The 57,671-nt window shown below is 33.5% G+C and carries 58 protein-coding genes, 4 tRNA genes and 1 pseudogene; 32 read left to right on the top strand and 31 right to left on the bottom strand.

Annotation, left to right across the window (positions count from 1 at the left end):
* The first annotated feature begins 152 nt into the window (after positions 1-152).
* Both AC9UEH_RS07505 and AC9UEH_RS07500 read left to right on the top strand, forming a co-directional pair.
* Positions 153-232, top strand: a tRNA-Leu gene (locus AC9UEH_RS07505).
* 178 nt (positions 233-410) lie between these two features.
* Positions 411-887 carry a hypothetical protein gene (locus AC9UEH_RS07500; RefSeq protein WP_509530316.1) on the top strand — a complete coding sequence of 159 codons (477 nt, stop codon included), beginning with the start codon at positions 411-413 and terminating at the stop codon, positions 885-887.
* Here AC9UEH_RS07500 and AC9UEH_RS07495 read toward each other — a convergent pair whose 3' ends face one another.
* On the bottom strand, positions 888-1,814 hold the full coding sequence (locus AC9UEH_RS07495; protein ID WP_509530313.1) for a hypothetical protein: 927 nt from the start codon (positions 1,812-1,814) through the stop codon (positions 888-890).
* A gap of 85 nt (positions 1,815-1,899) precedes the next feature.
* On the opposite strand from AC9UEH_RS07495, the gene ruvC reads away from it, so the two are divergent.
* From ruvC to AC9UEH_RS07475, 4 genes are all read left to right on the top strand, one after another.
* Positions 1,900-2,496 carry a crossover junction endodeoxyribonuclease RuvC gene (gene ruvC, locus AC9UEH_RS07490; protein WP_509530311.1) on the top strand — a complete coding sequence of 199 codons (597 nt, stop codon included), beginning with the start codon at positions 1,900-1,902 and terminating at the stop codon, positions 2,494-2,496.
* A gap of 53 nt (positions 2,497-2,549) precedes the next feature.
* On the top strand, positions 2,550-3,686 hold the full coding sequence (gene hemW / locus AC9UEH_RS07485; RefSeq protein ID WP_509530350.1) for a radical SAM family heme chaperone HemW: 1,137 nt from the start codon (positions 2,550-2,552) through the stop codon (positions 3,684-3,686).
* 80 nt (positions 3,687-3,766) lie between these two features.
* Positions 3,767-4,522 carry a cyclase family protein gene (locus AC9UEH_RS07480; protein WP_509530308.1) on the top strand — a complete coding sequence of 252 codons (756 nt, stop codon included), beginning with the start codon at positions 3,767-3,769 and terminating at the stop codon, positions 4,520-4,522.
* A complete protein-coding gene (locus AC9UEH_RS07475) occupies positions 4,519-4,881 on the top strand; it encodes an MmcQ/YjbR family DNA-binding protein (RefSeq protein ID WP_509530305.1) in 363 nt (120 codons plus the stop codon). Before AC9UEH_RS07480 ends, AC9UEH_RS07475 begins: the two co-directional genes overlap by 4 nt.
* Before the next feature lie 4 nt (positions 4,882-4,885).
* Here the strand turns inward: AC9UEH_RS07475 and AC9UEH_RS07470 are convergent, their stop codons facing one another.
* The 4 genes from AC9UEH_RS07470 to AC9UEH_RS07455 form a co-directional block, all read right to left on the bottom strand.
* Positions 4,886-5,272 (bottom strand): hypothetical protein, encoded by a 387-nt coding sequence (locus AC9UEH_RS07470; RefSeq protein WP_509530303.1) that lies wholly within the window; start codon positions 5,270-5,272, stop codon positions 4,886-4,888.
* Positions 5,273-5,564: 292 nt separating this feature from the next.
* Positions 5,565-7,010: a M56 family metallopeptidase gene (locus AC9UEH_RS07465; RefSeq protein WP_509530301.1), complete on the bottom strand. Its 1,446-nt coding sequence runs from the start codon at positions 7,008-7,010 to the stop codon at positions 5,565-5,567.
* Positions 7,007-7,378, bottom strand: coding sequence for a BlaI/MecI/CopY family transcriptional regulator (locus AC9UEH_RS07460; RefSeq protein WP_509530298.1), 372 nt, complete (start codon positions 7,376-7,378; stop codon positions 7,007-7,009). Before AC9UEH_RS07460 ends, AC9UEH_RS07465 begins: the two co-directional genes overlap by 4 nt.
* 278 nt (positions 7,379-7,656) lie before the next feature.
* Entirely contained in the window at positions 7,657-9,045 is a 1,389-nt protein-coding gene (locus AC9UEH_RS07455) for a dipeptidase (protein WP_509530296.1), read from the bottom strand.
* Positions 9,046-9,196: 151 nt separating this feature from the next.
* Here AC9UEH_RS07455 and AC9UEH_RS07450 point away from each other — a divergent pair.
* The 3 genes from AC9UEH_RS07450 to AC9UEH_RS07440 all read left to right on the top strand — a co-directional run bounded on the left by AC9UEH_RS07450 (position 9,197) and on the right by AC9UEH_RS07440 (position 11,436).
* A tRNA-Leu gene (locus AC9UEH_RS07450) sits at positions 9,197-9,278 on the top strand.
* 287 nt (positions 9,279-9,565) lie between these two features.
* On the top strand, positions 9,566-11,077 hold the full coding sequence (gene atpD / locus AC9UEH_RS07445) for a F0F1 ATP synthase subunit beta (protein WP_509530294.1): 1,512 nt from the start codon (positions 9,566-9,568) through the stop codon (positions 11,075-11,077).
* 77 nt (positions 11,078-11,154) lie between these two features.
* The gene (locus AC9UEH_RS07440; RefSeq protein WP_509530292.1) at positions 11,155-11,436 is read left to right on the top strand and encodes a F0F1 ATP synthase subunit delta/epsilon; all 282 of its coding nucleotides are present in this window, start codon (positions 11,155-11,157) and stop codon (positions 11,434-11,436) included.
* Positions 11,437-11,524: 88 nt separating this feature from the next.
* Here the strand turns inward: AC9UEH_RS07440 and AC9UEH_RS07435 are convergent, their stop codons facing one another.
* The gene (locus AC9UEH_RS07435) at positions 11,525-12,013 is read right to left on the bottom strand and encodes a DUF6252 domain-containing protein (protein ID WP_509530289.1); all 489 of its coding nucleotides are present in this window, start codon (positions 12,011-12,013) and stop codon (positions 11,525-11,527) included.
* A 198-nt stretch (positions 12,014-12,211) separates the two neighbouring features.
* Between AC9UEH_RS07435 and AC9UEH_RS07430 the strand changes: the two are divergent.
* From AC9UEH_RS07430 to AC9UEH_RS07410, 5 genes and pseudogenes are all read left to right on the top strand, one after another.
* A pseudogene (locus tag AC9UEH_RS07430) lies at positions 12,212-12,757 on the top strand (30S ribosomal protein S16); the annotation flags it as partial.
* A gap of 201 nt (positions 12,758-12,958) precedes the next feature.
* Positions 12,959-13,483 (top strand): ribosome maturation factor RimM, encoded by a 525-nt coding sequence (rimM, locus tag AC9UEH_RS07425; protein WP_509530287.1) that lies wholly within the window; start codon positions 12,959-12,961, stop codon positions 13,481-13,483.
* A gap of 89 nt (positions 13,484-13,572) precedes the next feature.
* On the top strand, positions 13,573-14,286 hold the full coding sequence (locus AC9UEH_RS07420; RefSeq protein WP_509530285.1) for a tRNA1(Val) (adenine(37)-N6)-methyltransferase: 714 nt from the start codon (positions 13,573-13,575) through the stop codon (positions 14,284-14,286).
* Positions 14,287-14,479: 193 nt separating this feature from the next.
* Complete coding sequence (locus tag AC9UEH_RS07415) at positions 14,480-15,658, top strand: acyl-CoA dehydrogenase family protein (RefSeq protein WP_509530283.1); 1,179 nt, start codon at positions 14,480-14,482, stop codon at positions 15,656-15,658.
* 92 nt (positions 15,659-15,750) lie between these two features.
* Positions 15,751-16,536, top strand: a complete 786-nt coding sequence (locus tag AC9UEH_RS07410; protein ID WP_509530280.1) for a DUF3050 domain-containing protein — start codon at positions 15,751-15,753, stop codon at positions 16,534-16,536.
* A gap of 37 nt (positions 16,537-16,573) precedes the next feature.
* Here AC9UEH_RS07410 and AC9UEH_RS07405 read toward each other — a convergent pair whose 3' ends face one another.
* The 5 genes from AC9UEH_RS07405 to AC9UEH_RS07385 form a co-directional block, all read right to left on the bottom strand.
* Positions 16,574-16,906 carry a 2Fe-2S iron-sulfur cluster-binding family protein gene (locus AC9UEH_RS07405; protein ID WP_509530278.1) on the bottom strand — a complete coding sequence of 111 codons (333 nt, stop codon included), beginning with the start codon at positions 16,904-16,906 and terminating at the stop codon, positions 16,574-16,576.
* Positions 16,907-16,908: 2 nt separating this feature from the next.
* On the bottom strand, positions 16,909-17,967 hold the full coding sequence (locus tag AC9UEH_RS07400) for an NAD(P)/FAD-dependent oxidoreductase (protein WP_509530276.1): 1,059 nt from the start codon (positions 17,965-17,967) through the stop codon (positions 16,909-16,911).
* 262 nt (positions 17,968-18,229) lie between these two features.
* The gene (locus AC9UEH_RS07395; RefSeq protein ID WP_509530274.1) at positions 18,230-18,469 is read right to left on the bottom strand and encodes a NifU family protein; all 240 of its coding nucleotides are present in this window, start codon (positions 18,467-18,469) and stop codon (positions 18,230-18,232) included.
* 42 nt (positions 18,470-18,511) lie between these two features.
* The gene (locus tag AC9UEH_RS07390) at positions 18,512-19,654 is read right to left on the bottom strand and encodes an Mrp/NBP35 family ATP-binding protein (protein ID WP_509530272.1); all 1,143 of its coding nucleotides are present in this window, start codon (positions 19,652-19,654) and stop codon (positions 18,512-18,514) included.
* Positions 19,655-19,819: 165 nt separating this feature from the next.
* On the bottom strand, positions 19,820-20,089 hold the full coding sequence (locus AC9UEH_RS07385) for a helix-turn-helix domain-containing protein (protein WP_509530270.1): 270 nt from the start codon (positions 20,087-20,089) through the stop codon (positions 19,820-19,822).
* Positions 20,090-20,181: 92 nt separating this feature from the next.
* On the opposite strand from AC9UEH_RS07385, the gene AC9UEH_RS07380 reads away from it, so the two are divergent.
* From AC9UEH_RS07380 to AC9UEH_RS07370, 3 genes are all read left to right on the top strand, one after another.
* The gene (locus tag AC9UEH_RS07380) at positions 20,182-20,556 is read left to right on the top strand and encodes a hypothetical protein (protein ID WP_509530268.1); all 375 of its coding nucleotides are present in this window, start codon (positions 20,182-20,184) and stop codon (positions 20,554-20,556) included.
* A gap of 10 nt (positions 20,557-20,566) precedes the next feature.
* Positions 20,567-21,025: a hypothetical protein gene (locus AC9UEH_RS07375; protein WP_509530266.1), complete on the top strand. Its 459-nt coding sequence runs from the start codon at positions 20,567-20,569 to the stop codon at positions 21,023-21,025.
* Positions 21,026-21,178: 153 nt separating this feature from the next.
* Positions 21,179-21,373: a hypothetical protein gene (locus AC9UEH_RS07370; RefSeq protein WP_509530263.1), complete on the top strand. Its 195-nt coding sequence runs from the start codon at positions 21,179-21,181 to the stop codon at positions 21,371-21,373.
* 25 nt (positions 21,374-21,398) lie between these two features.
* Here the strand turns inward: AC9UEH_RS07370 and AC9UEH_RS07365 are convergent, their stop codons facing one another.
* The 3 genes from AC9UEH_RS07365 to AC9UEH_RS07355 all read right to left on the bottom strand — a co-directional run bounded on the left by AC9UEH_RS07365 (position 21,399) and on the right by AC9UEH_RS07355 (position 24,544).
* Positions 21,399-21,761, bottom strand: a complete 363-nt coding sequence (locus tag AC9UEH_RS07365) for a nuclear transport factor 2 family protein (RefSeq protein ID WP_509530260.1) — start codon at positions 21,759-21,761, stop codon at positions 21,399-21,401.
* Positions 21,762-21,806: 45 nt separating this feature from the next.
* Positions 21,807-22,745 (bottom strand): pseudouridine synthase, encoded by a 939-nt coding sequence (locus AC9UEH_RS07360; RefSeq protein WP_509530258.1) that lies wholly within the window; start codon positions 22,743-22,745, stop codon positions 21,807-21,809.
* A 290-nt stretch (positions 22,746-23,035) separates the two neighbouring features.
* Positions 23,036-24,544 (bottom strand): GH3 auxin-responsive promoter family protein, encoded by a 1,509-nt coding sequence (locus AC9UEH_RS07355; RefSeq protein ID WP_509530255.1) that lies wholly within the window; start codon positions 24,542-24,544, stop codon positions 23,036-23,038.
* Positions 24,545-24,662: 118 nt separating this feature from the next.
* Between AC9UEH_RS07355 and AC9UEH_RS07350 the strand changes: the two genes are divergently transcribed.
* The gene (locus tag AC9UEH_RS07350) at positions 24,663-25,457 is read left to right on the top strand and encodes a DUF2797 domain-containing protein (protein ID WP_509530252.1); all 795 of its coding nucleotides are present in this window, start codon (positions 24,663-24,665) and stop codon (positions 25,455-25,457) included.
* 77 nt (positions 25,458-25,534) lie between these two features.
* Positions 25,535-26,674 (top strand): 2-amino-4-hydroxy-6-hydroxymethyldihydropteridine diphosphokinase, encoded by a 1,140-nt coding sequence (gene folK, locus AC9UEH_RS07345; protein WP_509530249.1) that lies wholly within the window; start codon positions 25,535-25,537, stop codon positions 26,672-26,674.
* Between the two features lies 1 nt (position 26,675).
* Here the strand turns inward: folK and AC9UEH_RS07340 are convergent, their stop codons facing one another.
* Both AC9UEH_RS07340 and AC9UEH_RS07335 read right to left on the bottom strand, forming a co-directional pair.
* Positions 26,676-27,203 carry an RNA methyltransferase gene (locus AC9UEH_RS07340; RefSeq protein WP_509530246.1) on the bottom strand — a complete coding sequence of 176 codons (528 nt, stop codon included), beginning with the start codon at positions 27,201-27,203 and terminating at the stop codon, positions 26,676-26,678.
* Positions 27,204-27,272: 69 nt separating this feature from the next.
* Positions 27,273-27,746, bottom strand: a complete 474-nt coding sequence (locus AC9UEH_RS07335) for a DUF1573 domain-containing protein (protein WP_509530244.1) — start codon at positions 27,744-27,746, stop codon at positions 27,273-27,275.
* 162 nt (positions 27,747-27,908) lie between these two features.
* On the opposite strand from AC9UEH_RS07335, the gene mutS reads away from it, so the two are divergent.
* The 4 genes from mutS (at position 27,909) to AC9UEH_RS07315 (ending at position 31,312) form a co-directional block, all read left to right on the top strand.
* Positions 27,909-30,515, top strand: coding sequence for a DNA mismatch repair protein MutS (gene mutS / locus AC9UEH_RS07330; RefSeq protein ID WP_509530241.1), 2,607 nt, complete (start codon positions 27,909-27,911; stop codon positions 30,513-30,515).
* A 147-nt stretch (positions 30,516-30,662) separates the two neighbouring features.
* A tRNA-Gly gene (locus tag AC9UEH_RS07325) sits at positions 30,663-30,735 on the top strand.
* 36 nt (positions 30,736-30,771) lie between these two features.
* A tRNA-Leu gene (locus AC9UEH_RS07320) sits at positions 30,772-30,856 on the top strand.
* A gap of 93 nt (positions 30,857-30,949) precedes the next feature.
* Positions 30,950-31,312, top strand: a complete 363-nt coding sequence (locus AC9UEH_RS07315) for a DUF1508 domain-containing protein (protein ID WP_509530238.1) — start codon at positions 30,950-30,952, stop codon at positions 31,310-31,312.
* A gap of 52 nt (positions 31,313-31,364) precedes the next feature.
* On the opposite strand, the gene AC9UEH_RS07310 is transcribed toward AC9UEH_RS07315, so the two are convergent.
* The 4 genes from AC9UEH_RS07310 to AC9UEH_RS07295 all read right to left on the bottom strand — a co-directional run bounded on the left by AC9UEH_RS07310 (position 31,365) and on the right by AC9UEH_RS07295 (position 35,231).
* Positions 31,365-31,637, bottom strand: coding sequence for an HU family DNA-binding protein (locus AC9UEH_RS07310; protein ID WP_509530235.1), 273 nt, complete (start codon positions 31,635-31,637; stop codon positions 31,365-31,367).
* Positions 31,638-31,812: 175 nt separating this feature from the next.
* Entirely contained in the window at positions 31,813-32,760 is a 948-nt protein-coding gene (gene fmt / locus AC9UEH_RS07305) for a methionyl-tRNA formyltransferase (protein ID WP_509530232.1), read from the bottom strand.
* Positions 32,760-34,655 (bottom strand): RecQ family ATP-dependent DNA helicase, encoded by a 1,896-nt coding sequence (locus tag AC9UEH_RS07300; RefSeq protein WP_509530230.1) that lies wholly within the window; start codon positions 34,653-34,655, stop codon positions 32,760-32,762. Before AC9UEH_RS07300 ends, fmt begins: the two co-directional genes overlap by 1 nt.
* A 42-nt stretch (positions 34,656-34,697) precedes the next feature.
* A complete protein-coding gene (locus tag AC9UEH_RS07295; protein WP_509530348.1) occupies positions 34,698-35,231 on the bottom strand; it encodes an AAA family ATPase in 534 nt (177 codons plus the stop codon).
* A 272-nt stretch (positions 35,232-35,503) separates the two neighbouring features.
* Between AC9UEH_RS07295 and AC9UEH_RS07290 the strand changes: the two genes are divergently transcribed.
* From AC9UEH_RS07290 to AC9UEH_RS07275, 4 genes are all read left to right on the top strand, one after another.
* A complete protein-coding gene (locus tag AC9UEH_RS07290) occupies positions 35,504-35,788 on the top strand; it encodes a DUF493 family protein (protein ID WP_509530227.1) in 285 nt (94 codons plus the stop codon).
* A 3-nt stretch (positions 35,789-35,791) separates the two neighbouring features.
* Positions 35,792-36,514, top strand: coding sequence for a DUF4290 domain-containing protein (locus tag AC9UEH_RS07285; RefSeq protein ID WP_509530224.1), 723 nt, complete (start codon positions 35,792-35,794; stop codon positions 36,512-36,514).
* 74 nt (positions 36,515-36,588) lie between these two features.
* Positions 36,589-37,899, top strand: a complete 1,311-nt coding sequence (gene murA / locus AC9UEH_RS07280; RefSeq protein ID WP_509530222.1) for a UDP-N-acetylglucosamine 1-carboxyvinyltransferase — start codon at positions 36,589-36,591, stop codon at positions 37,897-37,899.
* Between the two features lie 30 nt (positions 37,900-37,929).
* Positions 37,930-38,814, top strand: coding sequence for a cation diffusion facilitator family transporter (locus AC9UEH_RS07275; protein ID WP_509530219.1), 885 nt, complete (start codon positions 37,930-37,932; stop codon positions 38,812-38,814).
* A gap of 45 nt (positions 38,815-38,859) precedes the next feature.
* On the opposite strand, the gene AC9UEH_RS07270 is transcribed toward AC9UEH_RS07275, so the two are convergent.
* Both AC9UEH_RS07270 and aroQ read right to left on the bottom strand, forming a co-directional pair.
* Positions 38,860-41,346: a DUF5686 and carboxypeptidase regulatory-like domain-containing protein gene (locus AC9UEH_RS07270; protein WP_509530216.1), complete on the bottom strand. Its 2,487-nt coding sequence runs from the start codon at positions 41,344-41,346 to the stop codon at positions 38,860-38,862.
* Positions 41,347-41,433: 87 nt separating this feature from the next.
* Complete coding sequence (gene aroQ, locus AC9UEH_RS07265; RefSeq protein ID WP_509530213.1) at positions 41,434-41,847, bottom strand: type II 3-dehydroquinate dehydratase; 414 nt, start codon at positions 41,845-41,847, stop codon at positions 41,434-41,436.
* A gap of 257 nt (positions 41,848-42,104) precedes the next feature.
* Here aroQ and AC9UEH_RS07260 point away from each other — a divergent pair, with 257 nt between their 5' ends.
* The 3 genes from AC9UEH_RS07260 (at position 42,105) to AC9UEH_RS07250 (ending at position 44,257) form a co-directional block, all read left to right on the top strand.
* Positions 42,105-42,623: a hypothetical protein gene (locus tag AC9UEH_RS07260; RefSeq protein WP_509530210.1), complete on the top strand. Its 519-nt coding sequence runs from the start codon at positions 42,105-42,107 to the stop codon at positions 42,621-42,623.
* Between the two features lie 121 nt (positions 42,624-42,744).
* A complete protein-coding gene (locus AC9UEH_RS07255; protein ID WP_509530208.1) occupies positions 42,745-43,290 on the top strand; it encodes an outer membrane beta-barrel protein in 546 nt (181 codons plus the stop codon).
* 70 nt (positions 43,291-43,360) lie between these two features.
* Positions 43,361-44,257: a site-specific tyrosine recombinase gene (locus tag AC9UEH_RS07250; RefSeq protein WP_509530205.1), complete on the top strand. Its 897-nt coding sequence runs from the start codon at positions 43,361-43,363 to the stop codon at positions 44,255-44,257.
* A 111-nt stretch (positions 44,258-44,368) separates the two neighbouring features.
* Here the strand turns inward: AC9UEH_RS07250 and rny are convergent, their stop codons facing one another.
* The 3 genes from rny to AC9UEH_RS07235 all read right to left on the bottom strand — a co-directional run bounded on the left by rny (position 44,369) and on the right by AC9UEH_RS07235 (position 46,736).
* The gene (gene rny / locus AC9UEH_RS07245; protein WP_509530202.1) at positions 44,369-45,934 is read right to left on the bottom strand and encodes a ribonuclease Y; all 1,566 of its coding nucleotides are present in this window, start codon (positions 45,932-45,934) and stop codon (positions 44,369-44,371) included.
* 210 nt (positions 45,935-46,144) lie between these two features.
* The gene (locus AC9UEH_RS07240; RefSeq protein WP_509530199.1) at positions 46,145-46,438 is read right to left on the bottom strand and encodes a cell division protein ZapA; all 294 of its coding nucleotides are present in this window, start codon (positions 46,436-46,438) and stop codon (positions 46,145-46,147) included.
* Between the two features lie 7 nt (positions 46,439-46,445).
* Positions 46,446-46,736, bottom strand: a complete 291-nt coding sequence (locus AC9UEH_RS07235) for a coiled-coil domain-containing protein (protein WP_509530196.1) — start codon at positions 46,734-46,736, stop codon at positions 46,446-46,448.
* 184 nt (positions 46,737-46,920) lie between these two features.
* Between AC9UEH_RS07235 and AC9UEH_RS07230 the strand changes: the two genes are divergently transcribed.
* The gene (locus AC9UEH_RS07230; RefSeq protein ID WP_509530194.1) at positions 46,921-48,621 is read left to right on the top strand and encodes a M23 family metallopeptidase; all 1,701 of its coding nucleotides are present in this window, start codon (positions 46,921-46,923) and stop codon (positions 48,619-48,621) included.
* 6 nt (positions 48,622-48,627) lie between these two features.
* Positions 48,628-51,096 carry a TonB-dependent receptor gene (locus AC9UEH_RS07225; protein WP_509530192.1) on the top strand — a complete coding sequence of 823 codons (2,469 nt, stop codon included), beginning with the start codon at positions 48,628-48,630 and terminating at the stop codon, positions 51,094-51,096.
* Here the strand turns inward: AC9UEH_RS07225 and AC9UEH_RS07220 are convergent.
* From AC9UEH_RS07220 to AC9UEH_RS07195, 6 genes are all read right to left on the bottom strand, one after another.
* Positions 51,093-51,794, bottom strand: coding sequence for a hypothetical protein (locus AC9UEH_RS07220; RefSeq protein WP_509530189.1), 702 nt, complete (start codon positions 51,792-51,794; stop codon positions 51,093-51,095). The genes AC9UEH_RS07225 and AC9UEH_RS07220 overlap by 4 nt on opposite strands.
* A 27-nt stretch (positions 51,795-51,821) precedes the next feature.
* Entirely contained in the window at positions 51,822-53,648 is a 1,827-nt protein-coding gene (locus tag AC9UEH_RS07215) for an ABC transporter ATP-binding protein (protein WP_509530186.1), read from the bottom strand.
* Positions 53,648-55,375, bottom strand: coding sequence for a phospho-sugar mutase (locus tag AC9UEH_RS07210; protein ID WP_509530183.1), 1,728 nt, complete (start codon positions 55,373-55,375; stop codon positions 53,648-53,650). Before AC9UEH_RS07210 ends, AC9UEH_RS07215 begins: the two co-directional genes overlap by 1 nt.
* A gap of 114 nt (positions 55,376-55,489) precedes the next feature.
* Positions 55,490-55,981, bottom strand: a complete 492-nt coding sequence (locus AC9UEH_RS07205) for an ORF6N domain-containing protein (protein WP_509530181.1) — start codon at positions 55,979-55,981, stop codon at positions 55,490-55,492.
* Positions 55,982-56,025: 44 nt separating this feature from the next.
* Entirely contained in the window at positions 56,026-56,979 is a 954-nt protein-coding gene (locus AC9UEH_RS07200) for a glycosyltransferase family 2 protein (RefSeq protein ID WP_509530179.1), read from the bottom strand.
* A gap of 4 nt (positions 56,980-56,983) precedes the next feature.
* Entirely contained in the window at positions 56,984-57,526 is a 543-nt protein-coding gene (locus tag AC9UEH_RS07195; protein WP_509530177.1) for a DUF4199 domain-containing protein, read from the bottom strand.
* Positions 57,527-57,671: the final 145 nt, after the last annotated feature.

Genomic DNA, 57,671 nt, shown 5'->3' with positions numbered 1-57,671 from the left:
AAGGAAAATTTAGAGTATTTTATATATTAAATGTAAATATATTTTTTACATTTGCACCGTGTTAAAGGAATAGATGGTTGTTTTTTCATAACAGCTACCTCTTTTATTGTGTTTAAATACAGGTTTTATTATCTGTATTTATTGTCTGTCAAGCCCGAATGGCGGAATTGGTAGACGCGCTGGTCTCAAACACCTGTGGGAAACCGTGCCGGTTCGACTCCGGCTTCGGGTACAAAAACCTCTGAGAAATCAGAGGTTTTTTTCGTTTATGAAAGTGGAGATAATCTTTTTTAAGTTGCGTGGTTTCAGGTACAAAAGCTATTAGAAATTATAGATTTTTACTTTTTAAAGTAATTTTTGGTATGCCAAATAATAATTCCTTAATTTTGAAATATTAATTGTTGTTACAAATGAAAAAGGTTCTCGCTTTAGTATTAATTTTTTTGATTTCTTCCTGCCAGTATTTTGGTAATGAAGTGCCGTCTAAAAAAGAATTATTAGATAAAGAAATGAAAGCCATCAATTGGAATGAAGTGGATGAATTTCCGTCTTTTTCTGAGTGTGAAAAAATCAAAGATGAAACAATGCAAAAACAGTGTTTCTTTGCATTTCTAACCCAAACAATACAAGATAAATTAAATGTAGATACGTTGTCTGTTTTGTATCCTGAACTCGATACAATTGAAGTAAAAGTGACCATTTTTGCAAATGCAACGATGAAATTTGAGCCTCAATTTCCAAAAGACAGTATTGCATACGACACCATTAAAATTGACAGTATTCTTCACGCACGATTGGTTGATTTTCCAAAAGTTCACCCAGCAATTAAACGTGGAATCCCCGTGAAAACTCAATTTGTATTACCTGTTATTTTAAAAATAGAATAATTACGTTTTCCATTTAGATTTAAAATTTAATACGTAATAACTTCCAATTAGCACTGGCAAAACCACATTCAGAAACCACATCAGAGTGCTTATAAAAATAACAATCCATTCGTTGACGTGCAATAATCCGAAGAAATAAACGGCAACACTTCCCTTTACAGCAAAATCTAAAAACTGAAAAGTGGGCAATGACGAAGCTAAAAAATATACTGTTGCAATGGTTGCCATTAAAGTGAAATAAGGCAATTGAACATCAAAAGCCAAAAATAGAAAACAGTATTGATGTGAAAAAATCAAGTAGCGACAAACCGCCAAGTAATTATTTTTTCGATGAATGCTTTTGGGAATTTCATTGATTTTATAAAGAATTTTTTCAATTGAATACCCTTTAATTTTTACTTTTTTTAATCCAAATCCTAAAGCAAAAAATCCTATAACGACTACTAAAAGAAATACTACCCATTTGCCGTAGCCTAAATACAAAAGACCAAAAATTCCAAAAACAACACTTAGAATCAATTGAATTCCATTGCAAATCAAATTTAAAAACACAATATTCTTTGCTTGAGATTTTTCGAAAAACAGTGCTTTTCCTGCATATTCTCCAATTCCATTTGGTGTAAACAATCCGGCGGTCAAAGCTCCTAAAACTTGTTTTGTAGCATCAAATAATGTTATTTTATGGAGGTAAGAAACTAAATTCTGCCATTTTAAAATCTCGAAAAATCGATTCAAAACGCTCAGAAAAAGTATAAATGAAATACCAAGAAAAGATTTATTTTTGTTGAATTTTTCTACAAAAAGCACCCAATTTAATTTGTCATTATGGGCTAATTGTTTGTAAATAAAATAAAATGCACCTCCAACAATCAAAAGTTTGATTAAAAGAACAAGTAATTGTTTAGCTTTGTGAGAAATTGATAGCATATAGCCCAACCCTAAAAAGGGTGAATTTGTATAAATTTATAATAATGGGCTAAAGTAATAAATAAACACTGAAACGAATCCAAAATTGACAAAAGAGAGAATCATATTAGGAATTGACCCTGGAACGACCATTATGGGTTTTGGTTTGATTAAAGTTATCGGTAAGAAAATGGAATTTTTGCAATTAAATGAGTTGCAATTGTCCAAATACAACAACCATTACCAAAAACTAAAAATCATTTTTGAACGCACCATTGAGTTAATCGAAACGCATCATCCTGACGAAATTGCTATTGAAGCCCCTTTTTTCGGGAAGAACGTACAATCGATGTTGAAACTCGGACGAGCGCAGGGAGTTGCAATGGCAGCGGGACTTTCGCGAGATATTCCCATTACAGAATACGAACCCAAAAAGATAAAAATGGCCATTACTGGAAATGGAAATGCAACCAAAGAGCAAGTGGCAAAAATGTTGCAACAACTTTTAGGACTTAAAGAATTACCGAAAAATTTAGATTCCACCGATGGATTGGCAGCAGCCGTTTGTCATTTTTTTAACTCAGGAAAAACAGTTGGCGAAAAAAGTTATACGGGTTGGGATGCTTTTGTGAAACAGAACAGCCCCCTGACCCCCAAAGGGGGAAATAGTTTGTCCATAAATGTTCCAAAAAAGAACAAATAAATATGGATGATTTAAATAATGAAAGTCTTTTTGGCCCCTCCCCTTTGGGGAGGATGGGTGGGGCTCTCTACATCCACATCCCTTTTTGCAAACAAGCCTGCCATTATTGCGACTTCCATTTTTCGACTTCATTGAAGAAGAAAGACGAGATGGTTATGTCTATTGCCAATGAATTAAAGTTGCGTAAAAGTGAATTTGAGAATGAAATAGTGGAAACTATTTATTTTGGCGGAGGAACGCCTTCTGTTTTGCAAGTTGCCGATTTAAAATTTCTGATTGAAACCGTTTATGAGAATTATTATGTTATCGAAAACCCTGAAATTACCATTGAAGCCAATCCCGATGATTTAACCGAAGAACGAATTATTGAATTGTCACAAACAAAAATCAACCGTTTAAGCATTGGAATTCAATCTTTTTTTGAGGACGATTTAAAGCTGATGAATCGCGCGCACAATTCCGAAGAAGCCAAAAAATGTTTGACAATTGCCACTAAATATTTTGATAACATTTCGCTCGATTTGATTTATGGGATTCCTGGAATGAGCAATGAAAAATGGAAAAAAAATATTGAAATTGCGTTGTCTTTTGGCATTCCGCATATTTCGAGTTACGCTTTAACAGTCGAACCGAAAACTGCTTTGCACAAATTAATTCAGACTGGAAAAATTGAAAAACTAAATGATGATATTGCTCAAGAGCATTTTTCTATTTTGGTAGAACAGCTTGAAGCAAATGATTTTATACATTACGAATTATCGAATTTTGGAAAGGAGAATTACTTTTCTAAAAATAATTCGTCGTATTGGCTTGGTAAAAAATACATTGGAATTGGTCCTTCGGCACACAGTTATAATGGCATTTCCAGAAGTTGGAATGTTTCTAATAATTCGCTTTATATAAAGGCATTAAAAGAAAATCAACTTCCAAATGAAGAAGAAATCCTAACAATTACAGATCGCTATAATGAATATATAATGACTGGATTACGAACAATTTGGGGCGTTTCATTGGATAAAATAGAAAAGGATTTTGGAATTATTTATACTGATTATTTGATGACGCAAGTTCAGAAATTCTTGAATGACGATTTGGTTTTTATTGATGAAAATATATTAAAACCTACAAAAAAAGGAAAGTTTTTGACAGATGGAATTGCATCAGACTTATTTTACTTAAATTTGGAGTAGTTTAACCACAAAGTACACAAAGAAAAACAAATCTTAGTGAACTTAGTGAAACCTTTGTGATCTTTGTGGTTTAATATATTATGATAGCAAAAATAAATAATTTCGAAGTTGACTTATCAAAACCCATTGATATTTCCATTTCATTGTCCAATACCGATGAAAATCCGATTGCGTGGTATTTGGAAAAACCAATCATGGAACCTGTAGTTTTTGGTGATTGGATTGGAAAAGTTTCCGAGGGAAGTTCTACCAATTTCAATAACATCTTCTTTAATCCCCACGGACACGGAACACATACCGAATGTTTGGGACACATTACCAAAGATTTTTACTCGATTAATCAATCTTTAAAGCAGTTTTTCTTTTTGGCAGAATTGATTTCTGTTCAGCCAGAATTACAAAATGACGACTTGGTAATTACAAAAATTCAAATTAAAAATGCGTTAAAAAGAACGTCACCAGAAGCCATTATCATCCGAACATTGCCCAATAGTTCCGAGAAATTATCAATGAAATATTCCAATACCAATCCGCCATATTTGTCTGAAGACGCTGCGATTTTCATCCGTGAAAGCGGCATCCAACATTTGCTAATTGATTTGCCAAGCGTTGATAAGGAACACGATCAAGGAAAATTATTGGCACACAAAGCCTTTTGGAATGTAAAAGATATTGTTAATTTGAACGCCGATGCCCGCATAAATTCCACCATTACAGAAATGATTTTTGTAAATGATGCGGTAAATGACGGAAGCTATTTATTGAATTTACAGATTGCACCCTTTGAAAACGATGCAAGTCCAAGCAAACCTATTTTATTTGCAATTAAAAAATGAACTTAGAAACCTTCTACGAATATTGTCTTTCCAAAAAAAGTGTTACCGAACATTTCCCTTTTGACGAAGAAACTTTAGTATTTAAAGTCGGCGGAAAAATGTTTGGATTATCGTCGTTAACCCAATGGGAGAAAGGAATGCCGTCTGTAAATTTGAAATGCAATCCAGATTATGCAGAAGAATTACGAGCACAATACGACGACATAAAACCAGGTTTTCACGCAAGTAAAAAACATTGGAACACCATAGAAATCAACCGTGACGTGCCCGATTCCCTAATCAAAAAATTAATTGACCATTCCTACGATTTGGTTTTCAAAAGCCTAACCAAGAAAGTACAATTGGAAGTTTTGAGGTAATAAATTATTGAGTAAATTTAAAATTGATTACGTTTGGAATAGTATGACTATTAATAATACTTTGGTCTACATCTACTATCCAATCCCCTACAATTGTATATCCTGCTGGAGTTCCGCAGCAAATTCTATAACAGTAAGTGTCATTTTTTACTAAATAACTGTAGTTTCCAGAGGAATCGGTAGTTAGAATTTCATAGTTATTATAATTAGTCGCAACATAATTTCCTGGTAGTCCGCGTTGAACATATATAGAAACACCTGCAATTCCAATATTTCTTTGGTTGGTCACTTTTCCAGTTACGCTAATATCCAAATTTTGTTTTTCATCATTTGGACTACAATTTATAGTCAAAATTGTAATTACAAATAATAACAATATTCTCTTTACCATAGGATTTACAATTATTTAATAAGCTAAAGTATAAATTAATATTTCAAATAATCTAAATCCCCAAAAAACTAACATTTCTTTAGCATTCCTATAGAAAAAACCCGACAGGTTTTAAAAACCTGTCGGGTTTGAAATCATTCTAAAATCATAATTCTGAAACGGCAGCTCGGGTGAGGGATAGCAGGGAAAAACTCATCTATTTCTTATTTTATGTCTGAAACAAAATTTAAAATAGCTTGAGCTATTTCTGCTTGCCCTTTTTCGTTATTAATATAATTCTCCTCTTTTTTAGTTATATATTTGAATTAATTGTAATTGGTAAACTATACATCATTCTGGCTGGTTTTCCATTTACTTGTCCAGGAATCCATTTTGGAGATTCTTTTAGAACTCGAACTGCTTCGTCTCCAAGACCAAATCCCATATCTCGGATAATTTCTATATCTGTTATGCTACCATCTTTTTCAACAATGAATTTTATATAAATTTTTCCCCTCCCTTTAAAATTTTCAGGGATTTTAAAATTGTTACCCACATATTTAAAGAACATCCCCATTCCACCGGGGAAACTTGGTTTTATGATGTCTTCGAAAGTTTCTGATTGTGGTTCGTCATTTGTTTTAATCTCAATAACTTTCTCAAGACTTTTCTGTTCACTATATTTTTTTACTTCATTTTTAAAATAAATTGGTCTAGGCGGCATCGGTGGCGGAGGAGGCGGAATTTTCCGTTTTTCTTCTGGTGTCAATTCATTGAATTTTTTTTCAGCTACAACGACACCCTCATTATTTGTTATTTTAAAAGTGGTGTTGTCAAAATAGCTAATAACTTCTATTTCTTTTGAGTCAGAAACCTTATTTTTTGTTTTATTTTCTTTTTCTTGTGCTATACTTTTTACACACACAAAGAAGATAAGTCCAGCAAAAATTGGTGTTAAAGCAACTTTTTTAAGAATTGCAATTGAAATGGGCGTTTTTTTACTCATCATAATTAATCGTTTTTTGGTTACTAAATAATTTAAATTACTGGCCAAGTAATACGGTTGTTTTTCGTTCGCTTTTGATAAAAGTAAGCTTTGATAAACTGGGATATTATTATAAGAATTTACTACTTTTTCATCAGCAAGAAATTCGTGATTGAGTTGGATTGCTTTTTTATAAAAAATCAAAATTGGATTAAACCAAAAAAAGCATTTAATGATTTCAATAAATAGAATGTCCAAAGTGTGTTTTTGGGTAGCATGTGTAAGTTCGTGTGTGTATAATTCATCCTCTATATTTCTATTTTCATAATCACTTTTATTGATGAAAATCGTATTTAAAAAAGTATGTGGAGGTATTTTTTCATCTACCAAAACCAATTTTGAATTATTATATTTTACAATTGGATTTCTTTTTATTCTGGAAGTGATGTTATGGATGTTTTTCACAAATCGGATTAAGAAAAATGCGGTTCCAATTCCATAAAGTACCCAAAAAACTATTTCGAAATAATTGACAGCATCGTCGGCAACAGCTATTATAACGTTTTCTGGTTTAAAAACAGTTTCTTGAAGTAGTGCATTTGAAGCATCTGCCAAAACTTCTATAGTAATAAAAGGTAGTGAAAAAGAAAAGAATATGCTGAACAATAAATAGATTCTATTGAAAACAGCCATTTTTTCGTTTTCCAAAATAAGGAAATATACCGAAATTAAAACAATTAAACTTAACGTAGATTTTATTAGAAAGTCGGTCATGATTTCTTTTTTTGAAGTTGAACGTCAATTATTTTTTTGAGGTCTTCTAATTCTTTTTGTGACAAATTAGTATAAGTTGTAAAGAAAGAGGCGAATTGTGATGCCGAATCATTGAAGAAATTCTTTATTAGACCGTTCACATGCTTTGAGAAATAATCTGATTTTTTTACCAATGGAAAATATTCTCTTGAATTCCCAAATGCAGTATAGGAAACAAATTTTTTGTCAATCATTCTTTTCAACAACGTTGCAACGGTTGTTGTTGCGGGTTTTGGTTTTGGATACGCTTCGAGTAAATCTTTCATAAAGGCTTTTTCAAGTTTCCAAAGGTGTTCCATTAATTGTTCTTCTGAGTTTGATAATTGCATTTGTTCTACGTTATTAGAATTTATTCTACAAATGTAGAAATAAAAATCTATTCTACAAACATAGAGCAAAATTTAACATTTTTTTGGCTTTCTCGGTTTCTCGCGTGAGGGATGGCAGCGGAAATCCTTTGTGGAATGAAATGGAACAAAGATTGCAGCGCACAGCCCGACCGAGTTTACGAAAAATATTGTAATTAGTCAAAACGTTCAAAGCGAGGGCACGCCCAAATGAAAAATCCGCTCATTGCTGAACGGATTTGGTAAATATATAAGCTGTTTTACTTGCTTAATTCGACGAAATATTTGTAGAATAACGGGATGGTTTCGATGCCTTTCAGGTAGTTGAAAATTCCGAAATGTTCGTTTGGCGAGTGAATGGCGTCGCTGTCTAGACCAAATCCCATAAGGATTGTTTTGCTTTTTAGTTCTTTTTCGAATAGTGCCACAATTGGGATGCTTCCGCCGGAACGTACTGGAATTGCGGGAACTCCAAAGGTTTCTGTGTAAGCCATATTTGCAGCTTTGTAGCCAATGCTATCGGTTGGTGTTACATAGCCTTGACCGCCGTGATGCGGTGTGACTTTTACGGTTACACCAGCAGGAGCAATGCTTGTGAAGTGTTTTGTGAATAATTCGGTGATGGTTTCCCAGTCTTGATTTGGAACTAATCGCATGGAGATTTTAGCATACGCTTTGCTTGCAATAACGGTTTTTGCGCCTTCGCCAGTATAGCCGCCCCAAATTCCGTTGACATCTAATGTTGGTCGGATGGAATTTCTTTCGTTGGTTACATATCCTTTTTCGCCATAAATATCGTTGAGGTTCAATGCTTTTTTATAATTATCTAAATTGAAAGGCGCTTTTGCCATTTCGGCGCGTTCTTCAAGCGATAATTCTTCGACATTATCATAGAAATCAGGAATGGTAATGTGATTGTTTTCATCGTGAAGGGAGGCAATCATTTTGGCAAGCACGTTTATTGGATTGGCAACAGCACCGCCATACAATCCCGAATGTAAGTCGCGATTTGGACCTGTAACTTCTATTTCTACGTAGCTTAAACCTCTTAAACCAGTAGTAATTGAGGGTTGCTGATTGGAAATCATTCCCGTATCAGAAATTAGAATTACGTCGCATTTTAGTTTTTCTTGGTTGCGTTCTACAAACCAGCTCAAACTTTTAGAACCTACCTCTTCTTCACCTTCAATCATGAATTTCACGTTGCAGGGTAATGTTTTGGATTGCACCATATATTCAAATGCTTTGACGTGCATGTACATTTGCCCTTTGTCGTCGCACGCTCCACGAGCAAAAATAGCTCCTTCGGGATGAATTTCGGTAGTTTTAATTACAGGTTCAAACGGTGGTGAAGTCCATAATTCCATTGGATCTGGCGGTTGCACATCATAATGACCATAAACAAGAACCGTTGGAAGATTTTTATCGATAATATGTTCGCCAAAAACAATTGGATATCCTGGAGTATCGCAAATTTCTACAAAGTTGCAACCTGCTTTTTCAAGGCTTACTTTTACCGCATCGGCAGTATTGATAACGTCTTGAGAATAAGCAGCATCGGCACTTACAGAAGGTAGTTTTAATAATTCGATTAACTCGTTTATGAAGCGAGTCTTGTTTTCTTGAACATACGCTTTTATTGTATTCATAATTCAGTAGTTTTTTAGAATTCCAAAAATACAAAAAAAGACTTTGAAAAAACTTATAATTTATAATTGCTTCACCAATTCAAAAAATATAAATTTTTATTTTTTTCGGGTCATAATTTATAATTAGTTGTATATTTGCACTCACAATTTTGCGGATATGGTGAAATTGGTAGACATGCCAGACTTAGGATCTGGTGCCGCAAGGCGTGTAGGTTCGAGTCCTATTATCCGCACTTTTTAAATGCAACTGCCCAAATTATACTTTGGGCAGTTTTTTTTTGAAATTAAATGAGCAGTAAATAGAATGCAAATTGTGTTATTTTTATTTTTTTGTTTCATAATAAAGCCTCTTTTTATCCAAAAAAATGATATAATAAAAAAACCTGCTTTTTTCTCAAAATTGTATTGATTTTTATGTTTTAAAAAATTATCTTTGCGCTTTGAAAAACAAACCTATACAATGTGTTTAGGAAATTTGAATTTCACAAACCTAATTAGCTATTTAATAAATACATAAGCAATGTCAAAAGTAATAGGAAAAGTATCGCAGATCATCGGGCCAGTAGTGGATGTAGTTTTCAATGGTAAAGATGTCGAACTTCCAAAAATTTATGATTCATTAGAAATCACTAAGAAAGACGGTACATTATTAGTACTTGAAGTACAATCTCACATTGGTGAAAATACAGTTCGTACCATTTCGATGGACTCTACGGATGGTTTAAGTAGAGGTTATGAAGTTGTAGGCACTGGAAATCCCATAAAAATGCCAATTGGGCCAGATGTTTACGGTCGTTTATTCAACGTAATCGGAGATGCAATTGATGGTTTAGGAGATTTACCAAAAACAGGCGAAAACGGAATGTCAATTCACCGTCAAGCACCAAGATTTGAAGATTTATCAACTTCATCAGAAGTTTTATTCACAGGTATTAAAGTAATCGATTTAATTGAGCCATACTCAAAAGGAGGGAAAATTGGATTGTTCGGTGGTGCTGGTGTTGGTAAAACAGTATTGATTCAAGAGTTGATTAACAATATAGCAAAAGGTCACGGTGGACTTTCAGTATTCGCAGGAGTAGGAGAAAGAACACGTGAAGGAAATGACTTACTTCGTGAGATGTTAGAGTCAGGAATTATAAAATACGGTGATGAATTCATGCATTCTATGGAAGAAGGTGGATGGGATTTATCTAAAGTAGATATGCCAGGAATGAGAGAGTCAAAAGCTACTTTCGTTTTCGGTCAAATGAATGAGCCTCCTGGAGCTCGTGCTCGTGTAGCCTTGTCAGGATTGTCTATCGCAGAATATTTCCGTGATGGTGCTGGTTCAGATCAAGGAAAAGATGTATTGTTCTTTGTTGATAATATCTTCCGTTTTACACAAGCAGGTTCAGAGGTTTCGGCTCTTTTAGGTCGTATGCCTTCTGCAGTAGGATACCAACCAACATTAGCAACCGAAATGGGAGCGATGCAAGAACGTATTACTTCTACAAACAAAGGTTCTATTACATCGGTACAAGCGGTTTACGTTCCTGCGGATGATTTAACCGATCCAGCTCCAGCAACTACATTTGCTCACCTTGATGCTACAACCGTATTGTCTCGTAAAATTGCCGAATTAGGTATTTATCCAGCGGTAGATCCATTGGATTCTACTTCTCGTATTTTAACGCCACAAATTCTTGGTGATGAGCATTATGACTGTGCGCAAAGAGTAAAAGAAATCCTTCAAAAATACAAACAATTACAAGATATTATTGCGATTTTGGGTATGGAAGAATTGTCTGAAGAAGATAAATTATCGGTTTCAAGAGCAAGACGTGTACAACGTTTCTTATCTCAACCGTTCCACGTTGCAGAACAGTTTACAGGATTAAAAGGAGTTTTAGTTGACATTAAAGACACTATCAAAGGATTTAATATGATCATTGATGGAGAATTAGATCACTTGCCAGAAGCAGCTTTCAACCTCAAAGGAACAATTGAAGACGCTATCGAAGCAGGAGAAAAAATGTTGGCGGAAGCATAATTCAATTAACAATGGATAATTAACAATTGACAATGTAAAAATTATCAATTATCAATTATCAATTATCAATTAAAAAAATGATTTTAGAAATAGTATCACCAGAAGCACAATTATTTTCAGGAGAAGTAACTTCGGTTTCTCTTCCTGGAGTTGATGGAAGCTTTCAATTATTGAATAATCACGCGCCAATTGTTTCGATATTGAAAGACGGATTGGTTAAAATTGCGGCTTTGAATTTTAATTTCAGTAAAGAATCCGCTGATAAATTCACGAAAGTAAATGAGCAAAATTATACTCTTGCCATTACTTCGGGAACAATTGAATTAAAAGACAATAAAGTAATTGTTTTAGTGGATTAATTAAAACAATTAGACATAAAAAAAATGCTCAATTATTATTGAGCATTTTTTTTATGTCTAATTCAAAAAGAATTTTGCTTTTTGAATGTTAATTCAAAACAGGAACTTTATAAAAGACGCCTTGTTTGAAGTTCACCAAAGTGTTTCCCAACGGATTATTTGTTGTGTTGTAAGCGTTGAAACGATATGTTCCGCTTACAGTTTTGTTAACCGAGTCATATTCTGTAAGGATTATCTGTCCGTCATCAGTATTTGTTCCAGTTGCATAAAATAAATTTTGCCCATTTACAGCATAACTAAAAGTAGCTTCACTTATTTGACCCGTTCCTAATAAAGTAGTGGCAGGGTAGGATTGTGAAATTGTAGGAAGCGGCATAGATAATGTCAAAGTTTCAAACTGGCTTAATGCTACAATTCGGATAGTCGCATTTGGGATATCAACTGAAGCGCTTGAAGTTTTTGCTCTCCAAAAATAGTTGTCTTTTGTCCCTTGAACAGAAGGACTATTGAATGTCACTTCTTGCGTACAAGAGCAAAATGCAATTATGACTAAGAATAAGGATATTATTTTTTTCATTTTTTCATTTTTATAGTTACAAAAATAGACTAATTATACAAAAATGCTAAAATTTTTTATAGAAATTAAACTAAATTTTATTTATTTAACCGCTTTTAATAAATTTAGTAAAAGCACATTAGTTACATTCGAAAAATTATGTATATTTGCACCCTTAATTAACAGAGGTCGAGTACCTCAAAATTTAATCACACGATTATGTCTGTAAAAATTAGATTACAAAGACACGGTAAAAAAGGTAAACCTTTTTACTGGGTTGTAGCGGCTGATGCTCGCTCAAAAAGAGACGGTAAATACCTAGAAAAAATTGGTACTTACAATCCAAACACAAATCCTGCAACTATCGATTTAAATCTTGATAGCGCTGTTAAATGGTTACACAATGGCGCTCAGCCTACAGATACTGCGAAAGCAATTTTATCTTACAAAGGAGCTTTATTGAAACATCACCTTGACGGAGGAATTCGTAAAGGAGCTTTAACTCAAGAACAAGCTGACGCAAAATTAGCTGCTTGGTTAGAAGCAAAATCAGGAAAAGTGGATGCTAAAAAAGACGGTTTAACAAAAGCGCAAGCGGATGCTAAAAAGAAAGCTTTTAAAGCGGAACAAGATGTAAATGCTAAACGTTTAGCAAATGCTGCTAAAGCTGAAGCGGATGCAATAGCTGCTGAGTCAGCCGTTGAAGAAGTAGAAGTTGAAGACTCGAGCGTAAGCGAACAGGCGGAGCAAACTCCTGTTGCTGAAGTAGAGGTAGAAGAAGTCGCTGAAGTTGAAGAAACTCCTGCTGCTGTAGCTGAAGAAGCTGAGGTTGTAGCAGAAGAAGCTCCTGCTGAAGTTGAAGAAACTCCTGCTGCTGAGGTTGTAACTGAAGAAGTTGTAGTTGATGAAACTCCTGCTGCTGAAGAAAATAACGAAGAAGCTCAAGCTTAATTCATTTAGCGATTCATGCGTAAAGAAGATTGTTTCTATTTAGGTAAAATCGCAAAAAAATTTAGTTTCAAAGGGGAAGTTCTTGCCTATTTAGATACGGACGAACCAGAGTTATACGAAAATTTGGAATCAGTGTTTGTTGAATGCAACAAACACTTGGTTCCTTTTTTTATTGAAAGTAGTTCCCTTCATAAAAACGATTTCCTTAGAATTCGATTTGAAGACATGACTACCGAGGAAGACGCAGACGCTATTATTGGTAATGCCATATATCTTCCTATAAAAATGTTGCCAAAACTCACGGGTAATAAATTCTACTTTCACGAAGTTATCGGATTTGAAATTGAAGACAAACGCTGTGGAATAATAGGAAAAATCGTTTCTGTAAACGACACAACCGCACAACCACTTTTTGAAGTCCTCAATGGCGATGTAGAAATGCTAATACCTATGATTGATCATTTCCTTGTAAAAATTGATAGAGAAAACAAGAAAGTTTTGATGGATTTACCTGAAGGTTTGGTTGAAATGTACCTTTAGAAAAGTGTATTCGGTTATTTGTTTAATCGTTTAATCAAAAATTCTGAAATCAGAAATCTAAAATCTAAAATCTTCAATCTTAAATCACAATGTCACTATTTCAATTCAAACAATTTAGTATTAACCAAGATCAATGTGCTATGAAAATTGGCACAGATGGCGTTTTGTTAGGTGCTTGGACGCCAATAGACAATAATCCAAAATCAGTTTTAGACATTGGAACAGGAACCGGAATAATTGCTTTAATGCTAGCGCAAAGATGCAACGCCGACCAAATTGACGCTTTAGAAATTGATGAAAATGCGTATGAACAAGCGGTAGATAATTTTGAAAATTCCCCTTGGAGTGATAGATTATTTTGCTTTCACGCAGGTTTAGATGAATTTGTAGAAGAGCCAGAAGAGGAGTACGATTTAATTATTTCCAATCCTCCTTTTTATACCGATGATTTCCGATCTGAAAATGAACAACGAGACTTGGCTCGTTTTCAAGAGGCGATGCCATTTGAAGATTTAGCAGAAGCCGCCGATTTATTGCTATCTGAAAACGGAATTTTTTCTGTAATTATTCCTTTCAATGAAGAAGATCGATTTATAGAATTGTGCGCTAATGTTGAACTTTTCCCGATTAAAATTACTCGCGTTAAAGGCGCTCAAAACACCAAAATTATTCGAAGTTTATTGGCTTTTAAAAGATTTGAATTGGCAGTTTTAACTTCAGATGAACTGGTAATCGAAATTAGCAGACACGAATATACTCCAGAATATATTGCCCTCACGAAAGATTTCTATTTAAAGATGTAATCCTAGCCCTGATTAAAGAGGAAATCCCTCGCTTTTTAGCGAGGATTGCAACGGAAAGCAGGATTAAGCTCCAATAAGAAAGAGGAAAAAATATAACAATTGTTAATCGGTTTGTTACATTTCTTTATGTAAATTTGCATTTGACTATTAAAAAGTGAACTTCGCTTTTAGCGATTCAACCAAAAGATAAAATATGAAAACAGATTTATTTCAAGCTCCAGATTATTATAACCTTGACGAATTATTGACGGACGAGCACAAATTAGTTCGTGATGCCGCTCGAGAATGGGTAAAACGTGAAGTTTCGCCAATTATCGAAGACTTTGCTCAAAGAGCCGCTTTCCCAACACAAATCATAAAAGGATTGGCAGATATTGGTGCTTTTGGACCTTATGTTCCAGAAGAATATGGCGGTGCAGGTTTAGACCAAATTTCTTATGGTTTGATAATGCAAGAAATTGAAAGAGGAGATTCTGGTGTTCGTTCAACAGCTTCTGTTCAATCTTCATTAGTAATGTATCCTATTTGGAAATTTGGAAATGAAGAACAACGGTTGAAATATTTGCCAAAATTAGCTTCTGGTGAATTCATGGGTTGCTTTGGTTTAACCGAACCCAATTATGGTTCTGATCCAAGTAGCATGATTTCCAACTACAAAGACATGGGCGACCATTATCTATTGAATGGTGCCAAAATGTGGATTTCAAATGCTCCATTTGCTGATATCGCAGTAGTTTGGGCAAAAAATGAAGAAGGTAGAATTCATGGTTTGATTGTAGAACGCGGAATGGAAGGTTTTACAACGCCTGAAACTCACAACAAATGGTCACTTCGTGCGTCTTCAACAGGAGAATTGATTTTTGATAACGTGAAAATTCCTAAAGAAAATATTTTGATGGGCAAAACAGGTCTTGGAGCTCCAATGCAATGCTTGGATTCGGCACGTTATGGAATTGCTTGGGGCGCTATTGGTGCCGCAATGGATTGTTATGACACTGCGCTGCGTTATGCAAAAGAAAGAATTCAGTTTGACAAACCAATAGCGGGAACACAATTACAACAAAAGAAATTGGCCGAAATGATAACTGAGATTACCAAAGCACAGTTATTAACTTGGCGTTTGGGAGTTTTAAGAAATGAAGGAAAAGCAACTACCGCTCAAATTTCGATGGCAAAACGAAATAATGTTGATATGGCAATTACTATTGCTCGAGAAGCACGTCAAATTTTGGGTGGAATGGGAATTACAGGCGAATATTCTATAATGCGTCACATGATGAATCTAGAATCTGTGATTACGTATGAAGGAACACACGACATCCATTTATTGATTACGGGTATGGATATTACTGGAATTCCTGCCTTTAAATAGTATAAAACATTTATTAAAATATTGATAAAAATCAGGGTAAAAGCTTCTTGTTTTCAAGAAGCTTTTTTACTTTTGTACAAAAAATTCTCATAGTGAATATCGAAACTATAAATAGGAGTATTCAAACTCAAAAAACAGCATTATTGCAACATACGTTGTATCAAAAAGTACAAACTATTGAAGATTTGCAATGCTTTGTTGAAAATCATGTGTATGCAGTTTGGGATTTTATGTCTTTATTGAAAGCCTTACAATCTAAACTTACTTGTACAACTACGCCTTGGATTGCGACTAAAAATCCGGAAACTCGTTATTTAATAAATGAAATTGTTTTAGCAGAAGAATCTGACTTGACAATGGAAGGAGCGAGACAAAGTCATTTTGAAATGTACCTTGAAGCGATGCATTCTTTTGGTGCTTCAACCTCAGAAATTAAAAATTTTATCGAGCATGTAATTGCTACTCAAAATATATTTGTTTCTATAAAACAAAGCACGATTCACCCAAATATTAAAGCATTCTTAGATTTTACTTTCAGAGTAATTGAAGAAGGAAAACCACATGAAATTGCAGCTGCTTTCACTTTTGGTAGAGAAGATTTAATTCCAGCGATGTTTACCGAAATATTAAGAAATTTTCAAGCTAATTTTCCTCAAACCGACTTGAAAAAATTGATTTATTATTTCGAAAGACACATCGAATTAGATGCTGATGATCATGGACCAAAAGCATTACAAATGGTCGTAGAACTTTGCGGAAATGAGGAAGCCAAATGGAAAGAAGTCGAAACAATTTCTGTTTTAGCTTTAGAAAAACGGATTGGGCTTTGGGATGCAATCGAAGAAAATATTTTCAAAAAAGAAACTGAGTTGGTTTAGTTTCAATAAAAAAGCGAGAATTTATTCTCGCTTTTTTTTATTCTTCAGGTGCTAATGCTATTGCTAATCCTTCTAGTTTTTTAGTGATATGTATTTGACAACCCAAGCGACTGTTGGGCTTTACGTTGAATGCTTCGGAAAGCATGGCTTCTTCATCATCGCCTTTTTCTGGGATTTCAATGTCGTTTAAAACATAACATTGACACGAAGCGCACATTGCCATTCCACCACAAATTCCGATAGTTCCTTCGGGAACTAACTCGTACATACGAACCAATTCCATAATGTTGAGGTTCATATCGGTTGGCGCTTGAACTTCGTGAACGGTTCCATCTCGGTCTGTTATTTTTATTAGGATATCTTCAGCCATTTTTATTTTATTGCTTTTATAACTTGTTTTTCGGCTTCTTTTCGAGTGCCGTCAAAGCCATCAACGCCAGAAACTGTGGTGTATTTCAATACATATTTTTTTCCAGGATTCATTCTTTGATACACGCTTTGAACCATTAAAGTTGCTTCGTGGAATCCACACAAAATTAGTTTTAATTTTCCGGGATAACTATTAACATCGCCAATGGCGTAGATTCCAGGAATATTAGTTTGATAATCCAACGAATTATTAACTAGTATAGCATTTTTATTTATGTTTAATCCCCAATTGGCAATAGGTCCTAATTTTGGTGTTAATCCAAAAAGCGGAATAAAATAATCGGTTTCAATGTTTATGATTTCGCCATTGGTTTCGATGTTTACGGATTCAATGTGTTCTGTGCCTTTGAAACCAACGATTTCTCCGGGTGTAATTAATTTTATTTTACCAGATGCTTTTAGTTCTTGTACTTTTTCTACAGAATCTAATGCGCCACGAAATTCGTTTCTTCGGTGAACCAATGTTACACTTGATGCTACATTTGAAAGGAAAATACTCCAATCTAAAGCGGAATCTCCACCTCCAGAAATGACTACTTTTTTATCTCTGAATTTTTCAGGATCTTTTACAAAATATTCTACACCACGGTCGTTTTGCTCGTAGAATTCTATGCCTTCTAAGATTGGTTTTCGAGGTTCAAAACTTCCTAATCCGCCAGCAATTGCAACGGCATTGGCGTGGTGCTTTGTTCCTTTATTGGTGGTAACGATAAATGTTCCGTCTTCTAATTTGTCGATGGTTTCGGCAACTTCATTTAGGGTAAATCCGGGTTGAAATTGTTTTATTTGCTCCATTAAATTCGTTACCAAATCGCCTGCTAAAATAGTTGGAAATCCGGGAATGTCGAAAATGGGTTTTTTAGGATATAATTCTGATAATTGTCCGCCGGGTTGTGGCAATCCATCAATAATGTGGCATTTTAATTTTAAAAGTCCTGCTTCAAATACTGCGAAAAGCCCTGTTGGACCTGCGCCTATAATGAGTATGTCTGTTTCAATCATTTTTAAAAGTTAAAAGAATTTTAAAGTTACAAAGAGGCAAAGATTAAAAATAGAATGCGTTTAGTATATGATAATTGTCAGTTATGAAAAATTGTGATTTGACATCTGAAGCGCGTGAGGGAGTGAAGCGGATAGCCCACAGACAAGTGTAGCGAAGCGGAACTTGACGAGGACTTGCAGCGAAAAGCTCGACCGTATTTGCAAGAACAAAACGTGAATTTATATCAAATAGTGATTGCAAATAGGGTCACGCCCAAATGCTTTAATTGATATTTATGACCGTTTCAATTTGTGGAGCAAACTTTTTTATGGTTGTTTCCACACCGATTTTTAGTGTCATTTGATTCACGCTGCACCCTACGCAAGCCCCTTCGAGACGCACTTTCACGTGTTTTCCATCCTCGATGGAAATGAGTGAAATGTCGCCGCCGTCGGAATTCAAAAATGGTCTGATTTCTTCGAGGGCTTTTTCTACGTTTGTTGTTAATTCTTCTATTGTCATAACTTTTTTGTGTCAATTAGATGGATTAAACTCTCTAATTATTTATTTTTTAACTGCTGAACAGCCCGCCATTGTTGTAATTTTTACGGCTTCGGTAGCGGGTAAATTTTCATTTCTACTCACCACTTCCTGAACGACTTTTCGTGTAATTTCTTCAAACACTTTTTCGGTTACAGACCCCGTTTGCAAGGCAGCTGGACGACCGTAATCACCCGCTTCGCGAATGGATTGAACTATTGGAACTTCGCCAAGGAAGGGAACATTTAAATCTTCGGCAAGGTTTTTTGCGCCTTCTTTTCCAAAGATATAGTATTTATTTTCAAGCATCCCGATAGCTATCGGGACTTCGGGTGTAAAGTACGCCATATTTTCGATAATTCCCAAAACGGGTACATTAATACTTTCTGATGTGAACATCGAAACTCCTTTTTTTGCATCGGCAAGTGCTACGGCTTGTGGCGTGCTTACTACAACGACGCCGGTAATTGGCAATGCTTGCACGATGGAAAGGTGGATGTCGCCTGTTCCGGGTGGCAAATCGAGTAACATAAAATCCAATTCGCCCCAATCGGCATCAAAAATCATTTGGTTTAGTGCTTTTGAAGCCATTGGTCCTCGCCAAATAACGGCTTGGCTTGGTGCTGTGAAAAATCCGATAGATAAAATTTTTACTTCGTAGCTTTCAACAGGTTTCATTTTAGATTTTCCGTCAACGGTAACTGAAATTGGTTTTTCAGATTCCACGTCAAACATAATTGGCATGGAAGGCCCGTAAATATCGGCGTCTAAAATTCCAACTTTGAAACCCATTTTTGCTAATGTTACCGCTATATTTGCCGTAACCGTTGATTTTCCAACGCCTCCTTTTCCGGATGCAATAGCGATGATATTTTTTATTCCAGAAACAGCTTTCCCTTTGATGGTGTTGGCTTCTGGCGTTTCAACTTTTATATTTACTTTGATTTTGGCGTCTTTAGAAACCAAATCGTGAATTGTTTTTTTGATGTCGTCTTCGGCTCTTTTTTTGATGTGCATTGCGGGTGTGTGCAAAACTAAATCTACGATTATATCATCACCAAAAGTTACCACATTTGTGACAGCGCCACTCTCCACCATATTTTTTCCCTCTCCAGCAATAGTTATTGTTTCTAATGCTTTGAGAATGTCTTTTTTATCTATTTTCATTTCCGTTTTCTTGATCTAAATTAATATGAAAATTTAGAGTACAAAGATAGCTTGAAAAGTTTGAAAGTGAAATGAGAATTGGGAAAAGTTTGTTTAATCAATTTTATGAAATTAAATAATTACCATTTTACGAATTTCATCTTCAATAATAATATCAAATTCTTATTATTTGTTGTTTCTAGTCAAATCAAAATTGAATAAATCACTAGGGGAAATCTCCAAAGCTCTGATTATTTTGAATAATGTACTAATAGTAGGATTAGTTTTTATGGTTTCAATCCTTGCAATCTGTGAAAGTGTTAATTCTGAACGATAGGCTAATTCTTCTTTACTAATTTTCTTTTCTGTCCGAATTTCTTTTAGTCGTTTGGCTAACAACCGCAATCCATCCTCATCAAATGTAAATGTCCTTGTTAAATTGTCACTTCTTTTCATTTACCAAAAAGAAACTAATAAATATTATTTTGTTATAGCATATTTGCTATAATTTTACATATTTGTAATATAATTCTAAATTATTATCAAAAATGAAAAAACTTTTACTTTTAATACTACTTACCGTGATAAGTTGTACGGCACACAAATATGGGGCAAATTCTGAACCCACACAAAAGAGTAATTTAACTTTTGGAATGGTTAAAAGTAAAATCATTAAAAATGTTACATCTCAAGATGAAATATTAAAATTGTTTGGTTCACCGAATTTAACAACCAAAAATAAATCAAATGATGAAGTTTGGAGTTATAACAAAATGAGTGCTCAAACTAAGGCGGGAAGTAGCGAAGTTTTTTTTGGACAAAAAGCCAGCGTTTCTTCAAGTTCACAATCTTTTGATCTAATAATAACGTTTGATAGCCTTGATAAGGTTATTGATTATTCAGTAATATCAACTTCTTTTTAAAATTAAAATTATGAAAAAAATTTATTGTTTTTTAGCGCTTACTTTTTTATTTTCTTGTGCTACAGTAGTTCCTGAGTTAACTCCTTCACAAATTAAAATCATGACCACAAAACAGTATGAAACTGGTAAGGATATGGTCTTTAAATCTGTTATTTCTTTACTTCAATCTGAAGGATATTTAGTTGAAAATGCTAGTAATGAAACTGGATTAATAAATGCTTATAAAAGAATTGAAGTAAGCAGAAAATTATCACGAAAATCAAAAGCAACTTTTTATATTGAAGAATTTAATTCCGCTTTAACGGAGGTTAAAATTACTTTTTATGAAGGAACTATTGCTATAAAAAATGATGGTTATAGTAAGAGAGCTGAAGAAAAAGAATCGATGTTAAAAACTCCAGAAATTTATAATTCTTGGTTTAATAATTTAAGAGCTGAAATTGAAAGAAGAAAAGCATTGACAAAATAGAAAAATAATTTTAAAAATGTTGCTTAACTAATACTGCAGGTTTTATTAGCATATTCAAAGAGATTTATTAAATTTTTTTAGTAAACCCAACTCTTCTAAGTGTTCTTTAAAAATTAAACGTTCTTAAAAGTCGGAATTGCGTGAGGGGGTGAAGTGGATAGTCCACAAGCAAGTGTAGCGAAAGCGGAACTTGGCGAGGACTTGCAGCGGAACACCCGACCGAGTTTAGAGATTGCTTCATTCTTCGCAATGACGTTCAAAACGAGGGCACGCCCAAATGAAAATTATTCTTCTATTCCAAGTTTTGGAAACCTGTCAGGTGTGAAAGTAAATAAGAATCTGAAATAAATTCATATTAAATGAATAAACCTACCTACCCGTGATACACTCGAGAAGCAATGATTTTGCCTTCTCGCACGATTAGCACTTCTGCCACGAGCGTATTTTCTTCGCCAGCAACAGAACGAATATACTCCATGAAAACCCGATCGCCATTTGCGGTAAGCGAAGTCACTTTGTAATTCAAACTCGGCAAACGGGCAAACGCATCTTGCCACCATTCTCGCAGCGCCTGTTTCCCAATTATCAAACCGTTGGTTTCTGGTTTGTGTATTTTCAATTTCGGACTGTAATGTTCGGCATCGTCATCATATAAAGATAATAGTTGCTCCAAATTGTGATTGTTGAAAGCATCAAACCATTTAAAAGCGATAGATTGTAAATTTTCTGGGGTCATTATTTTGAGACTTTTGACTTTACGACATTAAAACTTTCGACTTATTTAAGAATTTTTCAAGTTGATAATTTCTTGTTCTGTCAGCATTCTCCAGTTTCCTCGAGGTAAATTTTTCTTGGTTAAACCTGCAAAGGCAACTCTGTCAATTCTTAAAACATCGTAACTAAAATGTTCAAAAATAGAGCGAACCACTTTCACATTTGAAGAACGCAATTTCAGTCCGATTTCACTTTTTGATTCACCTTCAATGTAACTTACATCTTCTACAAAAACACGGTGACCGTCCAAAACCAAACCTTTATTGATTTTTTCTAAATCCTCAAATTTCAAGTTTTTATCCAAAGAAACTTGGTAAATTTTTGAAGATTTGTTTGTTGGCAACGTAAATTTACGAATCATATCCGTGTCATTCGTAAACAACAATAAACCCGTCGTATTTTTATCCATTCTTCCTACAGCTCCAATTTTTGAAGTCGTAGAACCTTTCACTAATTCCAAAACATTACGGTATTCTTGACCTTCGTCCAATGCTGTTGTAAAGTTTTTTGGCTTGTTCAACAAAATATATTCTTTCTTTTCAGGAGTCAAAACATTCCCGTCAAAATTCACTACATCGCCTGGTTTTACCATATATCCCATCTCAGTAACAGGAATTCCATTCACTTTCACATTCCCAGATTGTATGTAAATATCGGCATCACGACGAGAGCAAGCGCCCGAATTTGCAATGTATTTATTCAATCGAATTTCGTCTTTAACTTTCGGTCTTTTTGGCGCTTGATTTGGTTTTTTCTCCACTTTATCCGACGCAATTGCTGCAACTTTAGTATTTATTTTTACTTTTTTAGGCCCTTGTGCCCGTTTTTGCATCGCAGGTTTAGCTCCGCTCCGTTCGCCTCCGGCTCGGGTTGGCTTATTTGAGCTTGGTCTTGAACTGTTCGCTCTACCGCCGCTTTTTTTGTTATTGCCTTCCTTGTTATTCATAATATGCTATAATTTTTGCAAAGATACCATTTATAAATTTGACAATCTATAAATGCTTTTTATAAACCGTAATATTCTAATTTATCAATTTATTTGGATACAGTTTTGCATTTTGCCTATTTTGAAGTATTTATTGTTCCTTACTACTATTAAAAAAAGCACTTTAACTTTCTCTTATTCGATAGTCAAATAACCCGCTACTCATATATAATCTAGGTCTGTTAATTTTTATTTACCTTTATTTTATAAGTTTTTAATGCTTTTAACATTATTAACCTAGTAATAAAGCATTACATCCCCTTCAATTTCTCTAAATAATCACGTTGATTTGATAATCTTGGGATTTTATGTTGACCTCCTAATTTGTTCTGGTCTTTCAGCCAATCATAAAATAAATTCGGTCGTGCAATATTCACTTGTAATGGATTTAAAGTCATATTATTGTACCGTTTGGCTTCATAATCCGAGTTTAAAGTTTGCAGTGTTTCATCTAATATTTTTCCAAAAGCGATAGGATCTGATGGGTTTTTCTTGAATTCAATCATCCATTCGTGCGCTCCTTTTTCTTTATCTTTCATGAAAATAGGCGCCACAGTATAATCTACCATTTCAGTATTGGTAAGTTGACAGGCTTTGGCAATTGCTCGATCGGTGTTTTCCACCATTAACTCCTCGCCAAAAACATTGATATGGTGTTTCGTTCTTCCCGTTACCCGAATTCGATACGGATTCAAGGAAGTAAACCGAACGGTATCGCCAATCATATAGCGCCATAAACCAGAATTTGTTGTAATTACAATGGCGTAATTTTTATTCAATTCAACATCGCACAATCGAATGGCAATTTGACTCAAATTTCCAAAAGTTTCCATCGGAATGAATTCGTAGAAAATCCCGTAATCCAACATCAACAGTAAATCATTTGAATTATTCAAATCTTGAATGGCAAAAAAGCCTTCGGAAGCATTGTAAATTTCATAATATTTGAAATCACTCTTCGGGACTATTTTTTGATATTGCTCCCGATACGGATCAAAACTAACGCCACCATGGAAATATACTTCTAAATTTGGCCAGATTTCTAATAAATTTCCTTTTCCGGTTTCTTCTAAAACCGTATTCAATAATACCAACATCCACGAAGGAACGCCCGCAAAACTAGTGACATTTTCAGTTTTAGTTTCATTGATAATGGCTGTAATTTTGGTTTCCCATTCACTCATCAAGGAAACTTTATTGCTTGGCGTGCTGCTGTATTCAGCCCAAATTGGCATATTTTCAATTAGAATTGCTGATAAATCACCAAAAAAAGTATTGTTGGTTTCATAGATTTGAGAACTCCCACCAAGGCGTAAACTTTTACCCAAAAACAATTCGGAATTTTCATTGTTATTCAAATACAAACACAATAAATCCTTGCTTCCTTTGTAATGACAATCTTCTAAAGCCTCAGTACTTACGGGGATAAATTTGCTTTTGGCATTTGTTGTTCCACTCGATTTTGCAAACCATTTTATCGGTGTGCCCCAAAATATATTTTGTTCGCCTTGTCGCGTTCGCTCTATTAAAGGCTGCAAATCTTCATAAGTTGAAATAGGAACTCTTTGAATAAAAGTAGCATACGTTTTTATCGATTCAAATCCATTTTCTATGCCAACAAAAGTGTTTTCAGCAGATCGAATGAGGTTCATTAGCAATTCTTCTTGTACCTCATTTGGGTATTTTAAGAACAACTCCATCTGATGGATGCGCTGTTTTAAAACCCAAGTCGCAAAGGAATTGATAATAGATATCGGCATTCTGATTTTGATTTTAGAATTAGAATATTAGATTTGTAAAACGACAAACAAATGCTAACTTTACCAAAAATAGCAATTTTTCGGAACTTAAAACTCCAAACCTTAAACTTTTAAATTAATGACATACCAAGGCGTCCTCAAAAAAATGCAAACCGAGTTTGAAAACCCCATTCAATATTATTTGATTTTTCAAGATAGTTTTCTAAATGTCAATCAGTTATTAAATAAAAATATTGAAATTAATTTTGTAGGCTTTGAATGTTTGAATTGCGGAAAGCAGAAGAAAATTTTCCGCCAAGGATTTTGCTATGATTGTTTTTATTCAAGTCCAGCAGTTGGTGATTGGATTATGAAACCCGAATTAAGCACGGCGCATCTTGGAATTCAAGACCGAGATTTGGCGTATGAAGAAAAAGTGCAATTGCAACCGCATATTATCTATTTGGCGTTGTCAAGCGAAGTGAAAGTAGGGGTTACGCGCAATACGCAAGTCCCAACACGTTGGATTGATCAAGGTGCCGAAAAGGCAATTGCTATTATAGAAGTTCCCAATCGGTACTTGGCAGGAATTACAGAAGTTGCTCTAAAAAATCATTTTGCCGATAAAACTAATTGGCGTAAAATGCTTACAAACGATATTGCACACATCGATTTAATTGAAGCGCGTTCCAATTTAGAACAATTAATACCTACCGAAGTTCGGGAATATTTTCATTTAGAAAAAAATGATTTATATGAAATGAACTATCCCGTTTTAGAATATCCAAATAAAATAAACAGTCTAAGTTTAGATAAAATACCAAATTTCAAAGGAAAATTAACAGGTATAAAAGGGCAATATCTTATTTTTGAAGATGGAACGGTTTTTAATGTTCGAAGCTCAGAAGGATATGTGGTGCGGATAGATGTTTAAATTTTAATAATAAATTTATTAACAGTCTTTGCAATTATACTTCTATTCTGAATTTCTTTTGTTAATTTGCGGTTAATATGAAAATCCAAAACCAAGCCGTTTTATCGATAGGAAGCAATCAAGGCAATCGTCTTGAAAATATCCAACAATGCATTCAATTGATTCAATTGGAACTCGGTACGGTTTTCAAAGTCTCAAAATTATACGAAACTCCTTCTTGGGGTTTTGAAAGTGACGCTTTTTATAATTGTGCAATTGCAATTCACACACATAAATCGCCGCTGAAATTATTGTCTGGAATTTTGAAAATCGAAAAGAAATTAGGAAGAATTCGAAAAGAACAGCAACTTGGTTACCAATCTCGAACCATCGACATTGATATAATTAGTTTTGAAAATGAAATCGTTCAAACGGAAACATTGGAAATTCCGCATCCGCAAATGCAAAACCGTTTGTTTGTTTTATTGCCAATAAACGACTTGCAATTGGATTTTGTACATCCTATTTTCGAGAAAACGATTCCTGTTTTAATTGATGAATGTGAAGATAAAAGCGTTTGTAAAATAGTTTCTGATTTGGAATTACCATTACAAAAATACAATTTACAACAGTACAATTACATTGCAATTGAAGGAAATATTGGCGCAGGAAAAACAACGTTGGCTTCTAAAATTGCCGAAGATTTTAATGCAAAAACTGTATTTGAACGGTTTGCTGATAATCCGTTTTTACCTAAATTTTATAAAGATCAAAACCGATTTGCTTTTCCATTAGAAATGTCATTTTTGGCGGACAGATACCAACAATTATCAGATGATTTAGCGCAATTTGATTTGTTTAAGGATTTTATTGTTGCAGATTATCACATATTCAAATCCTTAATTTTTGCAAAAGTTACACTGCAAGAAGATGAATATCGGTTGTATAAAACGCTTTTTGATATTATTTATAAGGAAATGCCAAAGCCTGATTTGTATGTCTATTTGTATCAAAATACAGATCGATTGCTGCAAAATATCAAACGCAGAGGCAGAAGTTACGAGCAAGAAATTCCTGCAGAATATTTGGATAAAATCAATAAAGGATATTTGGATTATATCAAATCTCAAACCAACTTAAACGTATTAATTATTGATGTTTCAGAAAGAGATTTCGTAAAGAAACAAAGCGATTATATTTTTATATTGGAAGAAATCAGAAAGAAATTAGCGGAATAAATCACCTCATTTTCTTAAAAAAGTCCCAAATCACAATTCCGGCACTTACGGCAATATTCAAAGAATGTTTGGTTCCTAATTGAGGAATTTCTATTGTTCCATCACACAATTCAATTGCGTTTTGTGAAACACCAAAAACTTCGTTTCCAAAAACCAAAGCGTATTTTACATTGGTTTCAACTTCAAAATCTTGAAGAAAAACCGCACTTTCAACTTGCTCAATGGCAAATACTTTTACACCTTCGGATTTCAGTTTTTTTATGACTTCCAAAACACTTTCGTAATGTTCCCAAATTACAGTTTCTGTTGCTCCCAAAGCAGTTTTGTGAATTTCTTTATTTGGAGGAGTTGCTGTAATGCCACACAAATATATTTTTTCTATTAAAAAAGCATCGGAAGTTCTAAAAACAGAACCAATATTATTCAAACTCCGAATGTTGTCGAGAATAATAATAAGTGGTGTTTTTGAAGCTTCTTTGAAATCATCAATAGATTTTCTGTTTAATTCACTGTTTTCTAGCTTTCGCATAGTTTTAGGATAATATTAAAAAAAAAGCTTCCTATTAAAAGGAAGCTTTTTTATATCATATAAATAAATTTAGCTTTTTGGTACAGCTATCACTGCAGCGGGAGTTTCGCGAGCCAAAACATTTCCCTTAATTGTTAATACTTTTGTAGGCTGACCTTCAGCATTAGAAGTTACAGTAACTGTTTTTGTAAAAGCCTGACCAGCTCTATCTGTTGCATAATGCACGCCAATTTCCCCTTTTGCTCCAGGAGCGATAGGCTCTTTTGGAGTTGTTGGAACAGTACATCCACAAGATCCTTGTGTATTTGAAATAATTAACGGTTTGTTACCATTATTTGTGAAAACAAATTTACGGGTACCATCAGAATCCGCTGGAATTGTTCCGTAATCAATAGTTTCTGTTTCAAAAACCATACCAGCACCTTCAACTTTTGGCGCTATAACTTTAGCATCTGCAGGTGCTTTTGCTTTTTTTGTTTCTTGTGCATTAGAAGTAGTAACTCCTAAAACTGTTAGCATAGCTAATAAAAATATTTTTTTCATTGTAATTTTAATTAAATTATTGGAACAAATCTAAATAAAAATTTCAATTCTACTAATAAAATTTTCTTAAAATTAAATTAATTTTCTAAAGTACTTAATTCAGTATAAAATAATTAAATTCGCTTTTGTAATATTCATATCACTTTTAAAACAATAAAAACTTTGGCAGCTAAACAAACAGAAGTAAAGGAAACCCCGTTAATGAAGCAATATAACGAAATCAAAAGGAAATATCCGGATGCTTGTTTGTTGTTTCGTGTAGGTGATTTTTATGAAACTTTCGGTGAAGATGCTGTTCGTGCGTCAAAAATTCTTGGAATTACCCTCACAAAACGTGGTGCAGGTTCGGCAACAGAAACTGCTTTGGCTGGTTTTCCGCACCATTCTATCAATACGTATTTGCCTAAATTGGTAAAAGCGGGACTTCGTGTGGCTATTTGCGATCAATTAGAAGACCCAAAAATGACGAAAACAATTGTCAATAGAGGCGTTACAGAATTAATTACACCAGGTGTTTCAATGAATGACGAGGTTTTGCAATCAAAATCAAATAATTTTTTGGCTTCTATTTACTTTGGTAAAAAAAATATTGGAATTTCTTTTTTAGATGTTTCTACGGGCGAATTTTTAACGGCTCAAGGAACGGAAGATTATATAGACAAATTATTACAGAATTTCAATCCAAGTGAAGTTTTGATTCCAAAGAATAATAAAAACGATTTTAAGGAAACTTTTGGCGAGGATTATCATAATTTTTATTTGGAAGATTGGGTTTATAAAGAAGATTACGCATTTGAAACGCTCACAAATCACTTTCAAACAGTCTCTTTAAAAGGATTTGGAATCGAAGAATTACCCGAAGGAATCATTGCATCGGGAGCAATTTTATTTTATTTATCGGAAACGCAACATAATAAATTACAACACATTACTTCCATTCAACGCATTGCAGAAGACGCATATGTTTGGATGGATCGGTTTACAATTCGGAATTTAGAGTTGTACCACAGTTACAATCCCAACGCCGTAACTTTATTGGATGTAATCGATAGAACGCTTTCGCCAATGGGTGGAAGATTGCTAAAACGTTGGTTGGCATTGCCTTTGAAAGACATTCATAAAATTAGAAATCGGCACGAAGTGGTTTCTTATTTGAAAGAAAACCAGCCCATTTTAAAGAATATTCAACACCAAATCAAGCAGATTTCTGATTTGGAACGTTTGATTTCTAAAATTGCAACTGGAAAAGTTTCCCCGCGCGAAGTGGTTTATTTGAAAGAATCGTTGGATGCTATTATTCCAATTAAAAAATTAGCGTTAGAAAGTCCGCAAGAAGCCGTGAAAGTTATTGGCGATACCTTGCACAGTTGCGAGTTATTGCGTGAAAAAATCAAAACAACTTTGAATCAAGATGCACCTGTTGCTATTGCAAAAGGAAACGCAATTGCCAAAGGAATCAGTGAAGAATTAGATGATTTACGGGCAATTTCAACTTCTGGAAAAGAGTTTTTGGAAGGAATTGAAAAACGAGAATCTGAAAAAACGGGAATTTCATCATTGAAAATATCCTTTAATAATGTTTTTGGATATTATATAGAAGTTCGAAATACGCACAAAGATAAAGTTCCAACTGAATGGATTCGCAAGCAAACATTGGTAAATGCTGAACGCTATATCACGGAAGAACTTAAGGAATATGAAACCAAAATTCTCGGTGCCGAAGAAAAAATCCACAAATTAGAAATGGATTTATTCGAGCAATTGGTTGCTTGGATTACTACTTATATTAAACCCGTTCAGCTAAACGCAAATTTGGTAGCGCAATTGGATTGCCTGACTTCTTTTGCACAATTGGCGATTGAAAACAAATATGTTTGCCCGGAATTAGACGAAACTTTTGAATTGGATATAAGAAATGGTCGTCATCCTGTGATTGAAAAACAATTGCCCGTTGGGATGCCGTACATCGCCAATGATGTTTTTTTAGATCGAGATACACAGCAATTAATTATGATTACGGGTCCAAATATGTCTGGTAAATCAGCCATTTTACGACAAACTGCTTTGATAGTTTTGTTGGCACAAATGGGAAGTTTTGTACCAGCGGATAACGTGAGAATGGGAATTGTCGATAAAATTTTTACGAGAGTTGGAGCGAGCGATAATATTTCGATGGGAGAATCCACGTTTATGGTTGAGATGAATGAAACGGCTTCAATTTTGAATAATTTATCTGATAGAAGTTTGATTTTATTAGATGAAATCGGAAGAGGAACAAGTACGTATGACGGAATTTCGATAGCGTGGGCAATTGCAGAATTTTTGCACGAACATCCTTCAAAACCAAAGACTTTATTTGCAACACATTACCACGAGTTGAATGAAATGAGTGAATTGTTATCTCGAATTCAAAACTATAATGTGTCAGTGAAAGAGTTAAAAGATACGGTGCTTTTCATTAGAAAATTAGTAAAAGGAGGGAGTGCTCATAGTTTTGGAATTCACGTGGCTAAAATGGCTGGAATGCCACAAACAGTGATTTTAAAAGCGCAAAAGTTATTAAAAAAATTAGAAAAAGATCACTCTGGCGATGCATTAACGGGAATTAAGGCGGAAAAGGAAGAAATGCAAATGAGTTTCTTTAATTTGGATGATCCTTTATTAGAAGAAATTAAAGAAGAAATACTTAGTTTAGACATCAATACCTTGACGCCAATTGAAGCGATGATGAAACTCAACGAAATTAAAAGAATGTTGACTAAGAAATAATTAGTTTTTGTATTAAAGGCAACGTTATCAGAAGTTTAAATTCTTGCTATTATTTTTTACTAAAAAGACTTGTATAATTGAATAAATGTATTAAATTTGCCCCCGCTATACATAACAAGTAAAGCGGCTCTTTTTAAAAATTGAAATGCGAAAATAGCTCAGTTGGTAGAGCGCGACCTTGCCAAGGTCGAGGTCGCGGGTTCGAGCCCCGTTTTTCGCTCTATACCATAGAAATTAAATTTTTTAATTTCAAAATGCTTGGGTGGTGAAATTGGTAGACACGCTGGACTTAAAATCCAGTGACTGTAATGGTCGTACGGGTTCAAGTCCCGTCCCGAGTACAAGAAAGCTTCAAACTTAGTTTGGAGCTTTTTTATTTTAATTAATTTCAACTATCCCTATTCTAAAATCATCAATCTAAAACCAAAAATTAAATGAGTGCTTTCGTTATCAGTAAAAGATTTGACGATTATTATAAATTTGTCTTCACTTCCAGAAAAGGCAAGGCAATATTCACCAGTTTTCGCTACGAGTTAAAATTTGAATGCGAGGAAGGAATTGACTATTTCAAAAATGCAATTGAAGAAGTTAACTTCGTAAAGGTGCGAACTGCTGGAGGAAAATATTATTTTAAAATTATGTTGGAAGAAGCTCATTTTGCAACAAGCAGAAAATATAATACCGAATTAATGTTACAAAAAGGAATTAAGGAAATCCTGTTGTATTCTCAAAAATCAGAAATTTTAGATTTTTCTTTTAATGATTTTCTTTTTACAAAAGAAGAAATTAAATTGTAAGTAATAAAAAAAGCCACGCAATTGCGTGGCTTTAATTTATATTGGTAAATTATTAGTTTACAGCTGATTCTAAATCTGCTCCAGCTTTAAATTTAACAACTTTTTTAGCAGCAATTTTGATAGTTGCTCCTGTTTGAGGGTTTCTACCGTCTCTTGCAGCTCTAGCAGTAACAGACCAAGATCCGAAACCTACTAAAGATACTCTTCCACCTTTTTTCAAAGTACCACTTACATTTCCTAAAAATGATTCTAAAGCTGATTTTGCTGCTGCTTTAGTAATTCCTGCATCAGCAGCGATTGCGTCAATTAATTCTGATTTATTCATAATAATAGTTATTAAATGTTGGTTAAAATTTTAATTCTCTAACAAAATTAGTAGGAATTCATTACTACACAATACTTTTTAAAAATATCTACACGTTTTGTTGATAACTTATGCTATTTGTTGATAAACATCGTATTTATATTTAAAAATCCGTTGTAACCACTGTTTTAGCACTCTAACAAACTAATGCTTTTTCGGAAAATGAAATTCCATTTAAAAGTTCTGAAGCTGTCATTTTTTTCTTTCCAGGGAATTGCAAACTCAAAATTTGAATAAACCCATTGGCAACAGCTATTTTCAATTCCTTCTTTGTAGTAATTATCTTTCCCACAGTTTCAGAATGTTGCTCATCAATTATCTTCGATTCGTATATTTTCACATTCCATTCTTGCTCGTTATCTTTAAAATGGCACCAAGCAACAGGATAAGGCGATAATCCTCGGATGAGGTTGTGAATTTCCTTTCCCGATTGTTGCCAATTAATTTTACAATTGTCCTTGTCTAATTTATATGCTGTTTTTATTTCGTCATTATTTTCCTGAATTTTTGGATTTACATTTTCCGTTTCAATTAATAGTAATGTCTTTAAAACAGTTTCACCTCCCAAAACCATTAATTGATCGTGCAATTGTCCTGCATTTACTTCTTCATCAATAGCAATTTCCGAACTCAAAATCATTGCACCTGTATCTATTTTGTCATCTATATAAAAAGTAGTAACGCCAGTTTTAGTTTCACCATTTATAATCACCCAATTAATTGGTGCTGCACCACGATAATTCGGTAGCAATGAGGCGTGCAAATTAAACGTACCGTATTTAGGCATTTCCCAAACTACTTTTGGCAACATTCTAAAAGCAACAATAATTTGTAAATTGGCATTCAAAGCCTTTAATTTCGACAAAAAATCTTCGTCTTTTAAATTAGTAGGCTGCAAAAGCGTCAAATTATTTTCTAATGCATATTCCTTAACGGCTGAATATTTTATTTTTTGACCACGTCCCGCAGGTTTGTCAGCCGCTGTAATAACGCCAACAATTTCGTAGTTGTTTTTTAGTACAGTATCCAAAATGCCCACAGCAAATTCGGGAGTTCCCATAAAAACGATGCGTAATTTTTCCATTATGATTTTAAAGTATATTTATTGTTGGATTTTATAAGAATTCGATCACTTTCCAATAAGTTTTGCAATGCAAAGATAATTGCATCTGTCGATTTTTTAGTATGAATTTGAATTTCTCTTGAATTTAAAGGTGCAATTTTCAATAAGGAAAAAATAAGTTCTCGAAGATCTTCGGTTTCAATTTCTGGCACTTTCTGCCCAATACAAAAGGAGCAAATTCCACAATTTACATCCGATTTTTCTCCAAAATAATTTAATATCAATTTGCTTTTGCAATTTTCAGTGTCTTTTACAAATTCCAAAACCGATTTCAATTGCTCTTTTTTTAAATTATTTTGTATTTCTAAATATTTTGAAACGCCGTTAATCGTTCGTTCATCTTCTCTAATGACATTGAAAATCAAACGAGTATCATTGCTTTTTGCATGATACTCTATAATTCCTTTTTCCATTAATTGATGTAATAATGCATTTACTGCAGTTTCATTGGTTTCCGCTTTTTTTGCAATCATCGCCATATTTAAAGCTGCAGGAACCTCGTGTATTCCAGGATAGGAGCGGAGCAAAGCCAATAATATTGGTTCGTCTTTTCTATTCAAGCTGATATATCGAAGTACCTCTTTGGAAGGAATTATAAATTGAACCGTCACTTTTTCTGAAAATTCTTGCGATAAAGTAATAATTCCTTGACGGTCTAAAAACTGCATTCCATTATAGGTTTTCAAAATCGGAAATTCATATTTTCCGCAAAACTGGTTCAAATTAAATGAAAATTGCTCCTCAATTACTTCGCCATAAGCAATTTGGAAATAATTACACAATTTTACATACATTGTATTTAGAAATTTTTTATCGGGCAAAACAGCAATAAACTGACTTTCAGCATTCGATTTATCGGAAGGACTTGTCAGCAAAACAGCATACGCCTTTTCTTCATTTCTTCCCGCACGACCCGCTTCCTGATAATAATTTTCTATATTTTCTGGCAACTGAATATGGATTACGGTTTTCACATTTGCCTTGTCAATTCCCATTCCAAACGCATTGGTAGCCACAATCACTTGCGCTTCTTCCGACATCCAAAGCTGCATATTTTTATCTTTTTCCTTTGCCGATAATCCACCGTGATAATACGTAGATTTGAATCCCAACGCTTGCAATTGCGACGAAACATCCAAACACGATTTCCTATTTCGCACATATATAATAGAAGGTTCTGGATTTTTCTTCAAAATTTGTTCCATCCGAAACAATTTATCTTCGGCTTCCAAAACAAAATAAGCGATATTTTCTCTGTTAAATGATTTCTGAAATACTGCCGTTTTTTCCAATCCCAATTGCAAAATCACATCTTCCTGAACTCTTTTCGTCGCCGAAGCGGTCAATGCTATAAAAGGGACTTTTGGAAAATGAGTTTTTAAATTGGAAATTTTCAAATACGAAGGTCGGAAATCGTGTCCCCATTGCGACACACAATGCGCTTCGTCAATTGCAATAATAGAAATTGGCAATTGCTTAATTCGCTCAAAAATCCACTCGGTTTGCAAACGCTCTGGTGAAAGGTATAAAAACTTATAATTCCCAAATTGACAGTTGTCTAAAAGCGTTGCCAATTCGTCTGATTTTATACCTCCAGTTAGTGCAATCGCTTTTATATCAAGTTTTTGCAAGTTCTGAACTTGGTCTTTCATCAACGCAACCAATGGCGAAATTACCAAGCAAATTCCTTCATTCATCAATGCCGGAACCTGAAAACATATCGATTTTCCACCGCCAGTTGGCAACAAAGCAAACGTGTCTTGACCACTCAAAACAGAGTCAATAATCTCTTTTTGAAGCGATCTAAACTGATCGTGTTTCCAGTATTTTTGAAGAATTTCTAACGCTTTTGGCATTTATTTTCGCTTAAAGTTTCAGGTATTTCAACAAAACCCGAACTAAATTTGCTCTAAGATAAAAATAATTCTGTTATCTAAGGTATCTTTTGGCACTTCAATTAATTCGTAACCGTAATTTTGATACGTTTCTGTAAGGTGATTGTAAATCAATTTTGCCTGTTCATAATTCTCGTAACGGGCGTCATCACTCACATATATATCTTCCCAAGGCGGAAGAATAAATATTTTTGTGTAGGTATTTTCACGACAAGCAGCATCAAAAAAAGAAGGATAACTGTCGCCAATATAATGCATATATGCCAAAACATCGGGAATTCCTCGGTCTAAAAAAACAATTTCGTGAGGCTCATTTTGCGCATTCAAAAACTGTTTTTTGCGTCCTTCCAAAAGCAATTCGCTAAAAAGTAACGGATTTTCAAGAAACAATTGCTCAATCCCTTGCTTCTTCGCTTCCATCGTCACCTCCCGTGAAATCTCAGGATAACAACAATATCCACGCTCTAAAAGCCCATCTATAATCGTTGTTTTCCCAGTTCCGGGCCCGCCAATAATAACTATGATTTCCTTTTGCACTTTTTGGATATAAGGTGCAAATTTACTCAAAGTAATCCGCATTTAAAAAAAATTATTTCTTTTTTGGAGCGAATTGTTCCCGCATTTTCAGCAAATGTAATTCCTGCTGTCCATTACAATCCACGAGATTGCTTCGTGCCTCGCAATGACGTGGGATTTCCATTTCCATCAGGGCTAAAAAGTATTCATTTGAACTTTTGTAAATTTCAAAAACTCAATCAAACTTTATAATTCGTAAATTTTACCTTATATTTGCTATAATATATTTTAGAATGGACAAGGATACCAAGGATTTTTATGACAGATTGAAAACAGAATTGAACAATAGTAACACTTGGCCAGCCAAATACCTGTTCAAATTCATCGTTCCAACAGACCAAGAAAAAATAAAAAAAGTAGAGAATGCATTCAATAGTATGGGTGCTGTAATTGAAACAAAAAATTCAAAAACAGGCAAATATACCAGCATCTCAATTGACGTTCAAATGCCAAATGCCCAAAAAATAATTGACAAATACCTTGAACTTTCAACAGTAAAAGGTATAATTTCCCTATAAATTATGGTTACAAAATATCAAAAAGAAGTAGCAAATGATGTGGTCTTCAATTTAGAATACAATTCAGAAAGAGAACATCTTATCATTCCAGAATACGGTCGTCATTTGCAAAAATTGATTGAACAAGCAACTGCTATTGAAGACCCAATTGAGCGCAACAAAGCAGCAAAATATATCATTCAAGTTATGGGAAGTTTAAACCCACACCTTCGAGATGTATTGGATTTTCAACACAAACTTTGGGACCAGCTTTTCATTATGTCCGACTTTAAATTGGATGTAAATTCACCCTATCCAATTCCAACTCGTGAAGTTTTGCAACTCAAACCTGATGTTTTAAAATACCCTCAAAACTTTCCAAAGTACCGTTTTTATGGTAATAATATCAAGTATATGATTGACGTTGCTAACAAATGGGAAGACGGAGAAATGAAATTGGCATTGATTAAAGTCATCGCCAATCATATGAAAAAATCGTATTTAAGTTGGAACAAAGACACCGTAAAAGACGATGTGATTTTTGAACATTTATATGAACTTTCTGGAGGAAAAATCAATATGCTTCAAAGTACAGAGGCACTTTTAAATACCTCAGATTTAATGAGAACCAATAAGCGTATTTCTAATAAAATCAATCCTTCGGGACCACTTATTAAACCAAAAATAACCAAATCAGGAAAGCCAAATAATCCAATTCACAAAAACCAAACCAGAAAACCGTTGTAAAAAATTTAAAATTTATGAGTTTCCATCTGTTCATTAACTCATAATTCATAATTAAAAAATCATAATTAAAAAATATGGGAACATTTAAAATTGAAGGTGGCATTCAACTAAAAGGAGAAATTACTCCTCAAGGAGCGAAAAACGAAGCATTACAAATTTTGTGTGCGGTACTTTTAACTTCAGAAAAAGTTACTATCAACAATATTCCAGACATTATTGATGTCAATAAATTAATTACTTTATTAGGTAATTTAGGAGTTAAAATTCAAAGAAATTCAACAAGTTCTATAACTTTTCAGGCCGACGAAGTAAATATTGGTTACTTAGAAACCGAAGCTTTCAAAAAAGAAGGTGGGTCTTTAAGAGGTTCTATAATGATTGTTGGGCCACTTTTGGCTCGTTTCGGAAAAGGATATATCCCAAAACCAGGTGGTGACAAAATTGGACGCAGAAGATTAGACACGCATTTTGAGGGTTTTATAAATCTTGGAGCAAAATTCCGTTACAACAGAGAAGACCATTTTTATGGTGTAGAAGCTGTTGACGGATTGGTTGGCGCCGATATGTTATTGGACGAAGCATCAGTTACAGGAACGGCAAATATTGTTATGGCAGCCGTTTTAGCCAAAGGAAAAACATCAGTTTATAATGCTGCTTGCGAACCGTATTTGCAACAATTATGCAAAATGTTGAATTCAATGGGCGCTAAAATAACTGGAGTAGGATCCAATTTATTGACCATTGAAGGAGTTCAAAATTTGGGTGGATGCGAACATAGAATCCTTCCAGATATGATAGAAATTGGTTCTTGGATTGGGCTTGCCGCAATGACTAGAAGTGAAATTACAATCAAAAATGTAAGTTGGGAAAACTTAGGTATTATTCCAAATACGTTCAGAAAATTAGGAATTACCCTTGAAAAAAGAGGCGACGATATTTATATTCCAGCCCATACTAATGGATATGAAATAAAAACCGACATCGATGGTTCTATTCTTACTATTGCTGATGCGCCTTGGCCAGGTTTTACACCCGATTTATTGAGCATCGTTTTGGTAGTTGCCACACAAGCAAAAGGCGATGTGTTAATTCACCAAAAAATGTTTGAAAGCCGTTTATTCTTCGTTGATAAATTGATTGATATGGGTGCCAAAATTATGTTATGTGATCCACACAGAGCCGTAGTTATGGGACATAATTTTGAATCACAATTGAAAGCTACCACAATGTCATCGCCAGATATTCGTGCTGGAATTTCATTATTGATTGCTGCGCTTTCTGCTAAAGGAACGAGTATTATTCAAAACATCGAACAAATTGATAGAGGTTATGAAAGAATTGACGAAAGATTAAGAGCTATTGGTGCTAATATTATTCGGGAATAACCCTAATTTTTGTAATACCTAAATTTCATAATGAAATCAAGCGAACAAATAGCTGTAAAAGCAACCTACTTTAGTATTGTTGGAAATACTTGCTTGGCTATTGTAAAAGGAATTGCAGGGGTTTTTGGAAATTCGTATGCTTTAATTGCCGATGCAATCGAATCGACTACAGATATTTTTTCTTCCTTTTTGGTTTTATTTGGAATCAAATATTCAAACCGTCCCGCTGATGCGAATCATCCTTATGGACATGGACGCGCGGAACCATTGGTTACGTTTTTAGCAGTTGGTTTCTTGATTACATCCGCTACCATTATAGCTTACGAAAGTATCTGTAATATTGCTAATCCTCACGAATTGCCAAAACCTTGGACATTAATAGTTTTGGGTGTAATCATTATTTGGAAAGAATTTTCTTTTCGATTGGTTATGAAACGTGGAATTCAAACAAATAGTTCGTCACTAAAAGCAGATGCTTGGCATCATAGAAGCGATGCAATTACTTCAGTTGCTGCATTTATTGGGATTTCAATTGCAATAATTCTTGGAAAAGGGTACGAATCTGCCGATGATTGGGCAGCGCTTTTTGCATCTGGATTTATACTTTATAATAGTTATCTTATTTTCAGACCTGCTTTGGGCGAAATTATGGATGAGCATTTATATGATGATTTGGTTGCAGAAATAAGAACCGTTTCTCAAAAGGTCGATGGGATTATAGCCACCGAAAAATGCTTTATTCGGAAATCTGGAATGAAATTCCACGTAGATTTACACGCTGTTGTTGATGCTACAATTTCGGTGAAAGAAGGGCACGATTTAGCCCATTTATTAAAAGATACTTTGCAGGAAAAGATATTTGAATTAGGGCAAGTTTTGATACACATAGAACCAAGCGAGCCAGATACTAAATAAAAACGGGTGAGAATTACTTCTTATCCGTTTTATTTGTAATTCTATTTAGTCTAAAGCATTCAATATTTTCAATCCAAAAACCACACCATCTCCCTGATAACCATTTTGATACGAACGAACATAATCAAATCGGAACAGTTTGAATTTTCCAAAACCTAAATTATCTAGTCCAATGCTAACTTCAGAATAGGGTTTTCTATCTGGAATGGACAGATTGTGAAATCCAATAATCAATGTCGATTTTAATTTGTTTAACAATGGGATTTTATTCATAACAAATCCTTTGTCGTTGTGTTCCAAATGTGCTTCAAAATAGCTGTCATTGGTGCTATTGGTGTAATAAGGCATCAAATTAAACACATTCAAATAGCTGCCTGTTCCTCCAATATGTGTCTGATTTCCGTTAAAATGCTTGAAATCCATAAAGGCAATGTTTGCGGCATTAAAGAATTTTCCGGCTTTTAAATTCATGGCAAGATCTCCTTTGTTTCCAACATTTATATCATAATACAAACGCGCATTTACGTGGTCAAATTCGTATTTTTTATCACTTCCAGCAACTGCTTTTTCGTAAGCAAAGAAAAGTGTTGGGTATTTTTGATTTCTAATATTGAACCGTCCATCGGGGCGTGAAAAGTATTTGTTTCCAAAATTTATTTTAGCATTCAAACCTATTTTTACTAAATGATGCGCTTCAAATCCAGGATTTACAAAATCATTTGGGTCTAATGGATTATTCGAAGAGTAGGAATCATCACTTTTTACAATTGCAAAATCGGTTGTATTCAATAATGGTTTTCTTTGTTCGTAGGCTATTTTTCCGCTTAAATTCAATCCATTTGCTACATCTTGACCATAATTAATTTGAGCAAATTCTAGATTATATAATTTCATAAAATTATTTTTAAAGAATAGGGAGCTCGTACTGTTTATAAAAGGACTAATAGGCTGATTATCATTAAACTGATTGATTTTAGTTCCTCCAGAAATATTCAAATAGGCATAATCCTGATTGTTGAATCGGTGATTGTAATATCCATTTACACGCAATCGAGCATCAGAAAATCCATAATTAACTTCGGTATTTATAATGGTATTTTTACCATTTTCTTCATTACGTTTCCTGAAATTAAATCCAGAAGAGATGCTATACCCCTGAACGGTATTAAAACTTGTGGAACTCAAATCTAGCAATCCAACATAATTGAAATTTGTTTTTTTGGAACTGTTTTTATAATTATATCCTGAAATAATATTTACAATTTTAAATTTATTATTTTTCTTATCAATAGAATCTAAATAAGTTTTTGAATTTCTAATATTATAAATGCTGTCTTTTTTAATATAATCATTGCTTTCTTCAGCTGTCAATGGAATGGGTCTGTTTTTATTCCAATAGATAGAATCTTTTTTGTTGGCATTTTCTTCAAAACTCAAGATCTCGTTACTAAAAGTTTTCTTTTCAAAAGAATCTTGGAATTCATAATTACTAAAAACATAATTGAATTTACCATTGAATTTAATTCCAAAAATTCCAGCATTGAAAGCCAAACTTTGTGAGTTTTTTGCCCAAATTTTGTTTTTTGAATTGTAGTTGTAATTTTGTTTTAATGTCATAGTATCTACAAATTCATTCTTCATTCGGTAGCCTTTTATGTCTAAATCGATAGCATAAATCGCCCAACTTTCATCAACAATATAGATATATCCTTCAAAAACAGGTTCTTTGTCTCGTTTTGGAATTACTTTAATCTTGCAAATTTGTTGGTTATTTTCATCAAAAAAAGTACTCTCTAATTTGTATTTATAATAATTGAAGGCGTTGTTTGCAATTGGCGAAATCAGACTAACATTGAAATCTAAAGTATTGTTATAAAAATCATAAGTTGAAGACTTTGCCGTATTATAACTAAAACCATTGTTGTTTCCACTAATTTTTGACGCGATGATTTTCTCCTTTAAATTAGTAGGTTTTTCAAAAGTTATTTTGGAAACGGTTTCCGACAAATACATGATTCCGCTTCCTGTAGAATCAATATTAGCTCCCATTTGTTCTCCAAGATCTATTTTTTGACCAAATATTTTCTTTGGTAAATCTTTCACTTTAAAAATCCCACGCGAATAAAAATCGGCTTTAAATCGACCCGTTTTATCCGAGTTTTCTTTTTTATTTGCAATAGCACTTCGAATTATTGCATTGGCGGGATTGTCTTTTGGATTGATTACAACTTCATTCAAGGTGTAACTTTCTTCAAATAATTTGACATTTAATATATAAGGTAGCTTTTCAACTAAAATTGATATTTTTTGGGTTTTAAATCCTAAATATTGAAATACGATGGTTTGCTTTCCTAGAGTTTTAATATTCAATTCATATTTTCCGTTCTCGTTGGAAGTAGTTCCATTGTAGGTGTTGGCAGAGAAAACATTTACGAAGGGTAAGGGATTTCCTTTTTCATCGGAAACTGTTCCTTTAATTTGTGCAAAAGCAGAGAAGGAGGCAAATAATAAAATCAAGAATATTTTTTTCATAGTAAGTATTGGTTTGTATAGTAACGACGATTGGGAGTTATAATTGTTACAGTGTTTAATTTCACAGAGATTCTAAACCTCTTTAAACTATAAAAAAGATTGCAAAGCCAAGTCATAACTCTTCATTCCAAAACCTATAATTACCCCTTTTGCATTTGGAGAAATATAGGATTGATGGCGAAAAGTTTCGCGAGAAAAAGTATTTGAGATATGAACTTCTATTACTGGTGATGAAATCGCTTTTACAGCATCGCCGATTCCAATTGAAGTGTGTGTATATGCAGCAGCGTTTAAAACAATACCATCATAAGAAAAACCAACTTCCTGAATTTTAGAAATCAACTCTCCTTCTATATTACTTTGAAAATAATAAAGATCAATTAGTGGGAATTTAGCTTTCAATCCATCTAAATAAACTTCAAATGTTTGATTTCCATAAATTTCCGGCTCTCTTTTTCCTAAAAGATTAAGATTTGGTCCGTTGATGATGATGATTTTCATAGTAATTTTTTAGTAAAAATAACGAATCTATTTTAAAATACAATTTACAAACATTTAATACAATGGTTCAAATTAATTTTTCATTAAATAAATGCATTATATTTAATTTTTTAGTAATAAAATATAGTAAATAATATTAATTATTCAATATTATTTATAATTGTTAATAAATTTGTTAATAAGTGAATTTTAGTAAGAAGAGCTGCTTTAACATAAATTTATAATTTTACTATTATTAATTTTAAACAAAAACAAAAATGAAAAAAATTATTTTAACAGCTGCGGCAGTATTGGCTATTAGCTTTGCTAATGCACAAGACAAAAAAGATTCTGGTTTTGGATTTGTAAAAGGGGATTTCCTTTTGGGTGGTAATGTGACATCCGTAACTAACGGACAAACTGTTATAGCTCCTACAGTTAGTTATTTTATTTCTGATAAAATGGCTCTTGAGGCAGGAATAGCTGCTCGTTCTGGCGGAACAGCTGGTTCTTCTACAGATTTTTCTCTAGGAATGAAATACCAAATGTTGAAATTGGGGGAAAGATTTAATGTTTTTACTGGAGCAAATTTAATGTTAGGGAAAGATATGACTTCCTTTGCTGCAGGTGTTCATCTTAATTATTCGGTAACGCAACATTTATCAGTTGGTTGGCATCTAGGAGATTTATTATCTTACAGCAAACCTAAAACTGGAGATGCTACTACCTTAATTAATTTGAATGAGTATTCAAATTTCTTAAACAGAGATAATTTTAGTTTAATTTATAAATTCTAATATTATTTTTTTTAAACGAAACCACGTCATTGGCGTGGTTTTTTTATAAATAATAGTTTCATTAAAATATAAATCGTAAGTTTACTTGTATTTATAAATAATATTTAATAAAAACTTTAAAATGAAAAAAATCATTATAACATTATGTACAGTATTAGTAATTAGTTTTGCAAACGCTCAAGATAAAAAAAATAAAGTTTTAGGTTTTACTAAAGGAGATTTAGCAGCAACAGGGTCAGTTAAATTCGTATCTAGAAGTAATGGAGGGAATTCTACAGTAATATTTGCACCTAGTTTAGTTTATTTTACATCGGATAATATTTCTGTATCTGCTAGATATACAAACGAAAAATCAGGATCTTTAACAAGTAAAGGTTTTGGAATTGGAACTGCTTATCATTTCAACGCGGGTAAACAATTTTCAACACAATTAGGAGCTTCTTTAGATTTTGGGTCTGTGAATAATGGAACTGAAGATTACAAAACTACTAATATAGATGTAGTTTGCGGAATTAATTATTTTATTTCAAAACACTTAGTTTTAGGTGCTAATCTTGCTGCATTATCGCATCACATTAATTCGCCTAAAAACGGTCCTGAAGTAGAAACAACAACATTAGGTTTGGATACAAATAACATTTCTTTTAATGTTGGATACAAATTTTAATTATTTTTTTTTAAAATATAACCACGCTTATAGCGTGGTTTTTTTATGCAAATAGGTTTCCTTTGTAGTTATGAATTGGAATTCTTACATCAAAAGTTATCAATCGTATTTGCGTATTGAAAGAGGGTTGTCTAAAAACACAATAAACAATTATACTTTTGATATTGAGCGTTTGTGTCTATTTTTAGATGAAAATTCAATTTCGGTTTCTCCTATAAACATTAACGAAGAAACAATACAGCACTTTATATATAGTGTTGCAAAAGAAGTAAATGCCCGTTCTCAAGCCAGAATTATTTCAGGTTTAAAAAGTTTTTTCACATACATGTTATTTGAAGATTACAGAACCGACAATCCATTAGAATTAATAGAAACTCCAAGAATAGGTAGAAAACTCCCCGATACATTGTCTTTAATTGATATAGACCGATTGATTGCGGCAATCGATTTGAGTTCCAATGAAGGCGAACGCAATCGCGCCATTTTAGAAACACTTTACGGATGTGGACTTCGAGTTTCGGAATTGGTTTCCTTGAAAATCTCGGATTTGTTTTTTGAAGAAGGGTTTATAAAAATTACAGGAAAAGGGAATAAACAACGCTTTGTTCCTATTGGTTCCTTTACTCAAAATTACATTGAAATATATAAAAATTCATTTCGAACACATATCAACATTCAAAAAGGGCACGAAGATACGTTGTTCCTGAATAGGCGAGGACGTCAATTGACTCGCGCAATGATTTTTACAATTATTAAAGTTCTAGCGGTGAAAATTGATTTGAATAAAATTATAAGTCCACACACTTTCCGACATTCTTTTGCTACCCATTTGTTAGAAAATGGTGCCGATTTACGTTCAATCCAATTGATGCTAGGTCATGAATCCATTACCACTACAGAAATTTATGTGCATCTTGATAGAAAGCATTTATCAGAAATAATGAATTCTTTTCACCCGAGAAAATAGATTTAGGAACTAGTATTTAAGATTTTGATAAAAAAAAGACTTGCCAATTCGCAAGTCTTATATTTTTCAACTCTATCAATTCCTTCCCTTTGGGAAGGCTAGGACGGGATTTTATTTTGCTACATTAACCGCTCTGGTTTCTCTAATTACGGTAACTTTCACTTGACCAGGATAGGTCATTTCAGTTTGAATTTTTTGGGAAATCTCAAAAGATAAAGTAGCAGCATTGTCGTCAGAAACTTTTTCACTTTCTACGATAACACGTAATTCTCTACCTGCTTGGATTGCATAAGCGTTTTTAACACCAGTAAATCCGTAGGCTACTTCTTCTAAATCTTTCAAACGTTGAATGTAAGAATCCAAAACTTGTCGTCTTGCTCCAGGGCGCGCTCCAGAAATAGCATCACAAACTTGGATAATTGGCGATAACAATGATTTCATCTCGATTTCGTCGTGATGCGCTCCAATTGCGTTGCAAACTTCTTCTTTTTCACCGTATTTCTCCGCCCATTGCATTCCTAATAATGCGTGTGGTAAATCACTTTCTGCATCTGGAACTTTTCCAATATCGTGTAATAATCCAGCTCTTTTGGCTAATTTTACATTCAATCCTAATTCAGCTGCCATGATTCCACAAAGTTTGGAAACTTCGCGTGAGTGTTGCAATAAATTTTGTCCGTAAGACGAACGGTATTTCATTCTACCCACAACTTTTATCAACTCAGGGTGTAATCCGTGAATCCCTAAATCGATTACAGTTCGTTTTCCAACTTCTATAATTTCATCGTCAATTTGTTTGGCAGTTTTGGCAACAACTTCTTCAATTCTTGCCGGGTGAATTCTTCCGTCGGTTACTAATTTATGAAGTGCTAAACGTGCAATTTCTCTTCTTACGGGGTCAAAACAAGATAATATAATTGCTTCTGGCGTATCGTCAACAATGATTTCAACTCCTGTTGCAGCTTCTAAAGCTCGAATATTTCTACCTTCACGACCAATAATTCTACCTTTTACATCGTCAGATTCAATGTTGAAAACGGAAACGCAATTTTCTACAGCTTCCTCTGTACCAACACGTTGAATAGTATTAATAATGATTTTCTTGGCTTCTTGTTGCGCTGTTAATTTTGCTTCTTCAATAGTATCTTGAATGTGCGACATTGCTTTGTTCTTTGCTTCTGCTTTCAAACCTTCAATCAGTTGGTCTCTAGCATCTTCAGCAGACAATCCTGAAATTACTTCCAATTGGTTCAACTGACTCTTGTGCATTTTCTCAACTTCTTGTTGTTTTTTATCAAGAATTTCAACTTTTGAAGTATATTCTACGGTTTTAGCTTCAAAATCGTCGTTTACTTTTTTGGCTTTTGCCAATTCGTTAGAGATTTGAGATTCTTTGTCACGGACTCTTTTTTCTACTTCTGCTACTTTTCTATCACGAGCAAGAATTACTTCTTCGTGTTCTGATTTTAGCTCAATAAATCTCTCTTTTGCTTGAAGAATTTTGTCTTTTTTGATGTTTTCGCCTTCAAGGTTTGCATCTTTTAAAATGGAAGCCGCTTCTTTTTTAGCATTTTGAACTAAATTGGAAACGTTGCTTTTTTCCATCATTTTCGCAACGATAAAACCACCTGCAATTCCCGCTATTCCTGAAATAATTATAATTAATGTACTGTCCATGTTTGTTTAAATTTATATATAAAAAAAGCCTACATTAGATTGCTTTAATAAACTCGGAAATACAAGTTTTGAGCTAACTCATTGTTCAAGCTTTCACGCAGGGCGTGACATGCTATAGTAATGAAGATTCGCTCATTCTAAATTGTTAGTGTTGAGTTTACCAAATAGGAACTAATGTAGGCAGTATCTTAGTTATTGTAAAGAACGTGTTTATTTATCGAGATATTTTGCTAATAAATCATTAATTTTCTTCAATCTTTCGTTTGTTTCTACGTTATCGATTGACTTGTCAATTTGCTTTTGTTCTAATTGAGAGGCAAATTGTAAGGCACACATTGCCAATACATCTTGCTTATCACGAACCGCATAATTTTCTTCAAATTGCTTAATCATAACATCAATTTTCTTAGAAGCACTTCTCAATCCTTCTTCCTGAGACATATCTACCGTTAACGGATAAACTCTGTCTGCAATTGATAATTTAATTTTAAGCTTTTCATCCATAATTTTACTAATCAGATAACTGTGCAATACAGTAATCAATTTCACGAATTAATGAATTTATTTTTAGCTTTGTATCTCTTTTATTTTCATCACTGCCAAGCAATGAATTCGCCATTTTAAGTGAATTATATTGTGTTTTTAACACTTCAATCGCATAAGATTGTTTTTCAATAATTGTTGCAGATTCGTTTAATTCGTCCTTTAAAATATGAGTATTTTTCTCTAAAGCATCAATTTTACTAAAGAGTTTCTCTATTCTACCTTCAAGAGTATCAACTATTTCTGCAATTTCACTCATTATGAAACTAAATCATTACTTAATCTACAAAGTTAGTATTCCTATTTAATTAAAGTGCTTTTTTCTAAAAAATTTTACAATTAACAGAATAATAGTTTATAATATTTTGAAATTTAGTTGGTTATAGCTTCATTTTATTTTAGATTTTTATCTTTTTTTGTTTAAATTAGCAGAAACCTTTCAAATGAAAATCACTTTATTTTTAGTATTGATATCAGCCTCTGTTTTTTCTCAAAATCAGTACACAAAAGATTATTTTGCTGCTCCTTTAGAAATACCGATTGAACTTTCAGGGAATTTTGGGGAATTAAGACCCAATCATTTTCACGCAGGTTTTGATTATAAAACTCAAAAAAAGGAGGGTTTGAATGTTTTTGCTTCGGCAGAAGGTTATGTTTCAAGAATTAAAATTTCTACTTTTGGATACGGAAAAGCAATTTACATTACTCATCCAAATGGATTTACGACCGTTTACGGACATTTAAAATCTTTGAATCCCGCAATTGAATCTTATTTAAAAGCAGATCAATATAAAGAAAAATTATATGAAGTTGATTTGTATTTGAAGCCCAATCAATTGCCAATTAAAAAAGGAGAAATCATTGCTTTGTCAGGAAATACTGGTGGTTCCGATGGGCCGCATTTGCATTTTGAAATTCGGGATTCCCAAACCGAGAAAATTATAAACCCACTTTTCTTTGGATTTGACGCTGTAATTAAAGATACGCAAAAGCCAGTTATCACCAATGTTTTGGTTTATCCAATGGATGAGAACACAGTCATTAATAAATCCAAAAATCCATTTATGGTCAATTTAACGTTGCAAAAAGATGGAAGTTATTATTGTGATAAAATTCTCGCCAATGGAAAAATTGGTTTTGGAATCAATGCTTATGATTTATCGGATTTATCTTGGGATAGAAATGGTATTTATAAAGTAGAAACATTTTTGAATGGAAAAACTATTTTTGGGTATCAATTTGACTCGTATGCATTCGATGAAATGCGTTATGTGAATGCCCTAATTGATTATTCACGCTATAGAATAATGGGACAAAGAGTTCAAAAATTATTTATGAAAACACCTTTTCCTTTGAGTATTATCAAGCCTTATGAAAATAATGGAATTATAAATGTTACTCAAAATACGAATCAAATTTGTAGAATTGAGGTTTCAGATTTTAATAATAATAAAACGACAATCACTATTCCCATTGAAAATTCTTTGGAATCAGCTATAGATACTTTAAAAATTAAAAAAACGAAGTATTTCATTAAATCGAATAAAGAATATAATTTTGAAAAAGGAAATTGGACTTTCTACATTCCAAAAGGTACTTTTTACGATGATTTTTATCTGAATTTTGAAGAAAAAGCGAATGCTTTATTATTGGATAATGAAAATATTCCTGTTCATTCCAATTTTGTGATTTCTGCAATTGATTCTATTTCTTCACAAAAAGATAAGGAAAAAATGTTTATTGGTTCTATTCAAGATAACAAAACGTATTACAATTATACCAAATTAAAAGAAAACACGTTTGCTTCCTATACTAAAAATTGGGGAAAATTCATTTTAATGAAAGACACTATTCCGCCTACAATTAAAATCAGTAAAAGCATTGAAAGTAAGTGGATTAGCGATAAAAAAACGCTTGAATTTACTATAAAAGATGAGCTATCAGGAATAAAATCCTATGATGGTTATTTGAATGGAAACTGGATTTTGTTTGAATACGATTATAAAACTAAAAAAATGTTTCACAATTTTGATGATGGAATTGTGGCTGAAGGAAAAAACGATTTAAAAGTTGTTGTTACTGATAATGTAGGAAATTCTACTATCTTTGAAACACAATTTTTTAGAAGTCAAATTAAAAAATAAATACTCTTGAAATTCAAAAACATACTGATTACCATACTGTTTTTATTTACTGGAAGCTTTCTTTTTTCTCAAAATGCAAGAGTAAAAGGAATCATTTTAGACGAAAATAACAATCCTGTTGAAAACGTAAACATATCCTATCAAACTAAATCTACGGTTACGAATTCCAATGGGTTTTATTCATTGCCAGTTCCTGCAAACAAGAAAATTATACTTGTTTTTACGCACGTTTCTCTTAAGAAAACAACGGCTACATTGGAATTAAAACCCAATGAAGACTTTGAATTCAACGTTACAATGAATGAAAAAGCGGAGCAAATGGGCGAGGTAATTATCACTGCAAATAATAGAAAACGAGTTCAGGGAATTACCACAATTGAACCCGAAGTTATCAGAAGAATTCCAGGTGCAAATGCAGGAATTGAGAATATTTTGAAAACATTGCCGGGCGTTTATTCCAATAATGAATTGAGCACACAATACGCCGTTCGAGGTGGAAATTACGATGAAAATTTAGTGTATGTAAATGAAGTCGAAGTCTATCGTCCGTTCTTGGTTCGTTCTGGTCAGCAAGAAGGTTTGAGTTTCACCAATACCGATTTGGTTCAGAATGTTGATTTTTCGGCAGGTGGATTTCAGTCAAAATATGGAGATAAATTATCGTCAGTTTTAGACATTACGTACCGTCGTCCCACAAAATTTGGAGTTGCCGCTGAAGCAAGTCTTTTGGGAGGAAGTTTAGCGGTAGATGCCGTTTCAAAAAATCAAAAATGGTCAGCAATAACTGGTGTTCGCTATAGAAATAATAGTCTTTTGGTAAACAGCCAACAAACAGAAACCAATTTCAGACCTACTTTTGCCGATGTTCAAACGAATGTAATTTATAACGCTTCGACTAAATGGCAATGGAGTTTTTTGGGTAATATTTCTCAAAATAAATACAACTACCAACCCATTTCAAGGCAAACTAATTTCGGAACTATTGACCAACCAATTGCTTTGCAAGTATATTACGAAGGACAAGAAAAAGACAAATATGATACTTATTTTGGCGCATTTAAAACCACTTTTAAAGCAAGTGAGAATTTCACTTTAAAATTTATTGGATCTGCTTATCATACTTTGGAACAAGAATATTTTGATATTTATGCGGGTTACTATTTGGGGGAAGTAGATAGTAATCTAGGTTCTGAAACTTTTGGCGGAGTAACTTTTAGTCGCGCCATCGGAACACAATTAAATCACGCTCGAAATGATTTGGATGCTTTAATTGTAAATGCGGAAGTAAAAGGATTTCACGATTTGAAAAAAAATCAGATAGAATGGGGCTTCAAATACACTCGTGAAGATATTCGGGATAGAGTTGTGGAGTGGGAAGTTATCGATTCTGCAGGGTTTTCTATAAATCCACACAATTTAAATTTGCCTACAAATCAACAGCCGTATCATCCGTATATTGGACCTTTAGTTCCATTTCAAAATGTGAGAGCTTTGAATTTTGCTACAATTGACAGATTTTCTGGTTATGCCCAATTGAATAGAAAGACGAAATTAGGGAATCACGATATTTGGTTAAATATTGGAGCAAGAATGCACCAGTGGAAAGTTGCTGGCGCAAATGTTGAAGGTAAAAATCAAATTGAATTCAGTCCAAGAGCCCAATTTGCAATCAAACCCGATTGGGAAAAAGATATGGTTTTTCGATTTTCAACTGGTTTGTATGTGCAGCCACCGTCTTATCGAGAACTCAGAGATTTTACGGGGACAGTACTTCCGAACGTAAAAGCGCAAAAATCGATACATTTTGTTTTGAGTAATGATTACAGTTTTAAAATGTGGAATCGCCCATTTAAGTTGGTTACAGAAGCCTATTATAAAATTCTTACCGATGTAAATCCCTATACTTTGGATAATGTCAGAATTAGATATGCCGCCGATAACAATGCAACCGCTTTTGCACAAGGACTTGATGTTCGTTTGAACGGAGAATTTGTACCTGGAACCGAATCTTGGTTTAGTTTTGGGTATTTAAAAACAGAGGAAAATATCGATAATAAAGGTTTTATTCCAAGACCAACGGATCAAAGATTGAAATTCGGAATTTTGTTTCAAGATTATATGCCGAACCTTCCAAGTGTAAAATTATATCTTAATTTAGTATATAATACGGGACTTCCAGGTGGTTCGCCATCCTATGCAGATCCTTATGTATATCAAAATAAAATGCGTGATTACCGTCGTGCAGATGTTGGATTCTTCAAAGTTTTCACGGATAATAATAAAAACTTACCAAAAGGACACTGGCTAAAAAAATTTAAAGACTTGTCTGTAGGAATGGAAATTTTCAATTTATTTAATAATTTGAATGCAATTACCAATACTTGGGTTCGTGATGTGTATACGAAAAATCAATACGGAATCCCAAATTATATGACGACTAGGGTTTTCAATTTTAAAATCACTGCAAGATTCTAAATTAGAATATCACTTTCTAAATCTGATTTTTCAATGGTAAAATCAAAGCCAAGTCGGTGTACCAATTCAATCACCAAGTTTTTATACCAGTTTTCAGATTTGGGATGAATATAAATCTTCTCAATTAATTGGTTAATATCAACGTCGATTTTCAAACCGTTATCAATTTTCAATTCAAATTCGGTAACGTCTGAAATAATTCGGATTTCTCTTTCATATTGGAAACTTTTCCGTTTGAATAGAAAGGGAAAAAAGGCATTGTCAAAAGGAATATATTCTTTTTTATAATCAATATAATTCACTTCGCCGATATGTTGGTTGTAGGTAGTATCGAGTTTCAGAGCCTCTTGAATTCGCCCCAAAGTAGATTGAATTGCCAATCCTTCACTTTTTTGTGTGAAAATCTGCCACATCGCAAAAGATTCATATTCGTTGATATGCCAACTGCTAATCACTACATTTTCGCGGTGGGATTTGTAATAATCTAAAAATTCAGGATTGTTGATGGATAACTTCCGAATTTCTTCAAATGTAGGTTCGCTAAAAGTACCTTCATATTGATCTTCAAATTTGTCCGAACGCGAAAGAAATAATTTTTTATATAGCAATAAATCGACAAATTTTGACAAGTCTAAATACTTCCAAACAATGGTATTTGGATCTTCAGGAATCTTGATATTTTTGTCGTTTATAAACATCTATTTAAGATTTAACTTTATTAAAGATCACTCAAAACTCTGCATCGTAACCAATTTGTTATACGTTCCGTTCCTTGCAATTAATTCATCGTGTGTGCCTTGTTCTACAATTTCGCCTTTATGCAAAACTACAATTTTATCTGCTTTTTGAATGGTAGAAAGGCGGTGTGCAATTACAATTGAAGTTCTATTTTGCATCATATTTTCTAAAGCGATTTGTACAAATTTTTCACTTTCTGTATCCAAAGCTGATGTTGCTTCATCCAAAATCATTATCGGTGGGTTTTTCAATACGGCACGAGCAATTGACAATCGTTGTTTTTGACCGCCCGAAAGTTTGTTTCCGCTGTCGCCAATATTGGTGTAAATGCCTTTTGGTAAGTCTTTTACGAATTCATACGCATTGGCAATTTTTAATGCTTCAATAATTTCTTCATCTGTAGCATCTAATTTACCTAACGAAATATTTGCTTTTATAGTATCATTAAATAAGATACTGTCTTGCGTAACTAATCCCATTAAACCTCGCAATGATTGTAAATTCATATCTTTTATAGCAACAGCATCTATTTCAATTGTGCCTTCATTTACATCATAAAAACGAGTCAATAAATTGGCAATGGTACTTTTTCCACTTCCCGATTGTCCAACAAGCGCAACGGTTTCCCCTTTTTTTACTTCCAATGAAAAGTTCTTAAGTACAATTTCGTCTTCGTATTTAAAGTTGATATTTTTAATGCTTATTTCAGATTCAAATGTATCTTTTTCAATTGCATCAATTTTGCTTACAATTGGATTTTCTTGTTCTAAAATCTCTAAAATTCGTTCGGCTGCAGCGTTTCCTCTTTTGATACTGTAAGAAGCTTTAGATATTGATTTTGCAGGCGTTAAGATATTATAAGCCAATCCCATATAGGTAATAAAAGCGGCACCATTTAAAGTGTGTTCTATCAAAACCATGTGCCCCCCAAACCATAGTAAAACGGCAATGACCATAATTCCCATAAATTCACTCAAAGGGGAAGCAAGATTTTGCCGGTTTCCAATTATATTTGATAAATTAAAAAATTTGGTTGTTGAATTTTGAAATATTTGGTTAAAATACTTTTCAGAATTATATCCTTTTACCACTTTTAATCCGCCTAAAGTTTCTTCAATTATAGAAAGGAAAACGCCTTGTTCTTCTTGTGCTTTGGTAGATTGTTTCTTTAATTTTTTCCCGATAAGTGAAATTATCGTTCCCGAAATGGGGATAAATATAAATACAAAAATCGTAAGCTTTACACTGATTGTAAACATGGCAATTATCGTAAAAATAATTGTCAATGGTTCTTTTACAGCCAATTCTAATATTGATAAAAAGGAGTTTTGTACTTCATTTACATCGCCTGAAATCCTTGAAATTGTATCCCCTTTTCGTTTTTCCGAGAAAAATGCCAAAGGTAAATCTATCGTTTTTTTGTACATCGCATTCCGAATGTCTTTTAAAATTCCATTTCTCAAAAAAGTAATGAAAAACATTGCCAAATAATCAGAAAGATTTTTTAATAAAAAGATGGATATAATTCCAACAACCAATAGCGCTAATGTAAATCCAATTCCTTTTGTATCGGTAATATTTGTTAGATAATAGCTCGAGAAATCAGAAATGTAATTTTTCAGTTCCCAAATTCCTTTATAAGTAGGAACAACATAATTTTTCTTGGATTGTCCAAACAAAACATCCATCATTGGCATCAATGAAATAAAGGAAAGCGTTCCAAAAAGCGCATATAAAACATTGAAAAATATGTTTAAATAGGCGTACTTTTTATAAGGCAGTACAAAGGGAAATATTTTCTTAAAATTACTCATCAATCAATTTTTAAATCCTCTAAAATCCTCTTAATTTTAGTATCCAAAATAGCATTTACTTCATTAAAATCAGCAACCGAATCAAGTTGTGCATTCACACTCACATAAAACTTAATTTTCGGTTCCGTGCCGCTTGGTCTTGCCGCAATTTTTGCCCCATCTTCAGTGTAATAAATCAACACATCCGATTTCGGAATCGACATACTTTCCGTTTCGCCCGTCAATAAATTAGTTGCCACCGAAGTTTTATAATCTTCCATCATTACGATGCGTTCGCCGTTAATTTCTTTCAAAGGATTTGTTCTCATATCCACCATCATCTGGTTTATTTCTGCCAAACCTTCAATTCCTTTTTTGGTAATTGACACCAAAAATTCTTTGTAGAATCCATAATCTACATATAAATTCAATAATTCTTTATAAACAGAACTGCCTTTTGCCTTGGCTTTAGCCGCAATTTCACAAATCAGTAGGGTAGAAGCCACCGCATCTTTATCGCGAACCGCATCACCAACCATAAATCCAAAACTTTCTTCGCCCCCGCCAATGAATTCCAACTCAGGAAAATCCTTAATCATTTTGGCAATCCACTTGAATCCTGTCAATCCCACTTTGCATTCCACGCCATACGCTGTTGCCAATTCCATTATCATCGGAGTAGAAACTATCGTGGAACCTACAAACTGTGTTCCAGTAATTTTATCCGCTTTTTGCCATTGTTCCAATAAAAATGCTGTCATCAAAATCATCGTTTGATTTCCGTTCAAAAGCATCATTTCACCTTCATTATTTCTCACAGCAACGCCCAATCTATCGCAGTCAGGGTCTGTTCCAATCACAATATCAGCCTGAATCTTGTCAGCCAATTCCAATGCCATTTTCAACGCCTCTGGCTCTTCAGGATTTGGAGATTTAACTGTTGGAAAATCACCATTTGGCTCTGATTGTTCCGCAACAAGATTCACATTCGTATAACCCGCTTGCGCCAAAGTTGCAGGAACGGATTTTATAGAAGTTCCGTGCAATGAGGTAAAAACAATATTTAAATCACTTTTTGCAGTTGCAGAAGTATTAAAACTTGCATTCGCAATCGATGAATTCACAAAAGCCGCATCAATTTCCGCATCTATATATTCTATCAAATTTTCGTTTGCCCTAAATTTAATTTCGTCATATTTCAATGCTTCAATTGCTTCAATAATCGCCGCATCTTCAGGCGGAACAAGCTGTCCACCATCTTCCCAATACACTTTATAGCCATTATATTCTGGCGGATTATGCGAAGCTGTAAGCACAATTCCTGCTTGACAACCCAAATATTTCAACGCAAAACTCAATTCGGGTGTTGGTCGCATATCCGAAAATAAATACACTTTTATCCCATTTGCCGAAAAAACATCCGCAACCACTTTCGCCAAAGATTGACTATTATGACGACAATCAAATGCAATTGCAACTTTCAATTCCTTTCCAGGAAAGACTTTTTGCATATAATTTGAAATCCCTTGCGTGTTTTTTCCAAGCGTATATTTGTTGATTCGATTGGTTCCAACACCCATAATTCCGCGCATTCCGCCCGTTCCAAATTCTAAATTTTTATAAAAACGCTCTTCTAAATTTTCAGGAGATGAGGTCATTATTTCTTTGATTTCATCATGAGTTTCTTTGTCGAAAATAGGTGTTAACCATTCATTTACGGCATTTAAAATATTTTGTGGTATATCCATTTTTATTTTTTTGGAGCTATTTCCTGCTTTCCGTTTCAAGCCACGCTAAAAAGCGTGGGCTTTCCACTTCAATCAGGGCTAGCCATAAATAATATTATTTTTTAAATTTTAATTTTATTTCTTGTAACCTATTTTGTTTCTTTCATTATTATTATCGGAAACTGCATCTTTTTCTACTAAATAATTTAATGCTTTATAAATATCAGGAAACTGACTTTCTATTACTGCTATTCTATCTTTTAATTCGCTGTAAGTTAAAGAAAACTGTCTAAAAGTTACAAAAGCTCTAATTATAGAAATGTTAACTTCAATAGCTTTCTCACTGTTTAGTACACTTGAGAGCATTGCGATTCCTTGTTCTGTAAATGCAAAAGGCATATATCTTAATCCACCATAACTTGAGGACGAAAATTTCGTCCTCAAGTTGGCGAACTCAATTTCAGTAAGTTCAAACATGAAATCAGCAGGGAAACGATTTGAATTCCTTCTCACAGACGCTTTAAGTCTTTTGTTTTCAACATTATACAACAGTGCCAAGTCAAAATCAAGCATCACTTTACAACCTCGGACTTCGAATATTTTATTTTGAATAACTTCTAATTCCATAACTTTGTGTGTTTAAATCCGTGAATTTTCTGCTTAAAGTTATTTTATCTTGTTTCTTTTGAAACCTTATACCGTTCCTCGTTATTCTTTGTTCTCAAAATTATTTCCCCTAAAAATCCAGCCAAAAATAATTGTGTACCAATAATCATCGTGGTCAACGAAATGTAAAACCAAGGATTATTAGTCACCAAATCATACGGCATATTATGGTATAATTTATACAATTTCATAAACCCAATAAACCCTGCAGATATAAATCCAATCATAAACATTACTGATCCCAAAGCGCCAAACAAATGCATCGGTCTTTTTCCAAAACGAGAAAGAAACCAAATTGTAATCAAATCCAAGAAGCCATTAATAAAGCGTTCCATACCAAATTTAGTTTCGCCATATTTTCTGGCTTGGTGTAAAACTACCTTTTCACCAATTTTGCTAAAACCTGCGTTTTTTGCTAAAACTGGAATATAGCGGTGCATTTCCCCCGAAACTTCTATGTTTTTTATGACTACATTTTTATAAGCCTTCAAGCCACAATTAAAATCATTCAGCTGAACGCCAGAGGTTTTCCGTGCCGCCCAATTGAATAATTTAGAAGGTAAATTTTTAGCAAATACAGCATCGTAGCGTTTCTTTTTCCAACCTGAAACCAAATCAAATTCTTGATTGGTAATCATATCAATTAATCCCGGAATTTCTTCAGGACTGTCTTGTAAATCGGCATCCATTGTAATCACAACATCACCTTGCGCTTTTGTAAAACCAGCGTGCAAAGCCTGTGATTTCCCATAGTTTCTCAAAAAGCGAATTCCTTTAATGCTTGAATTTTCAGCAGACAAACGCTCAATAATCGACCAAGAACTGTCGGTACTTCCATCATCAATAAAGATAACTTCATAGGAATAATCGTTGGATTTCATCACAGAAACAATCCAATCATGGAGTTCTTGCAACGATTCTTCTTCATTGAGAAGTGGAATTATAATGGATAAATTCATTTATCTACAAACTTTGTGGATTGTCATTTTTTACAAATGCCCCAATTATTAATGAATATATTAAACCCATAAAAGAATACATTGCAATAGTTGCAGGGATTACAATGGCGGGACTCATGAATTTTTTCGTCATTGAAATTCCCATTTCAACTTGAGCAGAAGTCATAGTTGGGTTTTGTTTTAACATAACTTGCTTTGTTTTCTTTAAAATTTCTCCCATAAATTCAGGAAATATCATATTAAAAACGGCACTGAAAACACCATAGATTAAACCAGCTATTAAACAAATTGTAACCCCAATTTTCAAACATTCTCCAAATGAAACAAAACCATTATTTAGGTTTTTCTTGTAATTCATACAGCTAATTGTAATTATACTTACAGGAAACACAAGGTAATTCAATGTGTTAATGATAATTCCAGCTGCTGGATTTGAAATTGGATCTACATCCATAACATAGACGATTACAAATTCTAATACCATTAAAATTCCGAATAACGCACCATACTGTAAAGCTGATTTCGAAGGAGACATTTTTTGTTCCATAACACAATTGTTTTAAATTAATCTACAAATATAACAATTCCCGATTTACCTAAGATAAAAATTACATTTTCATTCATTGCTATCCGAAATTCAAAAATAAAAAGTGTCTGAGAATCCCTTATTTTTGTTTTGAGAAAAAAAATAA

Origin of the sequence: Flavobacterium sp., assembly GCF_040402835.1 — a bacterium.
Classification (GTDB): domain Bacteria; phylum Bacteroidota; class Bacteroidia; order Flavobacteriales; family Flavobacteriaceae; genus Flavobacterium.
The sequence above is the reverse complement of the archived record's forward strand: the minus strand, read 5'-3'. Positions and strand labels throughout refer to the sequence as shown.

Bases quoted from the DNA above. Each gene is read 5' to 3' on its own strand.
- AC9UEH_RS07360 (WP_509530258.1), bottom strand. From the start codon at position 22,745: ATGAATAACAAGGAAGGCAATAACAAAAAAAGCGGCGGTAGAGCGAAC.
- AC9UEH_RS07220 (WP_509530189.1), bottom strand. From the start codon at position 51,794: ATGTTTATAAACGACAAAAATATCAAGATTCCTGAAGATCCAAATACC.
- AC9UEH_RS07240 (WP_509530199.1), bottom strand. From the start codon at position 46,438: ATGGATGAAAAGCTTAAAATTAAATTATCAATTGCAGACAGAGTTTAT.
- AC9UEH_RS07210 (WP_509530183.1), bottom strand. From the start codon at position 55,375: ATGGATATACCACAAAATATTTTAAATGCCGTAAATGAATGGTTAACA.
- AC9UEH_RS07390 (WP_509530272.1), bottom strand. From the start codon at position 19,654: ATGAAAATAGATAAAAAAGACATTCTCAAAGCATTAGAAACAATAACT.
- AC9UEH_RS07465 (WP_509530301.1), bottom strand. From the start codon at position 7,010: ATGACCGACTTTCTAATAAAATCTACGTTAAGTTTAATTGTTTTAATT.
- AC9UEH_RS07495 (WP_509530313.1), bottom strand. From the start codon at position 1,814: ATGCTATCAATTTCTCACAAAGCTAAACAATTACTTGTTCTTTTAATC.
- AC9UEH_RS07275 (WP_509530219.1), top strand. From the start codon at position 37,930: ATGAAATCAAGCGAACAAATAGCTGTAAAAGCAACCTACTTTAGTATT.
- AC9UEH_RS07385 (WP_509530270.1), bottom strand. From the start codon at position 20,089: ATGAAAAGAAGTGACAATTTAACAAGGACATTTACATTTGATGAGGAT.
- AC9UEH_RS07215 (WP_509530186.1), bottom strand. From the start codon at position 53,648: ATGAGTAATTTTAAGAAAATATTTCCCTTTGTACTGCCTTATAAAAAG.
- AC9UEH_RS07480 (WP_509530308.1), top strand. From the start codon at position 3,767: ATGATAGCAAAAATAAATAATTTCGAAGTTGACTTATCAAAACCCATT.
- AC9UEH_RS07230 (WP_509530194.1), top strand. From the start codon at position 46,921: ATGAAAATCACTTTATTTTTAGTATTGATATCAGCCTCTGTTTTTTCT.
- rimM (WP_509530287.1), top strand. From the start codon at position 12,959: ATGCGTAAAGAAGATTGTTTCTATTTAGGTAAAATCGCAAAAAAATTT.
- AC9UEH_RS07195 (WP_509530177.1), bottom strand. From the start codon at position 57,526: ATGGAACAAAAAATGTCTCCTTCGAAATCAGCTTTACAGTATGGTGCG.
- AC9UEH_RS07350 (WP_509530252.1), top strand. From the start codon at position 24,663: ATGACATACCAAGGCGTCCTCAAAAAAATGCAAACCGAGTTTGAAAAC.
- AC9UEH_RS07420 (WP_509530285.1), top strand. From the start codon at position 13,573: ATGTCACTATTTCAATTCAAACAATTTAGTATTAACCAAGATCAATGT.
- AC9UEH_RS07300 (WP_509530230.1), bottom strand. From the start codon at position 34,655: ATGCCAAAAGCGTTAGAAATTCTTCAAAAATACTGGAAACACGATCAG.
- AC9UEH_RS07200 (WP_509530179.1), bottom strand. From the start codon at position 56,979: ATGAATTTATCCATTATAATTCCACTTCTCAATGAAGAAGAATCGTTG.
- AC9UEH_RS07255 (WP_509530208.1), top strand. From the start codon at position 42,745: ATGAAAAAAATCATTATAACATTATGTACAGTATTAGTAATTAGTTTT.
- aroQ (WP_509530213.1), bottom strand. From the start codon at position 41,847: ATGAAAATCATCATCATCAACGGACCAAATCTTAATCTTTTAGGAAAA.
- AC9UEH_RS07290 (WP_509530227.1), top strand. From the start codon at position 35,504: ATGGACAAGGATACCAAGGATTTTTATGACAGATTGAAAACAGAATTG.
- atpD (WP_509530294.1), top strand. From the start codon at position 9,566: ATGTCAAAAGTAATAGGAAAAGTATCGCAGATCATCGGGCCAGTAGTG.
- AC9UEH_RS07250 (WP_509530205.1), top strand. From the start codon at position 43,361: ATGAATTGGAATTCTTACATCAAAAGTTATCAATCGTATTTGCGTATT.
- AC9UEH_RS07365 (WP_509530260.1), bottom strand. From the start codon at position 21,761: ATGACCCCAGAAAATTTACAATCTATCGCTTTTAAATGGTTTGATGCT.
- hemW (WP_509530350.1), top strand. From the start codon at position 2,550: ATGGGTGGGGCTCTCTACATCCACATCCCTTTTTGCAAACAAGCCTGC.
- AC9UEH_RS07355 (WP_509530255.1), bottom strand. From the start codon at position 24,544: ATGCCGATATCTATTATCAATTCCTTTGCGACTTGGGTTTTAAAACAG.
- AC9UEH_RS07270 (WP_509530216.1), bottom strand. From the start codon at position 41,346: ATGAAAAAAATATTCTTGATTTTATTATTTGCCTCCTTCTCTGCTTTT.
- AC9UEH_RS07475 (WP_509530305.1), top strand. From the start codon at position 4,519: ATGAACTTAGAAACCTTCTACGAATATTGTCTTTCCAAAAAAAGTGTT.
- rny (WP_509530202.1), bottom strand. From the start codon at position 45,934: ATGGACAGTACATTAATTATAATTATTTCAGGAATAGCGGGAATTGCA.
- AC9UEH_RS07500 (WP_509530316.1), top strand. From the start codon at position 411: ATGAAAAAGGTTCTCGCTTTAGTATTAATTTTTTTGATTTCTTCCTGC.
- AC9UEH_RS07260 (WP_509530210.1), top strand. From the start codon at position 42,105: ATGAAAAAAATTATTTTAACAGCTGCGGCAGTATTGGCTATTAGCTTT.
- AC9UEH_RS07285 (WP_509530224.1), top strand. From the start codon at position 35,792: ATGGTTACAAAATATCAAAAAGAAGTAGCAAATGATGTGGTCTTCAAT.
- AC9UEH_RS07235 (WP_509530196.1), bottom strand. From the start codon at position 46,736: ATGAGTGAAATTGCAGAAATAGTTGATACTCTTGAAGGTAGAATAGAG.
- AC9UEH_RS07315 (WP_509530238.1), top strand. From the start codon at position 30,950: ATGAGTGCTTTCGTTATCAGTAAAAGATTTGACGATTATTATAAATTT.
- AC9UEH_RS07375 (WP_509530266.1), top strand. From the start codon at position 20,567: ATGAAAAAAATTTATTGTTTTTTAGCGCTTACTTTTTTATTTTCTTGT.
- AC9UEH_RS07205 (WP_509530181.1), bottom strand. From the start codon at position 55,981: ATGGAATTAGAAGTTATTCAAAATAAAATATTCGAAGTCCGAGGTTGT.
- AC9UEH_RS07395 (WP_509530274.1), bottom strand. From the start codon at position 18,469: ATGACAATAGAAGAATTAACAACAAACGTAGAAAAAGCCCTCGAAGAA.
- AC9UEH_RS07380 (WP_509530268.1), top strand. From the start codon at position 20,182: ATGAAAAAACTTTTACTTTTAATACTACTTACCGTGATAAGTTGTACG.
- AC9UEH_RS07440 (WP_509530292.1), top strand. From the start codon at position 11,155: ATGATTTTAGAAATAGTATCACCAGAAGCACAATTATTTTCAGGAGAA.
- AC9UEH_RS07415 (WP_509530283.1), top strand. From the start codon at position 14,480: ATGAAAACAGATTTATTTCAAGCTCCAGATTATTATAACCTTGACGAA.
- AC9UEH_RS07455 (WP_509530296.1), bottom strand. From the start codon at position 9,045: ATGAATACAATAAAAGCGTATGTTCAAGAAAACAAGACTCGCTTCATA.
- AC9UEH_RS07405 (WP_509530278.1), bottom strand. From the start codon at position 16,906: ATGGCTGAAGATATCCTAATAAAAATAACAGACCGAGATGGAACCGTT.
- AC9UEH_RS07400 (WP_509530276.1), bottom strand. From the start codon at position 17,967: ATGATTGAAACAGACATACTCATTATAGGCGCAGGTCCAACAGGGCTT.
- AC9UEH_RS07335 (WP_509530244.1), bottom strand. From the start codon at position 27,746: ATGAAAAAAATATTTTTATTAGCTATGCTAACAGTTTTAGGAGTTACT.
- murA (WP_509530222.1), top strand. From the start codon at position 36,589: ATGGGAACATTTAAAATTGAAGGTGGCATTCAACTAAAAGGAGAAATT.
- folK (WP_509530249.1), top strand. From the start codon at position 25,535: ATGAAAATCCAAAACCAAGCCGTTTTATCGATAGGAAGCAATCAAGGC.
- AC9UEH_RS07310 (WP_509530235.1), bottom strand. From the start codon at position 31,637: ATGAATAAATCAGAATTAATTGACGCAATCGCTGCTGATGCAGGAATT.
- AC9UEH_RS07340 (WP_509530246.1), bottom strand. From the start codon at position 27,203: ATGCGAAAGCTAGAAAACAGTGAATTAAACAGAAAATCTATTGATGAT.
- fmt (WP_509530232.1), bottom strand. From the start codon at position 32,760: ATGGAAAAATTACGCATCGTTTTTATGGGAACTCCCGAATTTGCTGTG.
- AC9UEH_RS07435 (WP_509530289.1), bottom strand. From the start codon at position 12,013: ATGAAAAAAATAATATCCTTATTCTTAGTCATAATTGCATTTTGCTCT.
- AC9UEH_RS07470 (WP_509530303.1), bottom strand. From the start codon at position 5,272: ATGGTAAAGAGAATATTGTTATTATTTGTAATTACAATTTTGACTATA.
- AC9UEH_RS07460 (WP_509530298.1), bottom strand. From the start codon at position 7,378: ATGCAATTATCAAACTCAGAAGAACAATTAATGGAACACCTTTGGAAA.